A 57,671-nucleotide genomic window follows, 5' to 3' on the forward strand; every position below is an offset into this window, starting at 1 on the left:
CAGGTACTTCGTCGTTTCGCCCAATATCTTAGGCGGATGCTACGGCTCAACCGGTCCGGCAACCCCTGCACCGGCATCCGTAGATGCAAAACGCAAGCCGTGGGGATCGCGTTTTCCCCGCCTGACCATTCGCGACACTGTTCGCGCGGAATCCCTCCTTGCAGACCAGCTGGGAATCGGCTCCTTCAAATACGTGATTGGAGCTTCCCTCGGTGGAACGCGCTCGCTGGAATGGGCGGCCTGCTTTCCCGAACGCGTCCGCGGATGCGCCGTCATCGCCTCGGCACCGAGCGTCACCGCCGATGTCTTGGCATGGGGGCACATCCAAAACCTTGCGATTCGCCAAGACCCAGACTTCAACGGCGGAGACTACTACGAAGGCAAGGCCCCCGAAACCGGGCTTGGCCTGGCGCGACGCGTCGCTCACACCACCTACCGTTCAGCTGCCGAACTTGATTTTCGCTTTGGTAGAGAGCCACAGCCAGAAGAGGACCCTTTCGCGCCCGGTCCTAGCCCGCGAGGCAGGTACCAGGTAGAAAGCTACCTTGACCACCACGGACACAAAATTACCCAACGGTTCGATGCCAACTCCTACCTCAGCATCAACGAGGCAATGATGAGCCACGATATTGCACGCGGTCGCGGCAGCCTGAAAGACGCGCTCGCTGACACACGGTGCCACTGGCTGATCGCCTACGTAGATTCAGATAGGCTCTTCACTCCCAGCGACTCGTTGATTCTTGCCGATGCGGTGCCGCAGCCCGTTGAGCCCTATGTGATTCATTCGCCCTCTGGTCACGATGGATTCTTGATAGAAACTCAGCAGGTTGAAAAAATTCTGCGTCTGGCTCTGGGCGATCAAGAAGACCAAGAATCTTTTCAGAAAGAACAACAGACCACTGAAGACGTAGAAAACGCCGCCTAAGGTTTTCTCACTCAGCTCTTAACAAAGGGACGCGGGGCGCCTACAGGACCCCGCGTCCTGACGTATTTAATGTGTGGCCGTATTACTTCACGCGACGAACACCCTGAGATTCAGTCCAGGTAAGCTCGGCACCGGAAGTGAACTTCAGGTGAGTTTTACCGTCTGCGCCTCGGTATTCATCGGTGGTGGGAAAGCCCAAGGTATTGATATAACCGTTGCGTACCCAGTAGTAGTACAAAGCGCCACGAGAATTTAGGGCGTGAGCGCCACTTTGTCCAGACCAGTAGACGCCGGTTTCACGTCCGTTGCCGTTGCCGAAGTAAACCGCGGCACCGTTGCCAACTGGGAACTCATCGGTGATGGGCTTGCCGTAACCGCTAAAGTTGCCCGAGGTCATCCACTTAGCGTGAATTGCCCCTCGCTTGTTCATGGAATGCGCACCGTATTGTGAGCTCCAGTAGAAAACGGTTTCGCGGTTATTAATCGAGAAGCTAGCAGAAGCGCCGTCGGCAAAGTCCGCCTCATCGGTGGTGGGGTAGCCATAGGTGAGCAGACCACCCTCGTCAGCCCACTTATTAAAGATTGCGCCGCGACCGTTCAGGGCATGTGCGCCAAAAGCTGAGCTGGAATACACAGCGGTGTTCTTGCCCGTGCTCGGCTGCACAAACCAGGCTTTTTTACCGCCGTTAGTGAATGGAACCTCATCCATGGTGGGGTAGCCCCAGTTCTTTTCAGCACCGGTGGCGCGGTAACGCTGGCCAATAGTGGTAGCCCAGTCAACGCTGTACGCACCGTATGAGGGGTGCCAATAAATCGACTTATTTTTTGAGAAATCTTGAGCTACACCGTTGTTAGCGGTTTTGTACTCAGCGCTAGTGGGTGAACCGTAAGTGTTCTGGGCACCGGTTGCGCGGTAGTGATCACCAATAGCACCTGCTACAGAGTAAATAGGCTGAACCGGTGTGGTTGCTTGAAGGCGCTGCGTGCTGATGTTTTTGTAAGACGCGTTGGACGCGAAGTCAGCTAGCTGCTTGAGGTCGCCGTTGAAGACATTGGAGTCACCGGAGAAAGGACCCGAGGCGCTGTACTGCCAAATGTCATAGGTGCTGTATCCCGCAGGCATCCGACCGGGTGAGGAGGTGCCTGAGTATGAAGCGATGTGTAGTGGCAGGTGGGAGAACGCGGTGGCGTTGTTGGTGCATTCGCTCCACCAGCTGGTGGTGGTGTAGAGAGCGGGGTAGCGGCCGGTGAGGTTGCGGTACTCGTTGACGAATGAGCTGATCCAGCTGATCATTTCGGTAGGGTTCATGTCGTAGCACATATCGCCCAGGTCGCTGTAGGGGTTGTGCTCTATATCGAGAAGTCCCGGAAGGGTCTTGCCGTCGTTGGTCCAGCCGCCGCCGTTAGCCACAAAGTAGCGGGCTTGTTCAGCTCCGGTGGTGTCGCTGGGAATAGCGAAGTGGTAGGCACCTCGGTACATGCCCTGATCTGCTGCGCCGGTGTATTGAGAGTTGAAAACCGGGGAGCGGTAGAAGGTGCCCTCGGTGGCTTTGATATAGGCAAAGCGTGCGCCTTGGTTGTATTCTGCCTGCCAGTTTACGTTGGGCTGCCAGCCTGAAACATCCATACCCAGGATTCCGGTGCCGGTGGGCGAAACAGCTGCTGCTTGCGCAAGTTTCTGATCGGGTTCCTGCGACGCGGGCGAGAGGTGATCTACATCGGAGAGCTGTTTTTGGCTTTGGCCCATGGTTGCACCTGGATTGTTATCGCCTTCGCGGGGTGGTGCAGAGAGTTTCTGCGGAGTGTCTGGAATGCTTGATTCTTGTGTGTCTGTAGGAAGAGCGGTAGCACCTGCGAATGATGAGACGGTGCATGATGCGACAAGAAGTGTAAGCAGAGAGTTTTTCAGGGGACGTTGCATAGTGCGAGTGAAACTTTCACCGGGGGACGGGGAACAAAGTGTATTTCAACGAACAAGAGAAGGTAATGTGCTTTTGTTTCTTGGCTCGTTGAATACGGTCTGACGCTGAACGTCAATGAGTGGGGTATCAGTTACCAGCGTTGACCTCAAAACAGTATAAAGAACTAGAAGTTCGGTGGCTATAGATAGCAAGTGGAGACTTTCAAATTTAGGGTGTGAGCTATACCTCGAAATATTTGATAAAGAAAGTATGGTTGAAGTAAGCAGAAGGTATCTGAAAGAATTATGGGATGACATATACCGTTGAATACTCAAACCGCCCTGAAGAACGCGAAGGAACTCACCTGGTTCTTCTGTTGCACGGCTTTGGATCTCACGAGCGTGACTTGTTGGGGCTGACTCCGCATCTTCCCAACACTGGGATCACGTATGCGGGTATGCGCGCTCCTCAGCCTGTAGGCGCGGTTCGTGAAAGCGATGATGCTGTCTCCGCTGTTATTCCGGGGGCTGCCACGGGGTATCAGTGGTGGCCGCTGACCGGAGGGGTCACAAATGCTGCTACCGATCATCTGGGCGTGAAGCTCGCAACCCAGTACGTGGTGGAGTTTCTGGAGAGCATTCGAGAGATGTACAGCGGAATCACTTTGCTCGGTTTCTCGCAGGGTATGGCCATCTCAACCTCTGTTGCTCGTCACCGTCCCGATCTTGTAGCAAGCGTCATTGGCCTGAGCGGTTTTGTGGTTGACGGTGCAGAAGAGTTCTTCAACGATGAAGAGCTTATTCAGAAGCAGATACCGCTGTTCTACGGACGCGGGGATTCCGACCCCGTGATTCACGCCGACAAAGTCGCTTTTACGGATGCGTGGCTACCCGGCAAGGTTCAGCTCGACTTCCACCTATACCCCGGTCTTCCGCACGCGGTTAACGCCGAAGAAATCGGTGATGTGACCGCGTTTATTGAGAAAAACGTTCTGAACTAACAGCTACTTCCGCCCTTAAAACAAAGGATGCGCGCTCCTGCTTGGCAGGGAACGCGCATCCTTTTTAATACTTAGTTCTCATGGACTACTTTTACCGTAACCCCGTTGAGAGTAACGGTGTCGCCGGCATGAAGCTGTTTACCGCGAGCCTCTTCAATCTGACCGTTCACCTGAACTAGCCCGTCCTGAATAACCTCGCGGGCGTGCACACCGTTTTCTACAAGGTTAGCCAGCTTCAAAAACTGGCCAAGACGAATCATCTCGTCACGAATAAAAACTTCTTCAATATTGCTCATGCCACTACTCTAGCCCACCACCTTGTGCGCTAATCACTGGTAATCTAGTGGCACGCATAAATCCCCGGCTATATTTCATCGGGGTAGAACTATGCGCCTAAGACATCAATATGAGACTCGCACACCACATCCAGTGGTGGCGCGAGAAGGAGTGAAACACATGGCACCGAAGTCAAAGCTGGATAACGTCATTACGCTGGCAAAGCGCCGCGGATTCGTTTTTCAGGCGGGTGAAATCTACGGCGGTACCCGCTCCGCATGGGACTACGGCCCCCTCGGTGCTGAGCTGAAGGAAAACATTCGCCAGCAGTGGTGGCAGACTTTTGTTCGTTCACGCTCAGACATGGTTGGTCTTGATTCTTCCATCATTCTGCCTAAGGCTGTGTGGGAGGCGTCCGGTCACGTTGCTACCTTCACCGACCCGCTGGTTGAGTGCCTTTCATGCCATACCCGCCTGCGTCAGGATCACTTGATTGAGGCGTTTGAAGCTAAGCACGGCAAGTCACCTGAAAACGGTATGGGCGATATTAACTGCCCCAAGTGTGGCACCAAGGGCCAGTGGACTGAACCGCAGAACTTCTCAGGTCTGATGAAGACCTTCCTCGGTCCCGTTGACAACGAAGAAGGCTTGCACTTCTTGCGTCCTGAAACCGCGCAGGGCATCTTCGTGAACTTTAACAACGTGGTCACCGCTGCCCGCAAGCGTCCTCCCTTCGGCATTGGCCAGATCGGTAAAGCTTTCCGCAACGAAATCACCCCGGGTAACTTCATCTTCCGCACCCGTGAGTTCGAGCAGATGGAAATCGAGTTCTTCACTCACCCCGAGGACGCCCCCAAGTACTTTGACCAGTGGGTTGAGGACTGCTGGAACTGGTTTGTTGATCTAGGCATTAACCCCGACAACATGCGCAAGTTCGATGTTCCTGAAGACGATCGCGCTCACTACTCAGCGGGCACTATCGACCTTGAATACAACTTCGGTTTCCAGGGCAACCCCTGGGGTGAGCTGATGGGTGTTGCAAACCGCACCGACTATGATCTCGGTGTTCACAATGCACACTCCAACGCAAAGCTCGAGTACTTTGACCAGGCCTCTGGCGAGCGCTACGTTCCCTACGTGATTGAGCCGTCCTTCGGCTTGACCCGTTCAATGATGGCGTTTTTGGTTGACGCTTATGTTGAAGATGAAGCGCCTAACACTAAGGGCGGCGTTGATAAGCGCACCGTGCTGAAGCTTGATCCTCGTTTGGCTCCTGTAAAGGCTGCTGTTCTTCCGCTGTCAAAGAAAGAAGACCTTGTTCCTACCGCTAAGAAGCTGCAGGAAGAGCTGTCGAAGAACTGGAACATTGATTACGATGACGCCGGTGCAATTGGTCGCCGTTACCGCCGTCAGGACGAGATCGGTACTCCGTTCTGCATCACCGTTGACTTTGACACCCTCGAAGACAACGCTGTGACTATCCGCGAACGCGACACCATGACTCAGGAACGTGTCTCGCTGGATCAGGTGAAGTCATACTTGGCTGGCAAGCTGGTTTGCTAAGTTATCTCAGACGCTAACAAGGACGCCTGCCCTCCCGTATTTCGGGGGAGCAAGCGTCCTTTTTTGTAAACCGGGTGAGCTTATTTCGTTACGCGGCGGCTAATGTCAGTTGGTGGGGCACATGGCGGTTGTCGCGCGTGACAGCCTTGGTAATCGCGTCGTATGAGGTGCCATCGAAGGTAAAAGAATTTTTGATGCGGCCAGTTTCTACAAAGCCAACTGAGGTGTACACGTGGCGTGCTCGCTCGTTTAATTCAAAGACTTCTAGCTCGATGCGGTCAATATCTAGGTAATCGAATGCGTAATCAACAATAAGTTTTGTTGCTTCGGTGCCGTGACCTGAGCCTTGGCCTCGTTTTCCAATGGCGATGCGAAAATTCAGGGAGCGTTTGTCGGCATCATAATCGTTGAGCACGACTTCACCGATATACCTCTGCAGAGCAAAAGAATAGATAGCGAGGTCGATGCGGTCTGTCTGCTCGTGTCGCGTTGCATACCAGGCTCTGGTTTTCTCTTCGGACAAGGGGTTGCCGCGTTGAGCTTGATCTGTAGAATCCACGGTTCCGGTGCGTTTGAGCACGTCTGGTTCTGTCAGGATTTCAAGCATGGCGTTGATTGCTTCTTCATCAAAAGGGCGTAGTTCAACTAATTTTCCGGTGAGTGTGGGCTTGTGCAACAGAGTACGTGTCATGGGTTCATCGTAGATTATTGATATGTCGATGAGCCTACAAATACTTTGCGGGTAGATGAACAAGTGGCTTCAACAAAACCTGGGCTCGTACACTTAACACCAAGCATAAATTTCACCCGAAGTAAGGGGTTCTATGAACGACTACACCTTCAGACCGTGGCAAGACGGCGATGACCTTGCTCTGCTACAAATTTGGCATGACGCCGATAATACGCAGTCGCAGGCTTTCCGCTCAGCATTTACAGTTGACTCAGATTCAGCGCCGTGGTCGCGCACCATTGTTGCAGAACACCAGGGTATTCCAGTGGCTGCGGGTACTGTTTATGAAACCTCTTTGCATAACCGCCACCTGTGGAGCTACGTTGAGGTAGCTCCTGAGCATCGACGCAACGGCGTAGGGTCTGAGCTACTCAAACAGCTTCAGGAACTTGCTCAATCCTCACCTTCTGGCGTCAGTACTTTGCGCACCAAAGTTGAAAAGGGCTCTGCCGGTTATGATTTTGCAACAGAGCACGGGCTTTCCCCGATTCAGCGTTCACGTATGGTGCGCGTGCATCCCGGTACCGTTCCGCTGGTGCCTTTGCGTGAAGATGAAGACGGGCGCCCCACCCAAGAAATTGAAGATATCGCTACCGGCTCTGTTGAGCTCACCCGCGTCCTGTGGGATTTTTATCAGAAGGCTCACGAATGGGATCCACCCGCGGAGATTGATCTGCCACGCGTCAATAGGCTTTTCCTTTCTGATGAGGCCGAAGCCTACGGTGCTGTTGTTTTGCGTGACGACGTGCTGACCGCCAAGAAGGAAGGCAAAAAGGCACCTATTAAAGCTTTCGCCGTGAGCTATCGACCGCTAGAAGCCGATATGCCCGGTTTTGAAATGCCCGAGGACGCAGCAACCGAGGTTCTTATCGGTTACGACTTTGAGTACCCTGGCGCTCGTGAAGCTATTATGCAGCTACTGTCTTTGCTGGCACATCAGTACCCCGTCATCCTTGAAGTCGATGATTCTATGGAAGACCTGACCGTTATGATTGATCACTTGATTAAATCCGGCGTAGCCGAAGTTGAAGAAGAGACCATCGTCTTGGCTCAGGCGTAAAGATCTGACATAGCGGTACAACGATCACGTTGTACCGCTTTGTTGTGTGAAGAGGTGCAGTAGAAATGGATGAAGAGCGAGTCGAGCAAGTCTTACAGGTTGTAGAACAGATTCCACCTGGACGTGTTGCAACCTATGGGGATATCGCAGCTGTTGTCGGTGAGAGCCCTCGCTGGGTTGGACGCGTGATGGCCGAGTATGGTTCAAACGTGGCGTGGTGGCGCGTGGTGAATGTAAAGGGACAGATTCCAGGTCACGATATCAGCGCAAAAGAGCGGTGGGAAGCCGAGAAAATGCTTGATGAAGAAGGCAAATTAGAGATGCGGCGCGTCCGACTCGCCTTGAGTAACCTCAACAAACCCTGTGAAATATTGGGTAACAAAACGCTCTGACTAGGTAAAACTTTTTTGTTCATCATTTATTAAACTTTTTTTCATAAGTAACGTGATGAACAGTAGGCTGATTCCGTCTAAGATGTAGATATAAGAAAAACTCTTATACGTGGAGATTCCACAACATACTCTTCACTTGTATGTGGAAGAGATAGAAAGGGAGCTAATAAATGGCTAACAACTCAATCGAAACCCTGCGTAACAGCGTTGTTGTAGCAACCGACGGCGAAAAGATTGGTAAGGTTGGCGAGGTTTACCTCGACGCTGACTCAAGCCAGCCCACCTTCGTTACTGTTGCAACCGGTCTCTTCGGTTCAAACGAAACCTTCGTTCCTTTGAATGATGCACAGTACAACGGCGACGAAATCGTTGTTCCCTTCTCAAAGGACTTCGTAAAGGACGCTCCGAACATCGCTGAAGATGGTGAGCTGTCACCTGCTGAAGAGCAGCGCCTGTACGAGTACTACTCACTCAACAACGGCACCTACGCAAACGACACCACCCGCACCGAGACCACCGCAACCGGTGTTGCAGGTACCGGCGTAGCTGGCGACCGTGACGCGCGCGTTGACGCAGACCGTCGCGACGTACACGCTCACACCGATGCAAACAACGGCGACGTTGTTGCACACGAAGAGCGTCTGAACGTTTCAACCAACACCTCAGCACGCGAGACCGGCAAGGTTCGCCTGCGCAAGGTTGTTCACAGCGAGACCGAGACCGTTGAGGTTCCCGTACGCCGTGAAGAAATCGTTGTTGAGCGCACCAACGTAAACGACGGCAAGGTTGTAGACGGCTACGACTTCGATTCAGCAGAAGCATCAGCTGACGTAACCGTAACCGCTCACGAAGAGCGCCCCGTTGTTTCAACTGAGACCGTTGCAACCGAGCGCGTTTCAGTAGGCAAGGAAGTACACACCGACACCGAGCGTGTTTCAGGTGAAGTACGCAAGGAAGAAATCGTTGTTGAGGGTGAAGAGAACACTCGCAACGGCAAGAAGTTCTAATTTCTGATTTGAACTGCTACGCCTAGCGTAAATTACTAAGGAGTCCCGCATTCAAACTATTGGATGCGGGGCTCTTTTTACCCTCAGAATAGGAAGCATAATGACTAATTTAGTTGACCCGCGTTCAAAGTACCCCGTCATCAGCCCTCCTGAGCAGACCCAGCCTGAGCCCGGTTTGGATCAGGAAATGGAGCCCAAAGCAGATTTGGGTCTGGATTCATACAAAGGCAATGGTCGTCTGAAAGGACGCCGCGCACTGATTACCGGTGGTGACTCCGGCCTTGGTGCTGCAGTAGCAATTGCGTATGCTCGTGAAGGCGCGGACGTGGCAATCTCGTACCTGCCCGAAGAAGAGCCCGATGCATCCTTGATTATGGCTGCTATTGAAGAAGCTGGCGTTAAGGCATTGGCTCTTCCCGGTGATCTTCGTGAACTTGAGCAGTGCGAGGCTATTGTCGAAAAGACTGTTGAAGCTTTTGGCGGTCTCGATATTCTCGTCAACAACGCAAGCCGTCAGCTGTGGAACGATAACATCGATAACATCAGCGATGAAGATTTCGACCACACCATGAAGGCGAATATCTACTCATCGTTCCGCGTGACCAAGGCAGCTGTAAAGCACATGGAACCCGGTTCATCTATCATCTTCACCTCGTCAATTCAGGCGTACGAGCCCTCAGAGACTCTGCTGGATTACGCGATGACTAAGGCTGCGATGAACAACTTGAGCAAGGGTCTGGCACAGGGCCTTGCACCCCGCGGTATTCGCGTGAACTCGGTTGCTCCCGGCCCCTTCTGGACTCCTTTGCAGCCCAGCTTCGGTCAGCCGCAGGAGAAGTTGCAGTCGTTTGGCCAGGATACCCCGCTGGGTCGTGCTGGTCAGCCCGCTGAAATCGCTGGTGCATACGTGTTCCTCGCATCCGACGAGGCATCGTACGTTGCCGGCGAAACCCTCGGCCTCACCGGCGGTCGTCCGACCCCGTAGTAAGAGCTGATAAATAGCTAATATAGTGCCCTTGCCGTTGGCTGATACAAGCTAACGGCAAGGGCATTTTTGGTGTGAGCAAGCGCAATTCCCGCGCAGGGAGTGAGTATGCGAAAATTGCTAGGTGACTGATACTTCAACAACTCGTTCTAAGCAGCTTAAACTTCCGCCGCTTCAGCTCGGTAAGCACACCGTAGATGTGCCCGTGGTGCTGGCGCCCATGGCTGGCGTGACCAACAAGGCTTTTCGCCGCCTGTGCCGTGAATACGGTGGGGGACTGTACGTCACCGAAATGGTGACCGCCCGTTCTCTCGTTGAGCGACGTGAAGAAGCTCTGCGCATCATTGAACACGATAATGATGAGGCTATTCGCTCTATTCAGATTTACGGCGTTGACGCTGTGAACGTGGGCAAAGCGGTGCGCATGGTCGTTGAAGAGGACCGCGCTGATCACATTGACCTGAATTTTGGTTGCCCCGCGCCCAAGGTCACCCGTCTAGGTGGTGGCTCCGCGCTCCCGTGGAAGACCGACCTTTTCCAGGCAATTATCAAAACCGCTGTTGAAGAGGCATCACGCAACGATGTTCCGCTGACTATCAAGATGCGCAAGGGCATCGACGATGATCACCTGACTTTTATGGAATCAGCCAAAATGGCGCGTGACCTGGGCGTTTCTGCGATTGCTTTGCACGGTCGCACCATGGCTCAGCACTACTCGGGCAAAGCAGACTGGAACGCTATTGCCGACTTGCGTGAGGCTATTCCGGACGTTCCGGTGCTGGGTAACGGTGATATTTTCTCTGCTGAAGATGCTATTGCAATGGTTGAGCAGACCGGTATTGACGGCATCGTGGTAGGACGCGGTTGCCAGGGACGCCCGTGGCTCTTTGGCGATTTGCAGAACGCTTTTGACGGTTCTGAAGAGCGATTCCGCCCCGGTGTTTCTGAGGTAGCCGAGATGATCTATCGCCACGCCGAGTTGCTCGTAGAAACCTTTGGCGACGAAACCAAGGGGCTGCGAGAGATTCGTAAGCATGTGGCGTGGTACTTCCACGGCTACCCGGTGGGCGGCTCACTGCGCGCCAAGATGGCAACCGTCCCTGATCTGGCAGCCTTCCGCGAGTACCTCGCTGAGCTGGACCACTCCATTGAGTACCCTGGCGCAGCTGTAGAGGGGCCTCGCGGACGCGCTGGCTCACCCAAGAAGCCGCACCTTCCGCACGGCTGGCTGGACTCCCGCATCCTGGGTGACGCTGAGCGACTGGGCCTGGTAGATGCCGAATTGGATATCTCGGGCGGCTAAAAACTTCATGAGAGGTGAGATAACGGACATTTCTAGGGTTTAGAGCGTTCGGTATCTCACCTCTCGCGTTATCTTTAGATGTATGAGACAAAGCCAGACTGTACGTGTAGAAACCCCGCAGGACCTAGCGGGGCTAGAGCACCTTTACGCTCAGCGACCGGAAGGGGCTAAAGCATGGGAATTCGTGCAGTCCCTGCGAGAGAACGCGACGGTGTGGACGCCGGAGCTCTCCATTCTTGTTGAAAATGCTCAAGGCTCTATCCTGGCGCATACAGTGGCTGTTCGATGCTGGATTGACTCTTTTCCAGCTCTTGTCATCGTTTCGGTAGCTGGCTCGCACGAGAAGGCTCTACCCGCTGTTCAACACCTCATCGAAAAAGCTCGGAACAAAGCTCGGCAGACGGCGTCCCCGCTGTGCTTGTTGGCACACGCATCCACTGATTATGCACCGGAATTCTATGAGCAGGTAGGGTTCGAACAGGCTCGTTTCGAAGGCATCAAAACAACACTGGACACTCAGCGTAACCACTTCTTAGCTCTCAACCTCAATCCCGATTTTGAATTGGCACCCGGTACCGCAATCTTTTCGCCAGAATTTGGCGCCGAAGACGACGATGATTTTTAAGGCACCTCTATGTATTCTCACGATTTTTCACCCGAAACAAGCGCTGGGGGTTCTTACTCTGAAAAGGACGCCCAGCGGTGGGTTCCTGAGCATCATCGCAACATCTACCGCTCAGCTTTTGAACGCGACCGTGCACGCATCCTGCATTCATCTGCGCTACGTCGGCTCGGGGCTAAGACTCAGGTGCTGGACCCTGAGACCGATGATTTTGTGCGTACGCGATTGACACACTCTCTAGAGGTCGCTCAGATTGGTCGAGAAGTAGGGCGTATGCTGGGGTGCGATCCCGACGTTGTGGATGCAGCCTGCCTTTCTCATGACCTGGGGCATCCGCCCTTCGGACACAACGGTGAGACCGCCTTGAATGAGTTAGCGCAGGACGCTGGCGGTTTTGAAGGTAACGCCCAGACGCTTCGCCTGCTGACTCGTCTTGAACCCAAAGTCATGCGTCATGACGGAGGCAGTGCCGGGCTCAACCTGACCCGTGCCGCCTTGGACGCGTCCTGCAAATACCCGTGGGTGCAGGCGGATGCGCCGGCGCGAGCTGACGGTAAACCCAACCGCAAATTTGGCGTGTACACCGATGATATGCCTGTTTTTGAGTGGTTTAGACGTGGTGCGCGCGATGCCGATGTGCCTCCAACGCAAAAGTGCATGGAAGCGCAGGTCATGGATCTTGCCGATGATATTTCTTACTCGGTGCATGATGTCGAGGACGCTGTCTTTGGCGGTCATGTGCAGTTGCACTATCTTAACGACACGGACGCCCGCGAAAAAGTTTTTGAGAAAACCCGCCAGTGGTACCTTCCCAATGCTACGGACGATCAGCTCAACGCGGCTTTGATGCGGTTGGAGAACCTTGATCGCTGGGGCACTCACATGAGTGGCTCTCGCGCGTCAATGGCAGGATTTAAGGCGCTTACTTCTGAGGTCATTGGTAGATTCGCTGCGGCAGCAGTGCGGGCTACTCGCGATAAGTATGGGGATGACCCGCTGGTACGTTACTCGGCTCAGCTGGTAGTGCCCGAGGATACCGAGCACGAGATCGCCGTGATGAAAGGCATTGCCACCACCTATGTGATGACTACTCGCGATGCTCTTCCGCACTATGAAAATCAGCGAGAAATTCTTTCGGTGCTGGTCGAATCTCTCTACGAAAACCCCAGCCTGCTCGACCGCACTTTTAAAGCTGACCTGGTAGAAATTGGCCCGAATGATGATGCTGCTAAGCTCCGTCTGGTGATTGACCAGGTGGCATCTTTGACCGACCGCTCGGCAACCGATCTGTTCAAACGCATCACCGCCGGACTGCTCTAGCATTTTGCGCTGATTGCGCACGCATCGCATTCGTAGCGGATAGTCCACTACACTTGAACCCGTGGCTGGTTTGATTCGACGGGAAGACATTGACGAGGTGCGTTCGCGCACCGATATCCGCGAAATTGTTGAGGGGTATGTGACCCTCAAAAGCGCTGGTATAGGCTCTTTCAAAGGTTTATGCCCCTTTCACGATGAACGAACGCCGTCTTTCCATGTGCGTCCGCAGATGGGAACTTACCACTGCTTTGGTTGCGGTGAATCAGGCGATGTCATTTCGTTCGTCATGGAGATGGACCACACCTCGTTCACCGAGACTGTCGAAAAGCTAGCTGCTCGCATCAACTATGAACTGCACTATGAGCAGGGGAGCGGGCCCGACCGCGAGCAGGTGGGTAAACGTCAGCGTTTGCTCGATGCCCATAAAGTCGCCGCCGAATTTTTTCAGCGCAACCTCTACACCCCGGCTGCAGTGGAAGCCCAAAAGTTCATGGGTGGACGCGGCTTTGACCCCGCAACCTGCCAAAAATTTGGTGTCGGTTATGCACCCAAGGGCTGGGATAACCTGCTGAAATTCATGCATTCACGCGGGTTCACCGACGACGAATTGCGCGGCACCGGTATGTTCTCCGAAGGAAACCGCGGCCTGTACGATCGTTTTCGCGGACGCGTCATGTGGCCCATTCGCGGACTCGGCGGCGAAACAATTGGTTTCGGCGCGCGCCGTTTGTACGACGACGATCAAGGCCCCAAATACCTCAACACCCCTGAAACCGCGCTCTACAAAAAATCGCAAGTGCTCTACGGCATCGACCTCGCCAAGCGCAATATCGCAAAGCAAAAACAGATTGTGCTGGTCGAAGGCTACACCGACGTTATGGCTGCCCACCTTGCCGGTATTGAAACCGCAGTGGCAACCAGCGGTACAGCATTCGGTGAAGGGCACATCAAAGTCATCCGCCGACTCATGGGCGATGACGGTTCTGGCGGCGAAGTGATTTTCACCTTCGACGGTGACGCCGCCGGACAAAAAGCAGCGCTTTCAGCCTTTGAAGAAGACCAACGTTTCGTGGCGCAAACCTACGTTGCTGTGGCAGATGAAGGCATGGATCCTTGCGACCTCCGCCTTGCCAAAGGCGACGCCGCTGTGCGCTCGCTGATTAACTCGCGTCGTCCGCTGTTTGAATTCGCTATTGACTCCACTTTGCGCAGCTACGATATGACCACTCTTGAAGGACGCGTGCGCGGCATGCGCGCTATCGCCCCTATTATTGCGGGAATTAAAGACTCCTCGCTGCGTCCGGCGTATATTCGTCGCGTTTCAGGACAGCTCGGTTTGGATATGGACGAGGTTCAGCGCGCCGTCACATGGGCTGTGCAGAATCCGCAGGTGTCTGCGCGTGAACGCGCTCGTATTGCTGAAGAAGAGCGTGTGAAGGCCGCTGAAGAGCAACAGATGCTTTCGTCTTCGCCCGATGCTTTTGAACAACCTGACCTCAGCGATCCTGTGGCGCGGATGGAACGCGAAGCGTTAGAAGTTATCGTTCAGGTACCCCAGCTCCTTGCCCTTGAGCAATGGCAACAGCTGACGCAGGTTCAGTTCCGTTACCGTATGCACGAAGGTGTTGCGCAGGGTGTTATTGGTGCTGCTTCAACTATTGCACCTGAACCCGGAGCTATATGGGTGAATACCGTACGTTCTTTCGCCCCCGAACAGTCGCACGCTCTGCTTGCCGAGCTGACAGTTTCGCCTATACCGGCGTCCTCACAGGAACAACTCGCTAGATACGTTCACGATATTTTGAACAGACTGTTTGAGCAGCAGATCAACCGCCAGAAATCTGATTTGCTGATGCAACTTCAGCTTCTCAACGCGGACGCGTCGCCCGAAGAATTCCAGCGAATTCAGCGGGAGCTCATGCAACTGGAGCTGCAACGACGCCGCATCATGGAAGGTCAAGACTAGGGTATATCCGAGCGCGCCAACTTGAATACGGTAAGAGTGATACAGCTAACTCTATTTCGATTTGCGAGGGCTCAAATACCTGTGTATAGTTATTATTCGTTGCAGCGATGAAAATCGTTCAGGAACATTCCCCCGTAGCTCAATTGGCAGAGCATTCGACTGTTAATCGAAGGGTTACTGGTTCGAGTCCAGTCGGGGGAGCGATTCAAAATCCCACTTGCGAAAGCGAGTGGGATTTTTTGTTTAACCTTGCGGACGCGGATGCGAGGTGGGGGTGTGTGGGGCACACTTTTTGTCCTATAACCCCGAGGTAGCCGCATGGTGGGCGAGGTGAAGTGAGGTCACACCATCCGCCCTCTAGGTCGCCGAGATCCTGATTAATCAGGATCTCGAAGTTTTGGGGAGGGTGGATGCTTGTTCGTGCGCAACGTGCCGTTGCCCTTTTGGACTGGGTAGACCTTCACCGGGAAGAAATTGGATTGGCCGTCTAAAACTGGCCGCTACACTCGCGTAAATTTCATTGAATCTGAAAGAATAAGAGGCATGAGTGATAACTATTCTTCAGACGACTATGAAGTGGTTGCGGACGCAAAGTTGCCGCAGGGTATGGTGAGTGTGCGCGCGACCGGTGACGGCGATTTTGGGACGCTGGTGCAGACTAAAACTCACGCATGGCTCATGGATGAGCCTGAAAGCGTTGAGGGTGGCCTCGGGAAAGGCCCCAACCCGTTAGAGCTGATGCAGGCGTCCTTAGCATCGTGCACTCTCATGACCATGGGGATGTATGCGCGTCGTAAAGGGGTTGAGCTGGGTGATACTCGTGCTTCGGTCACCTATAAAAAGCTTCCCGCATTACCCCGAGAAACCAAGAGCCACTTTACGGTAGTGCTTGAGTTTGATCCTCAGATTTCGCCGGAGTACCAGGTAAAGCTTTCTGAAATTGCGCGAAAGTGCCCGGTGCACAAACTTCTAACAGGCATGGTAGAAGTCGTCGTAGAAGAAGCATAATATTTTCACCGTAAAGTGATTTTTCACCCACAAAAGGCTGAGAAACCAGTCAATAAAAGCTAAAAATGTTACCTTAGTTAAAGGTATAATCAAAAGTACACTTACCGTAACTTGGAGAGGCGGACATGTCCACTCAGGAACACCTCGATGGTTCAGTGCGTGCAGATCACGTAACTGACTCCACTGCAGGTACCCACGACGTCTACGAGACTCGTACCCTTCGCGGTGCTGGTCAGCGTACTACCGGCGTCCGTGCAGGTATCAACAACATTAAAGCTGGTGTCACCGGCATGGCCGACGCGGGTAAGGTCATTACTCGTTTGGCACCCAAGCAGATTAAAGACGAAGTCCAGATCGCTAAGCACGAGATGAAGGACAAGGGCATTGCAGTAGGCAAGGGTGCAGCTGTTGCTGCCGGCGGTGCCGTATTTGCTCTGCTCATGTCAATTGCTTTGGTTATCTTGATCTTCGTTGGTCTAGCTAAGCTCATGCCTGCATGGTTGGCAGCGCTCGTTCTCGTTCTCGTCTTCTTGGTACTGGCTGCGATCCTCGGATTGGTTGGCTTCAAGATGATTAAGAAGCAGCTTCCCTTCAAGCCCGAATCAGCAATCTTCGGACTGCTGTACGACTTGGGCGTTCTGAAGGAAGGTTCAGCTATGGACTCACAGCGCGTTAAGCGTGAGATGCGCCAGAAGGAAGCTGAAAAGGACGCGAAGAAGAAGCAAAAGAAGCAGGCTGAAAAGAACCAGAACAACAACGATGGTTCATCAGAGGCTCCTGCAGCTAACGAGGCTCAGCTCAAGCAGCGCACCAAGCAGCGTCGTGAGCACCTCAAGGCTCTGCGCGATGATTTGAATGTTTACTCAAACAACATTCAGAACAATGCAACCACTGTTGTTCGCGATTCAAAGCACAACGTCGGTCGCGTACCTTCACGTATTGCTGGTGCTGGTTCACAGCTCGGTTCTAACGCTTCAACTAAGCAGAATCTGCAGGCTCGTTGGCAGCCTCTGGCAGCGCTTGCTGCATCAGTGACTGCATTCTTCGTTTTCCTCGGAAAGATTATCCGTAAGTAAACGAATACGGTCTAACCTTTAAAATCGGTGTCGCACGGTTTCAGTGCGGCACCGATTTTTGTATCGTCCTTGAGGACTAATCAGGCTGTGGTGAGCTTGCGCATGTGGTCTGAGAAATAAAACTCTAGTACCTTTGAAAGTGCACAACACCCGCGAGCAAAGGCAGTTGAATTTTCTATGGCACAAACGCCGCTGACCATCATGATCGGTGCCGATACCTATCCTCCTGACGTCAACGGCGCAGCACAGTTTGGTGTGCGCTTAGCAACTGCTATGCACGGACGCGGTCACAATGTGCATGTTGTGGTACCCAACGATGTTGCTGGAGAGTCTGAAACTCGCGACGTTAATGGAATCACCGAGCATCGCCTGCACTCTCATAAGGTCATTACTCACGAGTATTTGCGCCTGTGTGCGCCGTGGGAGATTTATCGCGAGATTGGCGATATTTTGGACGCTGTTCAGCCCGATGTGGTGCATATTCAGTGCCACTGGCTGATTGGACGCGTTTTGGCGCATCAAGCGTCGCGTCGCGGTATTCGTGTTATTGCGACCAATCACGTGATGCCTGAAAATATTGCTCCTTTCTTGCCACTACCACAGTTTTTGCAGGGGCCATTTGCCAAAATTTCGTGGTGGGATATGGCTGCTGTGCTCCGTCAAGCCCAGGTCGTTACCACCCCCACGCCTATCGCGGTGGAGGCAATGAGCGCATCAGGCGCGTTCAAGCGTCCGGCTCTGGCAGTTTCTAACGGCATTGAAATCGGGGATTACGAGCTCGCTCCGGGGGAGTCCGTCGATAAAAATCCCGGCGAACTTCGCATCTTCTTTGCCGGACGCTTAGCGGTAGAAAAGCATATTGATGTGCTGATTCGTGCGCTTAGCCTGTTGCCGGATTCGCTATCTAACGTGGTCTTGGAAATAGCTGGCGACGGCGAACAACGAGAAAAGTTGCATAAGCTCGTTGCAGAGCTGGGCGTAGAAAATCGGGTGCGTTTTCTCGGTTATGTATCCGATGAAGAATTGCGCGCTGGCTACCTTCGCGCTGATGTCTTCTGCCAACCGGGAACCGCAGAGTTGCAGTCTTTGGTGACGCTAGAAGCTATGAGTGCTTCTTTGCCCGTGGTTCTGGCGGATGCCCTTGCTCTTCCGCATCTCGCCGATGAAGGCGTCAACGGTTATCTTTTTGCTCCCGGCAATGCGCAGGACCTAGCAGAGAAACTCGAGCTGGTTCTCTCGCTACCCGAAAAAGAGCGTCAAGCGATGGGTAACGCGAGCAAGGTAATGGTAGATATGCACCGTGCAGAGACCACCTGGGAAATCTTCGAATCCCTCTACACCTCAAATCTCTACTACAACCAGCGCAGACGCGAACTAGCGTCATCAAGCGCCTCATACACCCAAAAATTTTAGAGAAAACACAATTTCAGGTACTCTTATGTGAGTGGCGTAAAAGCATCGCTTAAACGCTCAAAGCAGGGGGCCTTAGCTCAGCTGGTTAGAGCAGGGGACTCATAATCCCTTGGTCGCGGGTTCAAGTCCCGCAGGCCCTACAGAAATAAATACAGCGAAGAAATCGCTCCGGTCGCAATAGCCAGACCGGAGCGATTTCTTTTACACCAAAGTTTATACACGCATCGCCCGGCTGAGATTGTCAACCGGGCGATGCTTTTTAGGAGAGTTCCTGATTAGTCAGGAACAACGGTGGTGCCAGCTTTACCTAGCACTAGATCCTCAATGTCTGCAAGAGCACCGATGACTGCTCGCTTGCCGGTGTGCTGGGCGAAGTTGCGAGCTGCCTCTACCTTCGGACCCATCGAACCTGCAGCGAGGTTGAGTTCGTCAATCTCAGATACCTTGAGGGTTGAGAGCAACTCCTGATCCGGAGTGCCCCAGCCCTTGTACACGCCTTCAACGTCGGTTGCGATAACCAGTAGATCAGCGTCCAAGTTCTCAGCCAAGAGCGCAGAGCAGAGATCCTTATCGATGACAGCTTCTACACCGTGCAACTTTTGGTTTTCATCGAGGTAGGTGGGGATGCCGCCACCGCCGGCGCAAATCACCATGGTGTTCTTATCGACGAGGTGGTTGATAGCCTCTTGCTCAATGATGCGTTTAGGCAGGGGAGAAGCTACCACACGTCGGTAGTAGGGGCCGTCAGGCTTGACAACCCAGCCCTTCTGTTCAGCGAGCTGCTCAGCCATCTCTTGGCCGTAGACCGGACCAATGAACTTGGTCGGATTATCGAACGCGGGATCTTTCGGGTCAACCTCGGTCATCGTCAAGATGGTAACAATGCGCTGTTCAGGCGGCAGAACATTGCCGAGCTCCTGTTCCAGCATGTAACCGATCATCGCTTCTGACTCTGCGCCTAGAACGTCCAACGGGTAAGCTTCAACCTCGGTGTAGGCAGCTGACTGAAGCGCCAATAAACCTACCTGCGGGCCGTTGCCGTGTGCAACAACTACCTGATTGTTCTCGGTGATGCGTGAAATACGCTCCGCCGCGATGTTGATGTTAGCTCGCTGGTTAGTCGCTGTGAGCGGCTCACTTCTCTTGAGAAGAGCGTTGCCGCCGAGAGCTACGAGAATCTTCATGGTGTGCTCCTTTGCACTCAAAACGAAGAATAAATGAAAGAAAGATTAGCCGAGCGATGCGACCATGACAGCCTTGATGGTGTGCATACGGTTCTCAGCCTGATCAAAGGCGATGTTGTAGGCAGACTCAAAGACGTCCTCGGTGACCTCGATGCCGTTAGCGAACTCGGGGTACTGCTCAGCGATCTGCTTGCCAACCTTAGTTTCTGAGTTGTGGAAAGCAGGCAGGCAGTGCATGAACTTTACGCGCGGGTTGTTGGCAGCCTTGATGAGATCCTGATTGACCTGGAAAGGCTTGAGCAAATCAATGCGGTCGCCCCAGCTTTCAATAGGCTCACCCATTGATACCCAAACGTCGGTGTGAATGAAGTCAACGCCGTCTACAGCCTTCTTGGCATCGTCAGTAACAGTGATGCGTGCGCCGCTTTCCTTCGCGTAACCTTCACACTGCTTGACGAAGTCTTCCTCTGGCTGCAGACCCTTGGGTGCACCAATACGAACGTCCATGCCCAGCTTTGCCCCGATAAGAAGCAATGAGCGTCCCATGTTGTTACGAGCATCGCCCACGTACGCGAAGCTAATCTCGTGCAGATCCTTGCCACCGGCGTGCTCCACCATAGTCAGAGTATCTGCCAGCATCTGAGTGGGATGGAACTCATCGGTGAGGCCGTTGAAGACCGGTACGCCGGCGTATTTAGCGAGCTCATTTACAACAGTCTGCTTGAAACCACGGTACTCAATCGCATCGTACATACGGCCGAGCACACGAGCGGTATCCTTCATCGACTCCTTATGACCAATCTGCGATGAAGTGGGATCAATGTACGTGACGTTTGCGCCCTGATCGTACGCTGCGACCTCAAATGCACAACGGGTACGAGTTGAGGTCTTCTCAAAAATCAGCGCAATGTTCTTGCCCTTGAGGTTCTGCTGCTCGGTACCTGCGTACTTAGCGCGCTTCAAATCGCGTGACAGGTCAATGAGGTAACGAAGCTCCTTCTCAGTGTGATTGGTCAGGCTGAGCAGGTGACGGTTGTGCAGGTTGAATGACATGAGAATAATTTCCTTTGCTATTGCGTTAGACGAAAAAGGGTTTAGTAATCGATAGCGTCGCGGGTAATGGGGCAGGTCATGCAGTGCCCACCGCCGCGTCCTCGACCGAGTTCACCGGAGTTAATTTCAATAACCTCAATGCCTGCTTTACGCAGTAGTGCATTGGTGTGAATGTTGCGGTCATAACCCACAACCACACCCGGCTCAAGAGCAACAACGTTGTTGCCGTCGTCCCACTGCTCACGTTCAGCATCGAACGCGGTGCCACCGGTGGGAATAACGTGTAGTTTCGGCAAGCCCAAAGACTTTGCCACAACATCGATAAAGGGTTCCTTCTCGACGTGAACTGAGAACTTGCGCTCGCGGTCTACAGGACGCAAAGAGATGGTTTGAATGGTCTTCACGACCTCATCGAAAGCGGTCACTACATCGCGGTCACAGAAGGTAAAAACGGTATCCAAATGCATGGATGCGCGGTCCGGAGCCATCGCAGCCACAATAATGTGGTTAGCTGCTTCTGCAGCAAAAAGGTTCTTTGCCAGCTGCGAAATAGCCTGCCACGAAGTGCGCTCACCCATACCGATGAGCACAACGCCGTTACCGATAGGCATGATGTCGCCGCCTTCGAGAGTGGCTAGACCGTTATCGCCGTCGGTTGCATCGTACCAAATCTTGAAGTCGCGGTTGGTGAACTTCGGGTGGAAGGTATAAATCGCGGTCGTCAGCAGGGTTTCCTGACGGCGTACAGGCCAGTGCATGGGGTTCAATGCTACACCACCGTAGATCCAGGCGGTGGTGTCGCGCGTGAACTGGGTGTTAGGCAAAGGCGGAAGCAAGAAGCTCATGGCGTTGTTTACTTCAGCCAGTGCGCGGGTTGCGGTGCGCTGGAAGTCATCGGGAAGATCCGTGTAGACGAGACCACCGATGAGGTAGTCAGCTAGCTCTGCTGAAGGAATTTCAGAGAACCATGATTCGAGTTCTTCAGAGATGCCCAAACCGACATAGTTAGCTGAGAGCTTGCGCTTGAGAACCCATTCGCGTGCTTCTGGAATGTCCAGAGTCTCGCGTAGTAACTGGTGCATCTCAAGGGTCTCAACCCCGCGGGACTGCATTTTTGCAACGAAGTCGTCGTGGTCGCTTTTAGCACGATCTACCCAGAGCACATCGTCGAACAAGAGTTCCTTGCAGTTGCTAGGGGTCAGACGCTGGTGAGCGAGTCCGGGGGAGCACACCATTACTTCGCGTAGCTTGCCAACTTCGGACCAAGCACCAATGGGAGTTGTAGTAGTCATGGGACTCATTCTCCTTTCAAGAGAATCAAGGGAAGAATTCACAGACATCGGGAATTCGTAGGGATAAGTTTTATTTAGAAGAGGCTCATTGAGCCGTTAGCAAAGAGCACAATGGCGTAGATTGCTGCTAAGGCGAGTACTGCAACGATAATCCACTCAAATGGTTTGAAGTATCGGCGTTCGCCCTTTTCTCGTTTAGCCCAAATATAAACCAGAGCACCGGGTAAGTAGAGCAATGCTGTGAGTAGCAGATTCTCCACGCCTGCAGCTATCAGAAGCCAGATACCGTAAATGGTGGCAACTACCGAGATCGCGGTTTCGTTGCTTTGGCTCGTTGTGGTAGCCCTCGCCTCGTACAGTAATCATCAAGGCATAGACCGCAGAGAGCAGGTAGGGAACCAGAATCAGGGCGGCAGCCAAGGTCGCCATTGCCAGATAAACGTTCTCCGAGAAGTAGGATGCAATCAGAATAATCTGGGTGAGGATGTTGGTAACCCACAGAGCATTTGCGGGAGCATCATGCTTGTTGAGCTTGCCGAAGAAAGAGGGCATCGTACCGTCTGAACCGGGAACCTGCATGGTCTCGCCACAGAGCAAAATCCAAGAGAGCAAAGCACCGAGGAGTGAGAGAATAACGCCGATGCTGATGAACCAGGCGCCCCACGGGCCTACCGCGTGTGCCAGGACGTCTGCGGTTGAAACATCGGGTAGGTTAGCAACATCGGAGCGTTGCATGATACCGAGCGACAGCAGGTTAACAGCAATCAGAATCGCGAGAACAAAGACAAAACCGATGATGGTTGCCTTACCGACGTCTGAGCGCTTGTTAGCTCGCTTGGAATAAACGGATGCGCCTTCAATGCCGATGAAGACCCACACCGTCACCATCATCATGTTTTTTGTCTGGGTGAGCACATCGCCTAAGCCGGCGTCCGCGCCCCAAAAGTCAATGGCAAAAAGGTCGTATTTGAAGCCGATTGCACAGATGACGATGAAAACGAGAAGCGGAACGATTTTTGCAACGGTGGTAATTGTGTTGATCATTGCCGCGGTTTGAATTCCGCGAATGATGAGAAAGTGGATAGCCCAGAGCAAGATTGATGCACAAATAATTGCCGGGATAGTGTTGCCACCTTCAAAGATTGGGAAGAACTTACCAATCGTTGAGAAGAGAAGGATCAGGTAGCCGACATCACCGATCAGCGCGGAGAGCCAGTATCCCCATGCTGAGTTGAAGCCGATGTAATCGCCAAATCCCGCGCGAGCATATGCGTAAATGCCGTTATCGAGCTGAGGCTTACGAGCGGAGAGGAACTGATAAACCAGGGTCAGGCAGACCATACCGATGCCGGTGATAATCCAACCAATGATGGTCGGGCCAGCGCTGGCGGCTGCGGCGATGTTCTGGGGGAGTGAGAAGATTCCTCCGCCGATCATCGATCCGATGACAAGTGCTAGAAGGGCGAAGAAGGATAGACCGCCCGGGGCGGCAGAGCCCGTTGAGAGTTCGGAGTCAGTACTCCTGTCCGGTGTTGAACTCATGACAATCCTTAGTAACGAAAGAACGTTGTGTAGAAAGATCGTCCCTGCCAGTTAGGTAAGGGAAATACATTGTCGTCGATGTGATTTCACTGTAAAAGCTACAGATTCAAAGCTCTGCATACTTTCGGTTTTTCGGTTGTTGATAAAAATGAACGATCTTTTCTAGTTAAAGTCACTTCGTTTCTAAGCTCTATAACACTGTGTGATGTAGCTTAATAGTTTCAATGTAAACCATTTCAATTAATGAGAAAAATTAATAATTATCAGCATGTCGCCCTTTAAATTGAATTTAAATACAAATTTATGAATATTTTTTACTCAATTTTTGTGGACTGGAATGGTGGCGAAAATATTTTTAAACCGTGAGCGGTTGCTGTTTAGGCTGAAAAGTCATCGTCAATGGGTAGCAAGATGCTCGGTGCCTGGGTCTCAATAAGAAGCCACGGATTAATGTACTCATCGCCTTTGCGAACTCCCCAGTGGACGCAGAGGGTCAGGCTCGGGCAGTGGTGTTGTGAGGCGTCTATTGCTGCGATGGGTTGACCTTTGGTGACCTTGGTGCCGATAGGGAGCGGGTTTGTTACCGGTTCAAAGCTGGACTTCTTGCCGTCGGGGTGCGTGATCGTAATGACAGTACGGTCAACAACTTTGCCAGAGAATGAAATCGTTCCTGCTTCGGGCGCAACAACCTTGGTGGATGCGGTGGCTGAAAAGTCGACGCCGCGATGCCCCGCATTCCATTTTTTGGGTGGCTTTTTGAAGTGCCGTTCCACGCTGTAGGGGTCGCCTACGGGGGATTGCCAGTGTGGTGAGGTGTCTGCTGATGCCGACGGGTTGGGTAGGAAAGTTGCAAGAAGCAGTATCGCTACCTGTATGGCGGTGGCGGTGCGCTTGGAGCTGGAGGCTGGGGCTTGCTGAAAAATGTGGTTCATAAGAAAACCTCACCACGGGTTTCCCGTTGAATCTATAGAAAAATCTAAAAATGTGGATAACTCCGCCAAAAAAAGAGTTATCCACAGGTTTGATGTGTGTAGCTGCTCACTTAAACCTGTGTTGGTTCTGAAAACCGCAGAATACTGCTGTGAAACCGGTGCTTCTGCGGTATAGTTGACGATTGCAGTTTGCCTAAGCGCGCGTCCTTCTACTGAGGGATGCAACTCGCGAGGGGAAAGAACGTCATTTACACGTCGTTCACCGTGCCTTAGCGTGCGGTCTGACAACGCGTAATCTCAGGGAGCTAGCTTATTCACAGCAGCTCATAAGAGACTTTCGGTCTGCTTAAAACTAAGCAGTGAAGGCTTGAAGATGAGTCCCATGAAAATTTTCAGGGGCCGTATCTGCGAGATTGCCAGGGGAACGAATAAGTTCCATGTAACCGATAACTACTATGCGCGCGGCAGATCTAGCCTGGAATCAGGGGACTGCCCGGCACCATCTCAAAAGGAGACGACATGCCCGTCGTAACTATGCGCCAGCTTCTGGACTCAGGCGTTCACTTTGGTCACCAGACCCGTCGCTGGAACCCCAAGATGAAGCGTTACATCTTCACCGAGCGTAACGGCATCTACATCATCGACCTGCAGCAGTCACTCGAATTCATCGACAAGGCTTACGAAGCAGTAAAGACCACCGTTGCACACGGCGGCACCGTACTGTTCGTTGGTACCAAGAAGCAGGCTCAGGAAGCAATTGCTGAGCAGGCAACCCGCGTTAACATGCCTTACGTTAACCACCGCTGGCTCGGTGGTATGCTCACCAACTTCGCAACCGTTTCAAAGCGTATCGACCGCATGAAGGAACTTGAGCAGCTGGACTTCGACGACGTAGCAGGCTCACAGTACACCAAGAAGGAACTCCTGCTTCTGCGTCGCGAGCACGAAAAGCTGGAGAAGACCCTCGGTGGTATCCGCAACCTCACCAAGGCCCCTTCACTCGTATGGATCGTTGACACCAAGAAGGAGCACCTCGCAGTAGACGAGGCTCAGAAGCTCAACATCCCCGTTGTTGCAATCCTCGACACCAACGCAGACCCGGACGAAGTTGCGTTCCCGATCCCCGGTAACGACGACTCAATCCGCTCCGTTAACCTGCTGACCCGCGTTATCGCAGACGCAGTTGCAGAAGGCCTGCTCGAGCGTAACAACAAGAAGGCTGGCAAGGCAGACTCAACCGAAGAGCCCATGGCTGAATGGGAAAAGGAACTGCTTGAGCAGCACGAAGCTGCAAAGTCAGAAGAGTCAGCTAAGTAATTTTGCTGAAAAATAAGACGGTGCCCAACCTCGCAAGGATGGGCGCCGTCTTATACTCGCAGTGGACGCTTACAAGCGTCCGCCCCACCAACCTTTGAACTAAAACAATCAAGGAGTTCACAATGGCGAACTACACCGCAGCAGACATCAAGGCACTGCGCGAAAAGACTGGCGCTGGCATGCTCGACGTCAAGAAGGCTCTTGACGAGGCTAACGGCGACCAGCAGAAGGCAATGGACATCATCCGCGTTAAGGGTCTCAAGGGCGTTACCAAGCGCGAAGGCCGTGCAACCGCAGAAGGCATCGTTGCAGCACGCGTTGAAAACGGCGTTGGCTACATGGTTGAAGTTAACTCAGAGACCGACTTCGTTGCTAAGTCAGAGCCCTTCATCGCTTTCGCTAACAACGTTCTTGAAGCAGCTATCTCAGCTAACGCTTCAACCCTTGAAGAACTCAAGGCAGCTACCGCAGACGGCAAGACCGTTGAAGAACTGACCACCGAAGCTGGCGCACTGCTGGGCGAGAAGGTTGTAGTTCGTCGCGTAGCACGCGTTGAGGGCGAAAACGTTGCAGTTTACCTGCACAAGACCTCAAAGGACCTGCCCGCACAGGTTGGCGTTCTGCTGGCTGTTACCGGTGAGAACACCGACGAGGTTGCTCACGACGTTGCAGTTCACATTGCTGCTATGTCACCGAAGTACCTCAACTCAGACGCTATTGCAGCTGAGGACATCGAGGCAGAAAAGCGCGTTGCTGAAGAAACCGCACGCGGCGAGGGCAAGCCTGAGCAGATCATCCCGAAGATCGTTGAAGGCAAGCTCAAGGCTTTCTACAAGGAAAACACCCTGCTCGATCAGGACTTCGCAAAGGACTCATCAAAGTCAGTTGAGAAGGTTCTGTCAGAAAACGGTGCAACCGCAACCGCTTTCGAGCGTTTCCGCGTAGGCGCATAAGTTTAGACAAACTTGTTACCTCAAATTTGTGGATGATTAACATGTGATTGTGCACAGATTTAGGGAAGACAAAGGGGAGTACCGCTTAAGGCGCTCCCCTTTGCCGTATGCTGTTCTAGAGCATGACTGTGCATTTTGCCCGGTTGATGCAAAAAATTTTTATCTACCGTTACACCACATGGAGGATTCGTGGCTGAAAACGCTTCAAACATCCACAAGGACGACACCGGTCGTCGTCGCGTTCTGCTGAAGCTCTCAGGCGAGGTTTTTGGCGGCGGCAAGGTTGGTATTGATACTGACGTTATCCGCGGTATCGCTGATCAGATTGCGGCTACCGTTGGTCAGGTTGAGACCTCTATCGTGATTGGTGGCGGTAACTTCTTCCGCGGTGCAGAACTGTCAACTGCGGGTATGGACCGTTCACGTGCTGACTACATGGGTATGCTAGGCACCGTGATGAACTCTTTGGCGTTGCAGGACTTCTTGGAGCAGGCTGGTATCGATACTCGCGTACAGTCAGCCATCACCATGCCGCAGGTCGCAGAGACTTACATCCCGCGTCGTGCAATCCGCCATATGCAAAAAGACCGCGTTGTGATCTTTGGTGCTGGTGCCGGTCTGCCTTATTTCTCGACCGATACCGTTGCGGCGCAGCGCGCACTGGAAATTCATGCGGATGAGGTTCTGGTTGCTAAGAACGGCGTGGACGGTATCTACACCGCTGACCCGAATAAGGATTCCAACGCTGAGCGCCTGTACAACCTCACCTACGATGACGCGCTGAAGCGCAACATCCGTGTGATGGATCAGACCGCGTTCTCGCTGTGCAAGGACAACAACGTAGCGATGCGTGTGTTTGGTATGCAGGGCGAAGGTAACGTAACTCGTGCAATTCTTGGTGAAGAAATGGGAACCCTGGTTACCAAGTAATAGCTACCGGTGAGGTGGCTACGCGTCCTTGCAGAACGTTGTTACCTTGAAAAACCTAGCTAATCAGCGACTTGATTGTCTAAAAGTAGCCCGGCCAGCGGTCGGGCTACTAGACTATTGAAAAGACTCTATGGTGAGTAGTAGATACTCGCCTCAACCTGTGGCTTTTCGCCACCGCACTATTGAAGGAGATCCCCGTGATCGAAGAAACCCTGGCTGATGCAGGCGAACGCATGGACAAGGCTGTAGAAGCCGCAAAGCACGAGTTTTCAAACGTTCGTACCGGACGTGCGAACCCTTCACTGTTTTCATCATTGACCGTCGATTACTACGGTGCACCTACTCCCTTGCAGCAGCTGGCGTCCTTCCAGACTCCTGAGGCACGTACTATCTTGATTACTCCTTACGATAAGAGTGCAATGAGTGCAATCGAGAAGGCTCTGCGCGACTCTGATCTCGGTGCAAACCCCTCAAATGACGGTAACGTGATTCGCATTGTGATGCCCGAGATGACCGAAGAGCGTCGCAAGGAATACATCAAGCTTGTCAGCCACAAGGCTGAGGATGCCCGTGTGGCAGTTCGTAACGCTCGCCGTAATGCTAAGTCTGCTATCGACAAGTTCGTGAAGGACGGCGAGATCGGTGAGGACGAGGGTACTCGCGCAGAGAAGGAACTCGACACTTTGACCAAGAAGCACGTTGAGACTGTGGATTCTCTGCTCAAGCACAAGGAAGCTGAGCTTCTCGAAGTTTAATCGAGGTCTTTGACTATGAGCAATATGCTCTCAACCGACACGGCTAAGGAACCTAAACCTTCCAAAGCCGGTCGAAACTTGCCTGCCGCTATTTCCGTCGGCGTTGTTCTCGGCGCCGGCCTAGCGGTGGGTTTGTTTTATGTTCCGGTTATTTTGGTAGTTCTCGCCGCCGCTGCGACTGCTGTAGGAGCGTGGGAAGTGACCCACGGTCTGAATCAAAAACGGGGAATGGGTATTCCTGTAATTCCGGCGGTGGTCGCGGCTGCGATTGTTCCTTTTTTTGCTTACTACGGTGGCGGACAGTGGCTTATTTTTGCTGTCGTAGCCTTTAGCTTGGTACTGATTGGCTGGCGAGCGTGCGGCCCGAAAAACGGCATGATTATGTCGATGATGGGTTCGATGTTTGTCATGAGCTGGGTGCCGCTGCTTATTTCGCTTGCGTTGTTGCTCTTTAGACAGGACGCAGGCGCTGGCAAGGTTTTCACCATTTTGATTATGGCTATTGGTAACGATACCTGGGGCTATATCGCGGGCGTGCTGTGGGGCAAGCATCCGATGGCTCCCAAGATTTCTCCGAAGAAAACCTGGGAGGGTTTTGCCGGCTCTATGGTGGGTTCCATCGTCGTTGGCGTTATCTGCATGTTTTTCTTGGGCGAGCCTTTGTGGTTCGGCTTTATCATCGCCTTCTTCTTGGTCATTGCCTCAACGGTAGGTGACCTTTCTGAGTCTATGGTGAAGCGAGAAATCGGCATCAAGGACATGAGTAATATCTTGCCCGGTCACGGAGGCGTGATGGACCGCTTGGATTCCATTGTGTTTGCGATTGCTGCAGGGTACGTGATTTTTGAACTGCTTGCGCCTTTCTCTACAAATCTCTAATAGTGAGGACTTCATTAGGTATGCCCGAAACCTCTCAGCGTATTAGCGAGTTTCGCGTGGTTGATGAGCGTGAGACTGGTTACAACATCGAAGCTGTTGATCAGTTCTTCACTGATTTAGCTAACGACTATGAACGCTTGCGTTCCGATGGTTCTCATGCAGGAATCACGACGGCACGTGCGATTCGCCAAAGCACCTTTCAACCGCAGAAAGGTGGCTATGCTGTAGCTGACGTGGATGCTGCTTTATCGCGTGTGGAGGATCGTTTTGCTGCCATTGAACGACGTTCTTTCATTGCGGAGCACGGGCGTGAGGCGTGGAGCGAGCACGTGGAGCAGATCGCTGAACTGCTGATGGGACGCTTGCGGCGAGAGGACGGGGAGCGCTTTAGGCGTCCTGCGCATCGTCTGACAAAGGGTTATCTCACTGAAGATGTTGATGCTTTGTGCAATCGTCTGATGCGTGAGTTTAAGACTTCGGATAACCTGAGCGCTGATGTGGTCAGAGGAGCTGTGTTTCGAAGTGCTACAGGTTCGCGTTGTTATGAGGAAACTCAGGTGGATGCCTTCTTGGATAAGTGCATTGAGTTGATTCACGACCTGAAGTAGTCTCTGTGCCGCTCTTGTCTGAATAAAACCTTGTTCGCAGGTATTACGAACTCGAAAAATTTACCTGTAAACCTTTTTGCTCTAGTGTGACGGAACAAAAACCCCCGATGCCACTGTGATGTATATAAATAAACATGCTGATGAATTTGTTCTAAAACAGCTTTGAAATCGGCGTCAAGGACAGTAAGCTTGTTTCTGTTATCAAGTATTTGTCGCCCAAATGGGTTACAAACTTTTACTTCATAGAAAGAAGATAAATCATGGGTGTTATTCTCGGTTGGATTATTCTCGGCCTCATTGCTGGTGCGCTTGCAAAGCTCATCATGCCCGGTAAGCAGGGTGGTGGCATCATCGTTACCATGATTCTCGGTATCGTAGGCGCACTGCTCGGTGGTTGGTTGGGTAGTTTCCTGCCCTTCTTGTCATCAAACACTGGCGGTCTTGGTCTTGGCTCAATCATCACCTCAGTAATTGGTGCTTTGATTGTTCTGTGGATCTACGGCCTGGTTACCAAGCGCCGCTAAATCCTAGCTTTTTCAAAAGCCCCCGTTCTCGTTTGAGGACGGGGGCTTTTGCTATGTCCTCTATGGTCAAGCTAACCCGTTGCACGCTGGCAATAGCTAACCTTGCGGTGGCAGAGTTTAATGTACACACAACTAATGTCTTGAAAGAAGAATCGTGAAGAGTATTTTCCGCATCATGAGGGCAACCCATACTCTGTGGCCCTATTACACCGGTATTATAGTCTGCTCAATTTTGATGTCGGTGACTTCACTGGCTAGCCCCTTCATTATTAAGGGTGCTACTGATGCTGTTGTAAATTCAGTCAATGGAACCGAGCAGACGCCGATGAGTGTCATTGTCTGGTTTGCGGTGGCGTATTTTGCCGCTCAGCTGTTCAACACGGTAATCACCAATGTGGGTGGTTTTCTCGGAGACGTGATGAGCCAGAAAATGCGCACCATCCTCTCCACTCGCTATTTTGAAAAGCTGCTGGTGCTACCGCAAAGCTACTTTGACTCAGAGCTAACCGGTACTATCATTTCGCGCCTTAATCGTTCGATCACCGAGGTGACGAACTTCGTGAAGATGTTCTCTAATACCTTCTTCACGATGATTATTACTACTATCGCGGTGATTGGTATTAGCGGTTGGTACTACTGGCCGCTGGCGCTTTTGCTGGTCATTATTTTTCCCACCTACTTATGGTTGACCTCAAAAACCAGCGAAAAATGGCAGGTATGGGAGGCTGAGAAGAACAAGAATATCGACATCGCATCCGGCCGCTTCAACGAGGTAATCGGCCAGGTTCGAGTGGTGAAATCATTTGGACAGGAACGACGCGAGTTGGGTTTGTTCAAAAAGCATTTCAACAAGACTATTGGTCTCACACAGGCGCAGTCATCGTTCTGGCACCGCATGGACGTTGCTCGCCGCGGTTTCTTAGATCTCGTCTTCTTTGGTCTCTATCTCATGATTTTTCTGCGCACCCTGGCCGGTGATTTCACCATCGGTGACATGGTGCTGTTGATTCAGCTCATGGGCATGGCAGTCCAGCCGATCTCTTCATTGAGCTGGGTAGTGGATACCGCTCAGCGCGCCATCGCAGGTTCCAAAGACTACTTTGAGGTCATGGAGCTTGCCCCTGATCAGCGTGCACTAGCCCTGGTTGCAAGTACTTCTGGCTCGCAAAAATCGCAGCCCCTCAAAACATTAGCTGGAGACGACCTCATCCGATTTGAGAACGTAGCCTTTGGGTATGAAGGCGAAGCGAACGTCCTCAACGACATCAACCTGTCGGTCAAGCGTGGTGAAAAAATTGCTTTTGTGGGTGAATCCGGTGGCGGTAAATCAACGCTCATGGCTTTGCTTGAAGGTCTTTATGATCCTCGCGACGGCAAAGTGGTTGTAGATGATGATGTCATTGAGAGCGCTGACCTTGAAAAATTGCGTTCGCGCATCGGCATGGTGTTCCAGGACGCATCACTATTCTCCGGTACTATCGCCGAAAATATTGCCTACTCGCGTCCTGAAGCAACCCGCGAAGAAATTATCCGTGCCGCAGAAAAGGCGAACGCGCATGCCTTTATTGAAAAATTTGCGGACGGTTACGACTCGCTGATCGGTGAGCGAGGCCTTAAGCTGTCGGGTGGTCAGAAGCAGCGCATTGCGGTTGCGCGTGCGATTCTCAAAGACGCTCCTATTCTGATCTTGGATGAGGCAACATCTGCGCTTGATACCAAGGCTGAACGCGCGGTTCAGGCCGGATTGGATGAGTTGATGGTGGGGCGTACCTCTCTGATTATTGCGCACCGTCTCTCAACTATTTCTGCAGTCGATCGAATCGTCACGCTCAAAGACGGCAATATCGATGAGGTCGGCACTCCTGATGAGCTGGCGCGTTCGGGCGGTATTTACGCTGAGCTGCTGAGCCTGCAGGATTCAGGGAAGAAGGCTGATAAGAAGCGCCTGAAAAATTATGACATTGTGAGCTAGTTGAAATTGCCCCGTTGTGAAAATAGCGGGGCATTTTTGATAAGGACTCTGTGTTTTCAGGTGGTTCTCAGCTTGTTCTTTTACGCTAGTAATTGCAGTTACTGTAGATACTTCATGGAAGGGGATACATGAAAACTAAAATTCTAGCTACAGCTTTAGTCGCTACAGGCGCTGGATTTGCTCGCAAGCGTCATTTTGAAAAAGTGGATGCAGTAGCACCCTCATTACGCCACCCTCTGCTCTATATGCCTGTCAGCGGCCTCACGAAAATATCGTCCTTGCTTCCTGCCCCGCAACGCAACTGGATGCCCGTTGCACCAGCTGCAGCAGGCGTCCGAGTACAGGAGGTAACACCCGACTATCTGGAACACACTGCGCCCACCGGCTTCCTCAATATTCCCGAACACATTACCGGTGACGGCGCAGTGTTGTGGATTCACGGTGGCGGACATGTGATTGCTACGGCTGGCGCTAATCAGGCCTACCCCTCAAAGCTCGCACAAGAACTAGGTGTTCCCGTCTTCAGCCCCGAGTATCGCAATGCCGGTGAAGCCCCGTTTCCCGCTGACCTAGAGGATGTTTATACTGCTCTGCACTGGTTTCAGGAAAATGCTGAACATTACGGCATTAATCCCGCCAAAATTGCAGTCTCTGGTTCAAGTGCCGGTGGCGGGTTAGCCGCTGCAGTCGTCAACAAAGCATTTGACGAAGGTCATCCGGTGAACTTCCAAGCACTGATTTACCCCATGCTCGATGACCGCGCTGTGCTTCGTAAAGACGATGAAAGACGCGGGAACTTTGTATGGACGCGCACCGACAACGAGTACGCATGGCGAACCTACCTCAACCGCGAGCCCGGTGGCCCCGGAATTCACGAATATGCGGCACCGGCACGACGTGAGAATCTAGCCGGACTGCCTGCAACATGGATTGGGGTAGGGGAATTAGACCTGTTCTATGAAGAGGATCTTGCCTACGCTCAGCGACTGAAAGAAGCTGGCGTAAACGTTCAAACCCACGTTGAACCGGGCATGTACCACGGGGCCGATGTTCTTGTGCCGCGCGCTACTAGCACTCAAAGCTTCAACGCAAGTCTGCTCAAAGCACTCCGTGATTTTTTCGTGGAGCCATCTGAATAAAAACCGTTGAGCGCGTCGCGTGAGATACTAGAGTCATGAAATTTGGCGCAACAACACCTGACTTTGGCTCACGCGATGCCCTTACCCCGGAACTCAGTAAGTTCGTGGGAGAAGGGCGCACCGTTACGATTCTTGGTTCAACCGGTTCTATTGGCACCCAAGCAATGGATGTCATTCGACACGTCGCTCATCTTTCCGGTGCCACCGTTGATAGCGCGGATGCGCCTTTGAAAGTTGTGGCGCTTGCCGCTGGCACATCGTCGCTACAGCTACTAGCTGAGCAGGCAGTTGAAACCCGTGTGAAGCTGGTCGCTACCTCAGGCGACGCTGAAGCGGCCCGCACACTCAGCGAACTCATCGCAGGGCTAGCAAGCGCAGCCAATATCGCCTATCAGCCGCACATCGTTCACGGTCAGGACGCGGCAACTGAAGCCGCGAGATTCGGCGCCGACGTGGTTCTCAACGGAATTACCGGTTCAATCGGTCTCGCGCCCACCCTGGCTGCTCTAGAGTCTGGTCAGCAGGTTGCTCTGGCTAACAAAGAGTCCCTCATCGCCGGTGGACGCTTGGTGAGAGCAGCCGTTGACTCGTCGCCGCTAGAGCAAGCGCTCATTCCCGTGGATTCTGAGCACTCCGCGCTTGCACAGGCACTGGCATCCGGTACTGACCGTGAGGTTGATCGTCTGATTCTTACGGCCTCGGGTGGCCCTTTCCGCGGCATGAGTTACGAGCAACTACGCGATGTAACACCGAAGCAAGCGCTAGCCCACCCCACGTGGGATATGGGATTGGTAGTTACCACTAACTCGGCGTCCATGGTGAATAAGGCTCTTGAAGTTCTTGAAGCCCACCACCTGTTTGGCGTTGATCTTGCCCGCATCGACGTGACGGTGCACCGTCAATCCATTGTCCATTCCATGGTGCAGTTTGTGGATGGCTCAACCATCGCTCAAGCATCACCGCCCACCATGCTTCTACCCATCGCCCTAGGACTGACTTGGCCGCACCGCGTCCCCGGTGTAGCTTCATCCTGCGATTGGTCAACTGCATCTGAGTGGACCTTTGAACCGCTTGATAACAAAGCTTTCCCCGCAGTAGGCATGATTAAGGACGCTGGTAAACGTGCCGGTACCTTTCCCGCCGTTTTCAACGCTGCCAACGAAGAAGCCGTGGCGGCTTTCCACGCTGGCACCATCCGCTTTACCGACATCATCGACACCGTAGGCAAAGTGCTTGACGAACACGAAAACTCAGACGCTAAAACTGAGGACGCAGACCTCACATTGGATGCGGTGTTGCATGCTGAACAGTGGGCACGAGCTCGCGCCAATGAAATGCTGGGACTCTCTTAGACATTCGCCCAGGAAATTTTAGAGCTTTTGCAATCACATAGGATGCGGGATGCCAGCAGTCCCTCTCGCGGATTCGCGTTGGGCGCTCTCCGCGATTCACATTAGCCGCGAGCCAGCTGGCATCCCCGCATACCATGTGAACTGGCCGCCAGCTGAATGAGTAATGCCCCGGCTACTTTTCTCACGTAGCCGGGGCATAATTTTTTACAGAGAGACGCTTTAGTAAACCTCTAGACCGCGTGCGCGGAACTGGTCGCGGATGCGTTCAGTTTCTTCTTTCGAGGGCGGCTGGACGTCCTTGAGCTCGTAGTTGATACCCAGGGACTCCCATTTATCGGTGCCCATTTGGTGAAAAGGAAGAACCTCAACGCGCTTGACCGCATTGGGCCAGCGGCACACAATATCGGCTACTTTCTCAACATTCTCATAAGAATCCGTGTAGCCGGGCACAGCTACAAAACGAATCCACACGTCCTTACCCAACGCATTGAGACGGTCACCAAAGTCGATGGTGGGCTGTAACTCGCGTCCTGTGACCTTCTTATAGGTGTCCTCATCGCCGGACTTCACATCGAGAAGCACCAGATCAACGTAGTCCAAGAACTCGTCGGTGACGGTGCGTCCAAGATACCCCGAAGTATCGATGCAAGTGTGAATACCCAACGATTTTGCACTAATCAGAAGGTTCTCAGCGAAGGCACGTTGCATAAGAACTTCGCCGCCAGAGATAGTGATTCCGCCGCCGGTTGATTTGAAGACCTTACGATAACGCTTGACCTTTTTGAGCAGCTCATCGATCATAATCGGTTTGCCGTCTCGCATCTGAAAAGTATCGGGGTTATGGCAGTAGACGCAACGCAACGGGCATCCGTTCATGAACACTGTCATGCGGGTGCCCGGCCCGTCCACAGCGGTTACAAGCTCCCAAGAATGGATGGAGCCGAGCTTACCTTCGCGCATCAACTGTAGCTGTGATGAGCGCTCAAGATCGGTCATCTCACCCAAACCCCAGGTGCCAGCCCCGGATTGGCGAGACTCCGGGGGAGCAAAATCTTGTTCCCCCGGAGCCTGAACATCAATAGACATAGATGAAATTAAGCGCCCTGGTGGAAGGTGCGTGAGAGAACGTCCATCTGCTGCTCGCGGGTAAGGCGAACAAAGTTGACGGCGTAACCTGAAACGCGAACGGTGAGGTTCGGGTAGTTCTCAGGGTTCTCCATAGCGTCAAGCAAGGTGTCCTTGTTCAACACATTGATGTTTGCGTGGTACAGGCCCTTGCTGTCTGCGGGCTTTGCCTCGCGGTTTGCCTTCATTGATGCAAGGCGCTCTTCGTAAGTCTTTACTGCCATGATATGACCTTCTTTCTAAATGAATATTTTGTGTAAGAACTACTAGAAACTAGTCTTCTTCCGGAACGAATCCGGCGTCCAAGATGCCAACGAGGTTCTTGACCTGTTCGTCCTTGGTGCGGCCCAACGCGGTCGGGGTGATCGTGTTGGTCAGCGAGATACCGTCGAGAGCGTCGTCGTAGTCGAGCTTGCCAACGGAGAGCATTGACGCCACCATGCCGTGGGTGTCTTTGCCGTTCTCGGGGTTTGCACCGGGGGAGAACGGGGTGCCTGCGCGGTGACCTGATGGGAAGTTACCGGTTGCCTTACCGTAGACAACGTTTGAGGTAATGGTCAGAACCGACTGGGTGGGGATTGCGTCGCGGTAGAGCGGGATTGCCTTGATCTTGCTCATGACGGTGTGGACGATGGTTGCAGCGATATCGTCTGCGCGGTCGTCGTCGTTGCCGTAGGCGGGGAAGTCGCCTTCGGTCTTGTAGTCAACAATCAGACCGGTCTCGTCGCGAATGGGGGTTACCTTCGCGTACTTGATAGCTGATAGTGAGTCAGCGACGATTGACAGACCAGCGATGCCACAACCCATTGCACGGATGATGTCTGAGTCGTGCAGAGCCATCTCGATGGATTCGTAGGCGTACTTGTCGTGGCTGTAGTGAATGATATTCAAAGCCTCAACGTAGGTGCCGATAACCCAGTCAAGCATGTGCTCATACTTGTTCCAGACTTCATCGAAGTCAAGGGGACCGTCGCCCGTGATGGGCTCGTAACCCTCAACAACCTGCTTGCCGCTCATCTCATCGCGTCCACCGTTCATGGCGTACAGCAAAGCCTTAGCAGCGTTGACGCGAGCGCCGAAGAACTGCATCTGCTTGCCGACCTTCATGGGCGATACGCAGCAGGCGATTGCGGCGTCGTCGCCCCAGTGTTGGCGAATCTGCGGGTCTGACTCGTACTGAATCGACGAGGTTTCGATAGAAATTGCCGAGCAGAATTCCTTGTAGCCATCGGGCAGGTTCTCGTCCCAGAAGATGGTGATGTTGGGCTCAGGCGCGGGGCCGAGGTTGCGAAGAGTCTGCAGTAGACGGAATGAAGTCTTGGTGACTAGGGTGCGACCGTCGTCTGAGAAGCCACCGTCTGACCAGGTTGCCCAGTAGGGGTCACCTGAGAAGATTTGATCGTAATCGATGGTGCGCAGGAAGCGGGTGATACGCAACTTGATGACGAGTGCGTCGATCATTTCCTGTGCGTCGGACTCGGTGATGGTGCCTTCTGCAAGGTCACGCTCAAAGTAGGCATCCAAGAAACCTGAGAGGCGACCAATGGACATTGCAGCGCCGTCCTGAGACTTAACTGATGCCAGGTAACCGAAGTAGGTCCACTGAACAGCTTCTTGTGCATTCTTAGCGGGGCCTGAGATATCAAAGCCGTACTTTGATGCCATGTTCTTCAGGCGCTTGAGGGCCTTGATTTGCTCTGAGTGTTCTTCGCGGTAGCGTGCCCAGTGTTCTGAGAAGCCCTTGTCGGCCACTGAATCCTTAGCGCGTTCCTTGTCGGCGATGAGGGCATCTACACCGTAGAGAGCTACACGACGGTAGTCACCGATGATGCGACCGCGACCGTAAGCATCGGGCAGGCCGGTGATGATGTGTGAAGAACGTGCCGCGCGGATGCGGGGAGTGTAGATATCGAAGACTGCCTCGTTGTGAGTCTTGCGGTACTCGGTGAAGATTTTCTTAACGTTTTCGTTAGGTTCTTTGCCGGCCTCGCGGATTGCGGTTTCGACCATGCGCCAGCCACCGTAGGGCATCATAGCGCGCTTGAGGGGAACATCGGTCTGCAAACCAACGATAACGTCGTCGTCCTCTGAAATGTAGCCAGCACCGAAAGCATCAATCTCTGCGGGGGTTTCGGTATCTACATCGTAAACACGCTGCTTGCGTTCTACGGAGAGGAACTTCTTCTCGAGAGTGTCCCACACACGCAGGGTCTTTTCGGTAGGACCTGCGAGGAAGGAAGCGTCGCCTTCGAAGGGGGTGTAGTTCTTGAGAATGAAGTCGCGTACCTCAACGCCGCGCTTCCATTCGCCGTCTGCGAAGTTACGCCACGCGTCAGCAAACTCGGGACGAATCAACAGGTCTTCGTCGATGTGAGCTTGTGCAGTCATTGTGCTGATTGCTCCTTTTTCTTCTGTCCGTTGTGCGGGCATGTGTAGAGGAATATCTTGCTTAAAACACTAGGGGTTCTGAAGGTAAAAATAAAGGCGGAAAGAAATCTTGACAGCCTGTTGTTTTGTTGCTTGATTTTTAAAAATATGGCTCTGACTAGTTGTTTTGTAATTTTTTGAGAAGGGTCGCGGTGGAACGTTGAGGGTGCGTACGGAAAAAATATCAAATATGAAGTAAAGGTTATTTCTACACAAAAAATTGGGTGAAACTGACCTAAACTTTGAGGTGAACATGACCTAAAGTACCTGTGGAATATAGGTCACAGCAGTCTGTAACCCGGCTCATAACATTCGCGTATATCAAGCTTTCGCCCCGATGCTATAAAGCTAGTTTTCAGCTGCTCATCTTAGGATGAAAGCTCTGACTCTAGTTCCACAGACGCTATGTACTAGAGTATGGCTAGTTAGAAGCGTGAAAACTGAGACCGTAGGGGCGCAATGGGCATCTTGCTATTTATTATTGGTGTCATCATCATGGCAGTGGCGATTGGTGCATCGATCGGTTTGCATGAGATTGGGCATCTTGTGCCCGCCAAAAAGTTTGGCGTTCGCGTGCCTCAGTACATGATTGGCTTTGGTAAAACCCTGTTTTCTGTTCGCAGGGGAGAAACCGAATACGGGTTCAAGCTGATTCCGCTGGGCGGCTATATTTCAATGATTGGAATGTATCCGCCTGCAAAAACCGGTGAGGGACTGCGCACCAGTACCACCGGCCCCTTTAGTCAGCTCATCGAGGACGCCCGTGCGGTTGACCACGAACGCATCAGCGAAACCGATGAGAACAGGGTTTTTTATAAGCTACCCATTTATAAGCGCATCATTATTATGCTGGGCGGACCGGTGATGAACCTACTCATCGGCGTAGTGTGTGTAGCGATTTTGATTCTTGGTTTTGGTAGTGCACAGCCCACCACCACGGTGTCATCGGTGAGTCAGTGCGTTAAAACTGTTTCATCGGAGCAGGAGAATAATGCTACCGCAGCGTGCGCTGAGAGCGACCCGAAAGCCCCAGCCGCTGCAGCCGGTCTAAAAGCTGGAGATGTGATTACCCGTTTTGCGGGGCAACATATTTCAAGCTGGAACCAGCTGACCGATGAAATTAAAACTCACGCCAACCAGAGCGTTGAGGTGACCGTGCTTCGTGACGGTAAAACTGAGAACCTCACCATCGAACCGATGCTCACTGCGCGTCCTGTTATGAATGAGACGACCGGAACCTATGAGAAAAATGAGGACGGTAGCTACAAGACCACCGATGTTGGCTTTATTGGTGTCTCCCCGTCAACCGAGCTGGTGCCCGGCACTGCCGGAGATATTCTGCCGACCGTTGGGGAGCAGATGAAGAGCATCTACTCCAGCGTCCTCCGCCTGCCCGCGCGTGTTTTTGAAACCGCCAGGGTGCTGGTGACGAACGGTGAGCGAGGCGTTAATGGCCCCATGTCAGTTGTGGGTGTTGGGCGCATCGCCGGAGAGATTGCATCCACCGACCAGATTAATCTCAAAGAAAAAGCAGCCACGCTGGTGTCGATGATTGGCACGCTCAATCTTTTTCTTTTTGCTCTCAACCTTGTGCCGTTGCTACCTCTTGACGGTGGTCATGTACTCGGCGCGCTGTGGGAAGGTGTTCGTAAGTTGTTTGCGCGCTTGTTTGGGCGACAGAATCCGGGACCGTTTGATGCCGCTAAGCTCCTGCCACTGACATTTGTGGTTGCAGGTGCGTTCGGGCTGATGTCGCTGATTCTCATTACCGCAGATATCTTCAAGCCCATTACTTTGCTGTAGAAAGCTAAGCCGCGAAATCTAAAAACTAAGAAATGAGCTTCACCAATTGCCGGTGGTGATGCTCCGGCAGACAATGGGCAGCAACGACATCTTGTGCGATGTTCTTGTTGCCCATTTTTGCCGCGAATACCATACCCATGGTGATCCCGTGCTCAGGTCTATCGTGAAAAACAATGTGGTGCTTGGGTTCGATAATTCCAGGTGCGAGAACCCTGGCATATGCCCCGCAGTCACCGTGAGCAGTGAAAGTTTTCACCCAGCCCTGGCGCTCAAGCCACATTGCAAAGGTTCTGCATGGCTGTCGTGGCACGCTCACTTCGAGAACGGCTGTGCCTACTGAAAATCGCTGATTGATTAAAACCTCCGACCAGTTCACTCCAACAGTTGTAAGGTTCTCACCAAACATTCCGTTGGCGTAATTCACGTCCCCTTGCTCAGACCAGAAATCTAGTTCTTCGCGCGCAAAGATATAGACCGCTTTGTCGGCGCCACCATGATGCTTTGCGTTGCCCACCAAGTCGCCTTCTACTCCTGACCCGTCACCGTAACGCGGGCCTGGCGCAAAAACGCTAATGGAGTCGACCGCTACCTTGTGAATCCCGGTGGGGCGATGCGGCTGATCAGGTGCGGGAAAAGGATGCGCGATATTAGTCGACACAATATGAGGGGTGGTTGTTCTTACGGGGGTCTCAAAGCTCATATACGGCATTGTAAATGTGCCTGTGGTGAAAGAGTCGTAGCTTCGTCTTCTTAAAATCGAGCTAACTGGTGCACAATAGAAGTTGACTCAATACGTATGCTTTGTGGCTACGTATAAAAATACTTTTGGAGGAACGCTTTGACCTCGGTCAATCTAGGAATGCCTGCACCCCCGCCGCCCGTTCTGGCACCGCGTCGTAAGACTCGCCAGTTCAACGTTGGTTCAGTTGGCGTTGGCTCAGAATCGCCCATTTCAGTGCAGTCAATGACTACCACCAAAACTCACGATATTGGTGCTACTTTGCAGCAGATCGCTGAGCTCACCGCAGCCGGTTGCGACATTGTTCGCGTGGCATGCCCCACCGATAAGGACGCAGAGGCTCTGCCTATTATCGCTCAGCAGTCACAGATTCCTGTCATTGCTGATATCCACTTCCAGCCCAAGTACGTTTATGCTGCTATTGAAGCTGGATGCGGCGCTGTGCGCGTTAACCCCGGTAACATTCGTAAGTTCGATGACCAGGTTAAAGAAATCGCACAGATGGCTAAAGACCACGGCACCTCAATCCGCATTGGTGTGAATGGCGGTTCTTTGGACAAGCGTTTGCTGGAAAAGTACGGACGCGCTACCCCCGAGGCTCTCGTTGAGTCTGCTGTGTGGGAGGCATCCTTGTTCGAAGAACACGGCTTCCACGATTTCAAGATTTCAGTCAAACACAATGACCCCGTCGTCATGGTTGAGGCATACCGTCAGCTGGCAGCAGCCGGCGACTGGCCCCTGCACCTGGGCGTGACTGAGGCTGGCCCCGCCTTCCAGGGCACCATCAAGAGCTCCACCGCATTTGGCGCTCTACTCTCTCAGGGCATCGGCGACACCATCCGCGTCTCGCTGTCTGCACCTCCCGTTGAAGAGGTCAAGGTTGGTTCGCAGATTCTCGAATCTTTGAACCTGCGCCCGCGCAAGCTCGATATCGTTTCTTGCCCCTCATGCGGTCGCGCTCAGGTGAACGTTTGGGAGCTGGCAGAAAAGGTCACCGAAGGTCTTGAAGGCATGAAGGTTCCGTTGCGCGTAGCCGTTATGGGTTGCGTTGTAAACGGTCCCGGCGAAGCACGCGAAGCAGACCTCGGCGTCGCATCCGGCAACGGTAAGGGACAGATCTTCGTCAAGGGCGAAGTTATCAAAACCGTTCCCGAAGATCAGATCGTCGAGACCCTGATTGAAGAAGCTAACCGTATTGCTGGCGAGATGGAAGCAAGCGGCGAATACGTTCCCGAAGGCTCTCCGTCAGTTAACATCAGCTAATACGCATTTTCATTCATCGCAGAGGCCACCGGCACATCTATGAAATCTACACCTACGCGGTCGCAGACCGTCAGCATTCGTCCGCTCACTCATGAGCACCGGCAACAGCTGTGTAGATTGATAGATCGTGACCCGGTGGCCTCTGTTTTTAGCGCCGAACACTTAGCGAAGTTCGGTTTACCCGATGCTCAAAGGGCAACACGTATGCGTTCGCCTTTTGGTTTTATGGGGATTTTTGAAGCACCGAACGATGCTGCGGCTCCGGCAGAAAACAGCGCACTGGCTTTGGGGGCAGCTATTCCTCGTGCTTTACGTCAGATGGCTCAAGTGTTTGCGCGTCCTCTCCCTTTCTCGCCCGAATCTGTGGTGAATACTCAGGACGCTCCTGCCGATTCCATCGCGCCAGTTGAAGAAAAGCTGGTGGGTGCTTTCTGGCTGGGCGGAAACTGCGTCCCGGTGGATATTCCTGAGCAGTATATTCCCGATGTAGCGGCCTTTATTTCTCAGCATCATCGTCAGATCGCATCTATCTTTGGTGCGGCAGATACCGTACTGCCGCTGTGGGAAAAAGCAGAACCCGCCTTCAAAAATGTGCTCGATATTAGGGCACAACAACCACTCTTATACCTTCCGCCGCAACGAAGCATCAGCCACTCACGCGACCTTTACCGCCAGGGCTTGCCCGCACCTCAGATCTCTAAGGGCGTGCGCTTTGCCCGAGAGTCTGACAACAAGACCTTGCTGCAAGCATCCGTAGCAATGTTCACCGAAGAAGTGGGCTACGACCCGATGACTCGCGATTCTATCGGCTATACGCGACGCGTCCACGATTTTATTGCCGAGCGCAGAACCGTAGTGGCAGTCAACGCCGAAGACGTTGTCGTCTTCAAAACCGATGTGGGCATCGCAGCTGGTGACGTCTGTCAGCTTCAGGGAGTCTGGTTACACCCTGCTTATCGTGGCTTTGGGCTTTCCGCCCCATTGCTTGTTCAGGCCTGTGAGCTGTTACGGCCTCGGTATCCCCACATCAGCTTGTACGTGAATGACTACAATGTGCGAGCCCGCGCGCTCTATGCCCGCGTAGGTTTTGAGCAAGCAGATACTTTCGCCACCGTCCTCTTTTAGTTGTAGGTAGTTTAGTTGTTTGAAACGCAAAAATATTTACAGCAATAAAGGCACATTACCTTCCTCGTAAAACTAAAGTTAAGATGTAGAACTACGAGGTAAAAACACTTTTACCGAACCACTATTACCGAACCACTCATTTTCCAATCGATAAAGTACCTAGTGATAGTTGATTACATTTCACTTCTACAGCGAATTGGATCTACATCTATATCCCCGTTTCCTCAATAGCCTTTTTGAGTCGTGACACCATAGATGTATGAGTCTGTGCGTTCACACAGCAAGAGGAAAAATGAAAAACATATTCACCTTGACCAGCTCAATCATAGCTATTGCGACGATGGCGTTAACCATGACTCCAGAGGTCGCTCAGGCATCAACTTTCCAACTAACACCTGAGAAAAACTTGATTACCGAAGCCTGGCAACAAAACCCAAAGAAGTATGGCCAAGCAACGTCACCTGAAGAGTGCATCACTGGTTCTGGCTGTGCGCAGACCTTCGAAAATGCCGTTATAACCTGGAGCGAAAACACAGGTGTGCAAGTACTTAACGAGGCAAAATACGTTGTTGCCTATACGCAGGCCGGCGGCCTCAAAACTTTAGGTGTTCTCGAATCTGGCTCATGGAACCATAGTTATTGTGGAGCTTCCGTTACAACTAAAAACCGCAAGAACCACAATCGTTGGTTGGTGGTGTTGGAAGACGGCAAAGGCACCATGGGTACTGCTATTGATCTTAACTCTGAAGCAGGCAAAAAATGGAAGTCAGAGCGTGCAGACACTCAAAAATGCTTTCCTACATCAGAGGTAAAAAACCACGATTGGGCAGAAAATGAAAGTTTTCAGCGAATCGTTGGAGAATACGCAGACACCATTCCTGTCACACTAGGAAAGCTCAAAGAGCCTCTGCACGCAATTGACGATACTCTAGCTATTCAACGCCACGAATACGGTTCGATCATGTTCAATAAGAGCACAGGACAAACTGTACCTATAGAGAATGCGGCACTCGACCACTACCTGAACAACCGATCAGAATACGGTCTTCCAATCAGAGGGCAGATGAACAGCGACTTTGACTCTTCTCTCGGTTTGCACAAACCAAGTATCATTACGTGGTTTGCTTCAGATGCTAACAACGAAAAGAGCTTGTGGGCACAAGACGGATCACTGTACACCATGGAACTAAAAAATAATCATGGAGGTTCAAAGCAGTCTCAAAGCAACCAGGTGAGAGTTTCTTCGGCAACTAATTCTCGACCCGGCGTAGCAAACCTTCCTGAGGCTCTGGCACAATCATCTATTCCCCATTATGTTGAAACACTGAAATCAGTGGATTTAGGGCAGGCAATTGACGAGATTCATCCTGTTGTAGATGAAAAACCAGTCGATAAAACGTATTACGTGCAGAACTATTCCAAGGGTTATACAGTTCTTTTCAGCGAGGGTGAAGACCAAGTCGGAGTTATGCCGACTGTAGCCTTTAAACTAGCCCTTGAAAAAAACGTGTTGGTGGGTACCGATATTCTCACTACTGAGTTCATCAGCGGTGACGGAGATAAAGCTCCCGAGATGCTGACTTACTTTACTCGCCGCGGATTTTTGGCGTGTGGTGTCGGGGGATCCAAGAGCGGTTTCGCGCTTCGACTAGCAGATGACCAGAAGACTTTGGTTCAAACCGACTGGGAACTTGCAGAAACTGCTTCAAGGGGCTGTGCTCCCTCATTGACTCAAAGCGAACGCCCTGTAGAGATTCCCCAAGAACTTATGCAACGTGAATCTTCTGAAACAGGTCCTGTAGATACAACAGTAGATTGGTCCCGGGGGCATGCCGCGCGTCGTCAACAGGCACTGTACTTTTTTGATAATAATACCAAAGAACGCTGGATTGTAGCTGCTGATAGCAATGGCACACCTTTACCTGGAGCCCGCGCCTTCAAGACCACCTTATTTGACGCAGGATACACTGGACCTAGCTATGATCTGGCCTTTGGTAACGATGAGTTTAAGGAATGGATCGGTCACTGGGGCTATCCTTCCTACACTGATATGAGTCTGCTGGGTGTTCCTATAGCTGAGGAAAAGATAGATTTTGTTGATGGAGCAAAGATTCTGAGCCAGGAATTTGAGTCTGGAACTCTATCCTTCAACTTTTCGACCCGTGAGTACTCAATCAACTGGAACGAAAACGGTCTTGCTAAAAAGGCTTGGTACGACGCTCTGAACATCAAATAACAACTGACAAATAACCAATGTATGACGCCGCCAGTTCGCATGAGTGTACTGGGGCGTCATGCATTTAAAAATAATCTGGTGCATATCTGGGGCATCTTATTAGTTCCGACGCGTCCTTTTATCTTTCCAATAGGCTGAAAATCTAGATATTGCACGCGCTTGTGTAAGGCGCGGTAGAATACTAGAGATTATGCCCTCGCGGCGCTGAGTCAGCGTCAGGACGCGGGGGAGTACCCCAGACAGAACGGAAAGATCTACGGTGGCTCTTCGCCTTTCAAACCTTTTCCTGCGCACTTTGCGTGAAGACCCGGTTGACGCCGAGGTTGCAAGCCATAAGCTGCTCGTTCGAGCAGGCTACATTCGTCGTGCCGCACCCGGTGTGTATTCTTGGTTGCCCTTGGGCCTGAAGGTTCTGAGCAAGGTCGAGAACATCGTCCGCGAAGAAATGAACGCTATTGGCGCTCAGGAAGTTCATTTCCCAGCTCTTCTTCCGCGTGAACCGTACGAGGCAACCAACCGTTGGGACGAGTACGGCGATAACCTCTTCCGTTTGAAGGACCGTAAGGGAGCGGACATGTTGCTGGCTCCCACCCATGAAGAGATGTTCACTCTTTTGGTGAAGGACCTGTACTCGTCTTACAAAGACTTGCCGGTGTACCTCTACCAGATTCAGACCAAGTACCGTGATGAGGCACGTCCCCGTGCTGGTCTGTTGCGCGGCCGTGAATTCATCATGAAGGACTCCTACTCCTTCAACATTGACGACGAAGGTTTGGACGAGGCATACCTGGCTCACCGTGCCGCTTACCAGCGCATCTTCGAGCGTCTCGGGCTTGAAATTGCTATCGTCAAGGCACAGTCAGGCGCTATGGGCGGCTCCCGTTCAGAAGAGTTCTTGCACCCCACTCCCGTCGGTGAAGATACCTTCGTGCGTAGCGAGGGCGGTTATGCAGCTAACGTTGAGGCTGTGACCACCGTTGTTCCTGAGCCCAAGGATGCGTCCAACACTCCCGTGGCACAGGTGCACGACACCCCGGATTCACCGACCATCGAAACCTTGGTTGATCAGTCCAATGCACTGCACCCGCGCGATGACCGTGCGTGGACCGCTGCAGATACCCTCAAGAACGTTATCGTTGCTGTCATCGACCCGCAGGGCGAGCGTCGACTGGTGGCTATTGGTCTGCCCGGTGACCGCGCAGTTGATATGGGACGCGTTGAGGTTAACATCGGTTCACTGCTGGGTATCGGCGGCGAAGTTGAGGTTGAAGCTGCAACCGACGATGACCTGAAGAAGTTCCCACAGCTGGTCAAGGGCTACATTGGCCCCGGCCTCACCCTGGATGAGAAGTTGCTGGGCGCAGAATCTGCAACTGAGATTCCTTACTTCCTCGACCCCCGCGTCGTTGACGGCACTGACTGGATTACCGGCGCAAACGGGTACGGTAAGCACGTCTACTACCTGGTGGCAGGACGTGACTTCACCGCTGACGGCGTGATCGAAGCATCCGAGGTGCGCGAAGGCGATCCTGCACCCGATGGATCCGGCCCTCTTCAGGCGGCACGCGGCATCGAGATGGGCCACATCTTCCAGCTGGGACGCAAGTACGCTGAGGCACTGGGACTTAAGGTTCTTGACCAGAACGGCAAGCTACAGACCGTGACTATGGGCTCCTACGGTGTAGGTGTGACCCGTGCGCTGGCAGCAATTGCTGAGGGCAACCACGATGACAAGGGTCTGATTTGGCCCCGCAACCTTGCTCCTGCAGACGTTCACGTTGTTATTACCGGCAAGGGTGAAGAAATCTTCTCGTACGGTGATGAGCTGGTGGCTGAACTCGAAGCACAGGGCCTTGAAGTCATGGTGGACGATCGTCCCAAGACCTCGCCCGGTGTAAAGTTCGGCGACGCTGAGTTGCTGGGCGTGCCCACCATCGTTGTCATTGGACGCGGTTACAAGGACGGCAAGCTGGAACTGAAGGACCGTCGCAGCGGTGAAGCTCGCGATATTGAGGTAGCTCATGCTGCCGCAGAAATCGTGGCTGAGGTACGCGGCTAAACCTTCCCGTATAGATTCATAGGCCAGACCCCGGGTTCGAAGGAACCCGGGGTCTTTTGACAAGGCAAAACAAGTGTAACGTTAGCGACCTACTGAAAGAGGCACGCCAGCTGACTTCCCTTGAACGCAAGCTATGAGCCAGTTGTTTGGCGAGTCCCCTCTACCAGCGCCCATATTTGCTTTCCGTCATACTCCGCCACAAATTCTTGGCCGGCGCGAGCATCCGATATTTTGGGGTGCATGGAAGCTCTTGACCCCACTACCATCGTTTTACTCGTTATCGCCGCTCTCTTTGCAGGCTGGGTAGACGCAGTAGTAGGTGGCGGAGGGCTAATTCAGCTTCCCGCAGTACTGCTGGTGCCGGGTCTTTCTCCAGTCCAGGCGTTGGCTGTCAATAAGCTGAGTTCTTTCATGGGAACTCTGACTAGCGCAATTACGTACTATCGCAGAACCACTAGCGATATTAGAACTGCCTTGCCAATGGCAGCGGTAGCGCTGGTAGCGAGTTTTTGTGGCGCAGTTGTTGCCACTGTGATTCCTGCCGAAGTCTTTACCCCCATCATCATGGTGGCGCTCTTTGCGGTGTTGCTTTTCACTATTTTCAAACCGAACGCCGGTGAGCTGACGGCTTTGAAATTCTTAGGTAAAAAGCACATCATTTTTGCGTTGATGATTGGTGCGGGTATTGGCTTTTACGACGGCATTTTGGGGCCGGGCACCGGCTCGTTTTTGATGATTGCCATGATGACTGTGCTGGGCTATTCCATGTTGCAGTCGGCGGCTCAGACAAAGATTGTTAATACTGCAACCAACTTGGGTGCGCTGATTCTCTTTGCGTTAGGCGGGCATCAGGTGTGGATGCTGGGCTTTGCGATGGGGATTGCGAATATGCTGGGCGGTTATCTGGGTGCCCGCACCGCGATTTCTCGCGGCACCGGTTTTATTAGGGTTCTTATGATGTGCGTGGTGAGCGCACTGATTCTCAAGCTTGGCTACGATTTAGTTTTTTAGAATTCGGTGGCGGCGAGTACGGCGTTGGCACGGGCACTGCGGAAGTTTTCTCCGCTGAATTTCTCATCGCCCAGGAATGCTAGAGCATTGTCGTGAATACGAGTTTCTAGAGAGTCGAAGGAAGCGCTGGGGGAGTCGTTCGACAAGTCGTAGCCGGGGAGTTGTGCGATAGGCGCTACTGCACATTCGGTGCTGGTTCGCAGGTTTTCGCTGATATTTTGTGCTTCTTGGCCCCGCGATTCGATGCGCTGCGCGAGCGCGCTATCGATGTTATCTACATCGGCGCGAGCATTTGTTACGGAAGCTAGGTAGCCCGCGGCGTCCAAAGACTGCACGAGGGCGGTGAAGGAGTCTGTGCCTTCAGCGGTCTGCTGGTCCTCAGCGTTTTTCTCTTCTGCCGGGCAGGTAGCGTTCGAAGCGGCATCCTTAACGGATACGAGTGCTTGAGAAGCGCTGAAGCCGTTGAGCTTCTGGGTATCGGCGAAATCGAGCCACTGCGCCGTGAAATCTGTCGCTAGGGCGCGTGCAGATGCGTCAGAGGAATTCACAGAAATATCGGTTGCTGACGAGATGACGTCAGTGATGCCGGAGCTTAAACCGTCGGATGCGTGAGCCTCCACATCGGTAAATGCGGCGTCGGGAAGCTGAGATTTTTGTTGGTTGAGCATTTCATCGAGACTTTTTTTCGCCTGTGTATCGCTGATAGCAACAGATGAAAGGTTCTCAATCTGCTGAGCAAGCTGACGCTCATCGGCAAGCTGATCCTGAAGCGACTGTTTTTTCTGCGTTGAAAAAATACCAGTGGCCAGCAAAATTACCGTCAACACAGCCAAAACTGCTGCTACTAGACTCCAACGATTTCGCACCGCGTCCCTCACCTTCATCAACCTGTGAACCAGTATTCACCATACACGTTGAGAGCAAAGAGCCGCTGTGCCAACTCTAAAAGTTGCGTAGACTGGTGGGCACAACAGAACTTTCAACGATTGCTAGTGCGTACGTAAGGAGAACACCGCAATGGCTAAATCAACCGATAAAAAAGATTTGAATTCGCGTGAACGTCGCGCCGCTAACCGTGCTGCACAGGGTGTGAGCGCCCCGAAGACTAAAACACCGTTTGTGAATACTGATGAGATTCGCATCCAGCTGCTGCCGGTGATTGAAGAATTTAATCTATACCTTGAGGAGCTTCGCGCTCGCGGGGCAGGCGCCAATAAGACGCTGGAGATCGTGATTGACCTGTCCGAGGATCGCACTGATTTTGTGTCTTTAGATACTCTTGCAGAAGTTTCCCAGGCGTTGAGCAAAAAGCTGGACGAGATTGAAGACGGCGACTCGCCCTACATGCTCGAAGTCACCTCACCCGGTGCTACCCGTTCTCTCACCGAGCGTCGACACTGGAAGCGCTCCATTGGACGCTTAATCGCGATTACCACTGTTGATGGCGAGAAATACCTTGCTCGTCTCAACGACGTCACCGAAGAAGGCCCTGTCATGGCGCGTAAAAAAGAAACCAAAAAAGGGCAGAAGCCTTCATACCGTGACCCAGAAACCATTGGTTGGGGCACAATTTCTTCTGCAAAAGTTGAAATTGAGTTCAACAGCTAAAAAAGGTTCGCTAGAATTACTGTTGAAAGTTAAACACTTGGGTAAGTACGCACAGCGTCGCGTGTGCTGATTCAAGGACATACTCACGTGATGCAGGGACGCAACCGCGTCCCTGCAGTGTTATATACGAAAGGCCAGCAATGGATATCGATTTGAGCAACCTTCGTCTGCTGGAAAAAGAGCGCGATATTTCTATCGATGAGCTGATTCCGATGATTGAGAATGCGCTGTTGCTGGCGTACAACAAGCAGCCCGGTGCTATCAGCGGTTCACGCGCTGAAATTCACCGTGAAACCGGCATCATCACCATCTGGGCTCCTGAGCTTGATGAGGATGATCAGAAGATTGGCGAGTTTGATGATACTCCCAATAACTTTGGTCGTATTGCAGCTTCTACTGCTCGTCAGGTCATCTCCCAGCGTCTGCGCGATGCTGAGGATTCACACGTGTTGGGCGAGTTCCGTGACCGTGAGGGCGAGCTTGTTTCTGGCGTCATCCAGCAGGGGCCGACCCCCCGCATGGTCCACGTTGATTTGGGCACTATCGAGGCTGTCTTGCCCAGCTCAGAACAGGTTCCCGGCGAAAAGTACCGTCACGGTTCACGCGTTCGCGCATACATTCTTGAGGCACGACGCGGACACAAGGGGCCCTCTATCGTTCTTTCGCGTTCACACCCCAACCTGGTACGTCGCCTGTTTGAACACGAAGTACCTGAGATTTCAGACGGTTCAGTAGAGCTGATGGCTATTGCCCGCGAAGCTGGTCACCGCACCAAGATTGCAGTACGCGCAACCCGCCCCGGCATTAACCCTAAGGGCTCATGCATCGGCGAAATGGGCTCACGTGTGCGCGCTGTTATGAGCGAACTCAACAACGAGAAAATCGATATCGTTGACTTTGATGAAGACCCCACCGTCTTTATCCGTGCAGCTCTCTCACCTTCGAAGGTTATTTCAGTAGACGTTACCGACGCCGCTACCCAGTCAGCACGCGCGATTGTTCCTGACGATCAGCTGTCTTTGGCTATCGGCAAGGAAGGTCAGAACGCTCGTTTGGCGGCGAAGCTGACCGGCTGGCGCATCGACATTATCTCTGAATCACGCTTCAACGAAGCTACCGCTGGAGCACCTGCCGACGCGTAACGATTGGCGAGAGCTAAATTACATATTTGCCGTTAGCCCCCGTAAGGGGGCTAAACTGGTTATTTGACCGCTTGAAATAGGTTTAGAGGATGCTGACAATTAGCACTACACACCATGAAACGTCGGCAGAAGTATCTGCCGTGCCCATGCGTACCTGTGTTGGTTGTCGCGCAACTGAACCTGTTCAAGTGCTCACTCGCGTCGCTCTACAAACGGTAGAAGGCTCAACAACTGCCGCCGTTTTTGATGAGCAACGCACCCTGGGAGGACGCGGCGCCTGGATTCATCCGGGCAAGGACTGCCTTGATAAAGCCCTGAAAAAAGGAGCATTCAACAGGGCCTTTCGCACCCGCGTCACCACCGATCAGCTGGTGATCAAAACATAGTGAGATCGCCGGTGAACGCAGTCAATACTGCGCGAACTGTAAGTCAACTAGTTTGACGACTTGAAAGCATGAAAGCGAGTCAGAAAACTGATGGAAACCCAATGAGTGCCGCACAATGAGTACTTTCCTGTGCTCTGCCCACGGCAAAAAGACTGCCCCTGTGCTCAATAAGTACGGGCAATCGCTTATAACAAACTGAAGGTTCGCGCCGTCCTGGTGCGAACCAGGACAGGAGAAATGTGGCTAAGCCCCGCGTTCACGAGATCGCAAAAGAACTCGGAATTCCCTCTAAAGAAGCTCTCGGTAAGCTTCAGGAACTTGGCGAATTCGTCAAAAGCGCATCATCAACCTTGGAACCGCCGGTAGTTAAGAAGCTCCGCGCGGCATACCCCAACGCTGGTGGCGCATCAGAAAAAACTGCTCCCGCAGCTGACTCAAAGGCAGCACCTCAGCCCGCTGCAAAGAGCGAAACTTCATCTGCACCCAAGCCCGGCGCACCTAAACCTGCGCCTAAGCCCGGTGCAGCTACTAAGAACAACGCACCTAAGCCCGGTGCCGTAAAGCCCAACGCTGGCGCACAACAGAAGTCAAAAGCTTCAACTGCAAAGCCCGCATCCAACGCTAAGCCCGGCGCACCTCGCCCCGGCAACAACCCCTTCTCAACTAGCCAGGGTATGGGACAGGCACCGAAGCCCGGTGCGCCCAAGCCTGCTGCGCCTAAGCCCGCAGCGCCTAAACCTGCGCCCAAGCCCGGTGCACCTCGCCCCGGCAACAACCCCTTCTCCTCTAACCAGGGAATGGGCAAGCGCAACGAAAACGGTCGCGGCGAAGGTCGCAACGGCGGTCCTCGCCCCAACGGCGGACGCAACCAGCGCGGCGAAAACCGTGGTGGCCCCCGTCCTGCCGGTGGCAACGGTGGTCCCCGTCCTAATGGCGGTCGCAACGGCCAGCGTCCTGCAGGCAACTCACCTCGCCCTGCCGGTGGCAACAACGCGCCCCGTCCCGCAGGCGGTAACAACGCACCGCGTCCCGCAGGTGGTGGTAACCGTCCTTCACCGAACATGATGCCCACCAAGATGACTGCAACCCCGGCACCCGCACGCGGCGGTAATTCCGGTGGCGGCAACGGCCCTCGTCGCGGTGGCCCCGGTGGCGGCAACGGCGGCGGCTTCAACCGTGGCCCCGGTCGCGGTGGCCCCGGTGGCGGTCGCGGTAACGCACAGGGCGCATTCGGTCGCGGTGGCGGCAAGCGCAAGGGACGCAAGAACAAGCGTCGCGAGCAAGATCAGATTCAGGCACCCGTAGTAGGCGGCGTAGTAGTACCTCGCGGTAACGGCGACACCGTAGTTCGCCTGCGCCGTGGCGCGTCCATCATGGACTTTGCAGAGAAGATCAATGCGAACCCCGCTTCACTGATCACTGTGCTCTTCCACTTGGGCGAAATGGCAACTCAGACCCAGTCACTGGACGAAGAGACCTTCGAGCTGTTGGGCGCTGAGCTGGGCTACAAGGTCCAGATCGTCTCACCCGAAGACGAAGAGCGCGAACTGCTCGAGTCCTTCGACATCGACCTTGAGGCAGAAGCAAACGCTGAAGAGGAAAACGACAAGCTCAAATTCCGCTCACCGGTTGTCACCGTTATGGGTCACGTTGACCACGGTAAGACCCGCCTGCTGGATGCTATCCGTAACACCAACGTCATTGAAGGCGAAGCTGGCGGCATTACCCAGCACATTGGTGCGTACCAGATTCACACCGAAGTTGGCGGCGAAGAACGCTACCTGACCTTCATCGATACCCCCGGTCACGAGGCGTTTACCGCTATGCGTGCCCGCGGTGCGAAGGTCACTGACATCGCTATCTTGGTTGTTGCAGCGGACGATGGCGTTATGCCTCAGACCGTTGAAGCGCTCAACCACGCACAGGCAGCAGATGTGCCGATCGTGGTTGCAGTCAACAAGATCGATAAGGAAGGCGCTAGCCCCGATAAGATTCGTGGCCAGCTCACCGAATACGGCCTGGTGCCCGAAGAATACGGTGGCGACACCCTGTTCGTTGACGTTTCAGCTCGTCAGAGCCTGAACATCGATGAACTTCTCGAAGCTGTTGTACTGACCGCTGACGGCGCCCTTGAACTCAAGGCTAACCCCAATAAGGAAGCTCGCGGCGTTGCCATCGAAGCTAACCTTGATAAGGGACGCGGCGCCGTTGCAACCGTCCTCGTTCAGTCAGGTACCCTGCGCGTTGGCGATGCCATTGTTGCAGGTGTAGCTCACGGTCGTGTTCGCGCAATGTTCGATGAGAACGGCAACAACGTCGAAGAAGCTGGCCCCTCACGTCCTGTCCAGGTACTCGGTTTGTCAACCGTTCCCCGCGCAGGTGACACCTTCCTCGCAACCGAAGAAGAGCGCACCGCACGCCAGATCGCTGAAAAGCGTGAGGCAGCGGACCGTAACGCACAGCTGGCTAAGCGTCGCAAGCGCGTTACCCTCGAATCATTCGACGAGGCCGTTGCAGAGGGCAAGATGGACACCCTCAACCTCATCATCAAGGGCGACGTCTCCGGTGCTGTTGAAGCACTTGAAGAGTCACTCATGAAGATTGATGCCGGTGGCGACGAAGTTCAGCTTCGCGTCATCCACCGCGGTGTGGGTGCTATTACTCAGAACGACGTGAACCTGGCAACCGTCGATAACGCTGTGATCATCGGCTTCAACGTTCGCCCCGCAGAGCGCGTTGCAGAACTTGCAGACCGCGAAGGCGTAGAGATGAAGTTCTACTCCGTCATCTACCGCGCGATTGAAGAAATTGAGCAGGCTGTTAAGGGCATGCTCAAGCCTGAGTACGAAGAAGTTGAACTTGGTTCAGCAGAAGTACGCGAAGTATTCCGCTCCTCCAAGTGGGGTAACATCGCAGGTTCAATCGTTCGCGACGGTCTGATCAAGCGTAACGCTAACGCTCGCTTGGTACGTGACGGCTCCGTTGTTGCAGATAAGCTCAAGATCGAATCACTGCGTCGCTTCAAGGACGATGCAACCGAGGTCCGCGAGGGCTACGAGTGTGGTATTGGTCTTGGCTCCTTCAACGACATCAAGGAAGGCGACATCATCGAGACTTGGGAGATGCGCGAGAAGCCTCGCGTCTAAGCCTAAGACTTTGACTCGTTAGGGTGTGGGCTGGCACAGCAGGTGCCAGCCCACACCTATTTTCAATTAATATCCAGAGTGCACATTGTAGAGAGACGCCGCTACGTCGGCTTCCCTTAAACGCCAGCCCCGATGCCAGCCGACTAGGCGGCATCCCTCCAACGCTGTGTACTCATACCACGTGAGATTTTTACTAGTTGGTAAACTGGTGAGCAGACTAATTTTCATCAAAAGGAGAACATCATGGCTGATGCAGCACGTGCCGCACGACTTGCGGACCGCATTAAGGTAATTGTCGCTCAGGCGCTGGAACGCCGTATCAAGGATCCCCGCCTGGGATTTATCACCGTGACCGATGCGCGCGTTACGAACGATTTGCAGCACGCAACGGTTTACTACACCGTGTACGGTAGCGAAGAAGAGCAGGCATCAACTCGCGCTGCTCTGGAATCAGCTAAGGGCATTTTGCGTTCAGAGGTTGGTAAGAACATCACCGCTCGTTTGACCCCGACTCTGACTTTTGTTGCTGACGAGGTTCCTGTGAACGCCGCTCACCTTGAGGACTTGCTACGCAAAACCCGCGAACGCGACGCGGAGCTGGCCGCAGCGTCAGAGGGTGCTCAGTACGCGGGCGATGCTGATCCTTACAAGAAGGCTGACGAAGAAGACGCCGAGGAACAGGCTTAAATTTTGGCGAAGAAAACACCTGAGGGTCCTTCCGGTCTGGTTGTTATTGATAAGCCTGCGGGTATGACGAGCCACGATGTGGTCTCGCGTATGCGCCGGCTTGCTGGCACTCGACGTGTAGGGCATGCAGGCACGCTTGATCCGATGGCTACCGGCGTCCTCATTCTTGGCGTCAATAAGGCGACTAAGTTGCTGACGTGGGTGGTAGGGGAGTCAAAAACCTATACCACCACTATCCGTTTGGGCTTGGGAACTATCACCGACGATGCTGAGGGCGATGTAATAAGCGTTGCCGATTCGGCACGCGTTGAGAGCATCACCGAGCAGTGGATCAAGGACGCCAGCGCCCAGCTGACCGGTGAGATTATGCAGGTGCCGTCGTCGGTATCGGCTATCAAGGTTGACGGTGTGCGTTCGTACGCGCGCGTGCGTTCGGGGCAGGAAGTGAAGCTTGAGGCTCGTCCCATTACGGTTGATGAGTTTTCTATCGAGTCCGTGACGCGCAAGGTAGTGGAGGGGCCTGAGCATATTGTCGATATGACGGGTGAACCGGTTGAAGGTACTGAATTGCCGGCACAGGCATCGGTGATTGACGTTGAAGCTACCGTTTCGTGTTCCTCAGGTACGTACATTCGTGCCTTGGCGCGAGATCTTGGCGCAGCGCTGGGTACTTCGGCTCACCTGATAGCACTGCGACGCACTCGTATTGGAGAGGTTGAGGTAGCGAGCGCTGCTACCTTGGAACAGTTGCAGTTTATTAAGGATCGAGCTCCTGATCAGCCGCTACCGATGCTGTCATTAGAGGACGCAGCTCGTAAGTTATTTGGTAGCCGCGCGTTGAGCGGTGCAGAAGCTACGGATATTTCAAACGGGCGTCGCATCACTCCCACCGATAATGGTGGGGAGTCTGAGACACCTGCGGCTAAGAGCAAACATGCCAGCACCGCCGGTATCAGTGCGGCATTTGCTCCCGACGGAACCCTCGTGGCGCTGATTGAAAATAAGAAGTGGCGAGGACACCTGGTGGCAGCGCCCGTGCTTGTTTTTGAATCTGGCAAAACTTTTGGAGAAAACTCATGATGATTGCAGGACTCGATTTGTGGTTCTGGATTTGTGTAGTGCTCGGAACAGTGTCGACTGTTATTTGCGTGATTCAATTTTTGCGCGGAGTGGCAGCGGACGACTGGTCGCAGGGCTCGATTATCGTCTTGCAGGGTTTCTTGATGGTCTACTTTGTAGGTTCAATCATCATGCAACTTGTGACCGATGGTCCTAAGGGCGACTGGCTTGAGTACTACGGGTACCTGCTGACCGCCATGATTATTCCAGCGGGCACGCTCACATGGTCACTTTCGGAACGCACCAAATGGTCAACACTAGTGCTGGGCGTCACCGGACCTGTTCTGATCATCATGGTTCTTCGCATGAACCAGCTGTGGTACTACTACTAAAAACAGCTCACCTCTTTGCTTTACCACACCATCATCTTGTGAAAGGTACTTTCATGGCTGAACACGCCAAAAACCGAGGCTTTGGTCGCCTGCTGGTTGTTATCTACGCTGTCTTTTCGCTCTCTGCTACAGCCCGCGCGCTATACCAGGTGCTCCGTAAGTTCGATCAGGCACCGCTGTCTATCAGCCTCTCGGCTGTCTCAGCCATCATTTACATTGTGGCAACCGTGGCCCTTGCAAAACGTGGCGTCAACGCGTGGAAGCTCTCTTTAGCCGCTGTGTCTACCGAAATGGTGGGCGTCCTGCTCATCGGAATTTTCTCGTTCGTGCGCCCCGACCTCTTTGAGATTGCCTCGGTCTGGTCACACTTCGGCTCAGGCTACGGCTACATACCGCTGATTCTGCCGATGGTCGGACTGTGGTGGCTAAACCGTACCAAACCAGCCACCGCCCACACCGCGTAATTTGTTGCTCAACCCGCGTC

General features: G+C 53.1%; 51 protein-coding genes and 2 tRNA genes (1 of these 53 only partly in view). 40 read left to right on the forward strand and 13 right to left on the reverse strand.

The features are described 5' to 3' along the window. Positions 1-925: the 3' portion of a homoserine O-acetyltransferase MetX gene (metX, locus tag HF984_RS03370; RefSeq protein WP_168614274.1), read on the forward strand. It extends 311 nt beyond the left edge of the window; only the last 925 of its 1,236 coding nucleotides appear in the window; its start codon lies off the left edge, out of view; the stop codon is at positions 923-925. 82 nt (positions 926-1,007) lie between these two features. On the opposite strand, the gene HF984_RS03375 is transcribed toward metX, so the two are convergent. Continuing rightward, positions 1,008-2,846 carry a GH25 family lysozyme gene (locus HF984_RS03375; protein WP_168614275.1) on the reverse strand — a complete coding sequence of 613 codons (1,839 nt, stop codon included), beginning with the start codon at positions 2,844-2,846 and terminating at the stop codon, positions 1,008-1,010. Between the two features lie 290 nt (positions 2,847-3,136). Between HF984_RS03375 and HF984_RS03380 the strand changes: the two genes are divergently transcribed. Continuing rightward, entirely contained in the window at positions 3,137-3,826 is a 690-nt protein-coding gene (locus HF984_RS03380; protein WP_168614276.1) for an alpha/beta hydrolase, read from the forward strand. Positions 3,827-3,897: 71 nt separating this feature from the next. Here the strand turns inward: HF984_RS03380 and HF984_RS03385 are convergent, their stop codons facing one another. Beyond that, positions 3,898-4,122: an RNA-binding S4 domain-containing protein gene (locus HF984_RS03385; protein WP_190724198.1), complete on the reverse strand. Its 225-nt coding sequence runs from the start codon at positions 4,120-4,122 to the stop codon at positions 3,898-3,900. A 160-nt stretch (positions 4,123-4,282) separates the two neighbouring features. On the opposite strand from HF984_RS03385, the gene HF984_RS03390 reads away from it, so the two are divergent. Continuing rightward, positions 4,283-5,665 (forward strand): glycine--tRNA ligase, encoded by a 1,383-nt coding sequence (locus HF984_RS03390; protein ID WP_168614277.1) that lies wholly within the window; start codon positions 4,283-4,285, stop codon positions 5,663-5,665. A gap of 88 nt (positions 5,666-5,753) precedes the next feature. Here HF984_RS03390 and HF984_RS03395 read toward each other — a convergent pair whose 3' ends face one another. Then, positions 5,754-6,356 carry a GNAT family N-acetyltransferase gene (locus HF984_RS03395; protein ID WP_168614278.1) on the reverse strand — a complete coding sequence of 201 codons (603 nt, stop codon included), beginning with the start codon at positions 6,354-6,356 and terminating at the stop codon, positions 5,754-5,756. A gap of 133 nt (positions 6,357-6,489) precedes the next feature. Between HF984_RS03395 and HF984_RS03400 the strand changes: the two genes are divergently transcribed. The 13 genes from HF984_RS03400 to HF984_RS03460 all read left to right on the forward strand — a co-directional run bounded on the left by HF984_RS03400 (position 6,490) and on the right by HF984_RS03460 (position 18,687). Next, the gene (locus HF984_RS03400) at positions 6,490-7,455 is read left to right on the forward strand and encodes a GNAT family N-acetyltransferase (protein ID WP_168614279.1); all 966 of its coding nucleotides are present in this window, start codon (positions 6,490-6,492) and stop codon (positions 7,453-7,455) included. A gap of 65 nt (positions 7,456-7,520) precedes the next feature. Further along, the gene (locus HF984_RS03405; protein WP_168614280.1) at positions 7,521-7,847 is read left to right on the forward strand and encodes an MGMT family protein; all 327 of its coding nucleotides are present in this window, start codon (positions 7,521-7,523) and stop codon (positions 7,845-7,847) included. Between the two features lie 170 nt (positions 7,848-8,017). Beyond that, positions 8,018-8,854, forward strand: coding sequence for a DUF2382 domain-containing protein (locus HF984_RS03410; RefSeq protein ID WP_168614281.1), 837 nt, complete (start codon positions 8,018-8,020; stop codon positions 8,852-8,854). 100 nt (positions 8,855-8,954) lie between these two features. After that, positions 8,955-9,839 (forward strand): SDR family oxidoreductase, encoded by an 885-nt coding sequence (locus HF984_RS03415; protein WP_168614282.1) that lies wholly within the window; start codon positions 8,955-8,957, stop codon positions 9,837-9,839. 124 nt (positions 9,840-9,963) lie between these two features. After that, positions 9,964-11,142, forward strand: a complete 1,179-nt coding sequence (dusB, locus tag HF984_RS03420; protein ID WP_168614283.1) for a tRNA dihydrouridine synthase DusB — start codon at positions 9,964-9,966, stop codon at positions 11,140-11,142. A gap of 82 nt (positions 11,143-11,224) precedes the next feature. Beyond that, the gene (locus HF984_RS03425; protein WP_168614284.1) at positions 11,225-11,767 is read left to right on the forward strand and encodes a hypothetical protein; all 543 of its coding nucleotides are present in this window, start codon (positions 11,225-11,227) and stop codon (positions 11,765-11,767) included. Between the two features lie 9 nt (positions 11,768-11,776). After that, positions 11,777-13,084, forward strand: a complete 1,308-nt coding sequence (locus HF984_RS03430) for a deoxyguanosinetriphosphate triphosphohydrolase (protein ID WP_168614285.1) — start codon at positions 11,777-11,779, stop codon at positions 13,082-13,084. A 61-nt stretch (positions 13,085-13,145) separates the two neighbouring features. Then, positions 13,146-15,050, forward strand: coding sequence for a DNA primase (gene dnaG, locus HF984_RS03435; protein ID WP_168614286.1), 1,905 nt, complete (start codon positions 13,146-13,148; stop codon positions 15,048-15,050). A 128-nt stretch (positions 15,051-15,178) separates the two neighbouring features. After that, positions 15,179-15,251: transfer RNA gene (locus HF984_RS03440), tRNA-Asn, on the forward strand. 342 nt (positions 15,252-15,593) lie between these two features. Continuing rightward, the gene (locus HF984_RS03445) at positions 15,594-16,058 is read left to right on the forward strand and encodes an OsmC family protein (RefSeq protein WP_168614287.1); all 465 of its coding nucleotides are present in this window, start codon (positions 15,594-15,596) and stop codon (positions 16,056-16,058) included. A 125-nt stretch (positions 16,059-16,183) separates the two neighbouring features. Continuing rightward, on the forward strand, positions 16,184-17,134 hold the full coding sequence (locus HF984_RS03450; protein ID WP_168614288.1) for a phage holin family protein: 951 nt from the start codon (positions 16,184-16,186) through the stop codon (positions 17,132-17,134). Positions 17,135-17,311: 177 nt separating this feature from the next. Beyond that, complete coding sequence (locus tag HF984_RS03455; RefSeq protein ID WP_168614289.1) at positions 17,312-18,547, forward strand: glycosyltransferase; 1,236 nt, start codon at positions 17,312-17,314, stop codon at positions 18,545-18,547. A 66-nt stretch (positions 18,548-18,613) separates the two neighbouring features. Further along, positions 18,614-18,687 (forward strand) — tRNA-Ile (locus tag HF984_RS03460). 135 nt (positions 18,688-18,822) lie between these two features. Here HF984_RS03460 and arcC read toward each other — a convergent pair. The 5 genes from arcC to HF984_RS03485 all read right to left on the reverse strand — a co-directional run bounded on the left by arcC (position 18,823) and on the right by HF984_RS03485 (position 24,550). Beyond that, the gene (gene arcC / locus HF984_RS03465; RefSeq protein WP_168614290.1) at positions 18,823-19,731 is read right to left on the reverse strand and encodes a carbamate kinase; all 909 of its coding nucleotides are present in this window, start codon (positions 19,729-19,731) and stop codon (positions 18,823-18,825) included. 45 nt (positions 19,732-19,776) lie between these two features. Continuing rightward, positions 19,777-20,784: an ornithine carbamoyltransferase gene (locus tag HF984_RS03470; protein WP_168614291.1), complete on the reverse strand. Its 1,008-nt coding sequence runs from the start codon at positions 20,782-20,784 to the stop codon at positions 19,777-19,779. A 41-nt stretch (positions 20,785-20,825) separates the two neighbouring features. Continuing rightward, positions 20,826-22,076 carry an arginine deiminase gene (gene arcA / locus HF984_RS03475; protein WP_168614292.1) on the reverse strand — a complete coding sequence of 417 codons (1,251 nt, stop codon included), beginning with the start codon at positions 22,074-22,076 and terminating at the stop codon, positions 20,826-20,828. Positions 22,077-22,271: 195 nt separating this feature from the next. Then, a complete protein-coding gene (locus HF984_RS03480) occupies positions 22,272-23,618 on the reverse strand; it encodes a basic amino acid/polyamine antiporter (RefSeq protein WP_210729554.1) in 1,347 nt (448 codons plus the stop codon). 377 nt (positions 23,619-23,995) lie between these two features. Further along, positions 23,996-24,550 carry a M23 family metallopeptidase gene (locus HF984_RS03485; protein WP_168614293.1) on the reverse strand — a complete coding sequence of 185 codons (555 nt, stop codon included), beginning with the start codon at positions 24,548-24,550 and terminating at the stop codon, positions 23,996-23,998. 519 nt (positions 24,551-25,069) lie between these two features. On the opposite strand from HF984_RS03485, the gene rpsB reads away from it, so the two are divergent. The 10 genes from rpsB to dxr all read left to right on the forward strand — a co-directional run bounded on the left by rpsB (position 25,070) and on the right by dxr (position 34,979). Next, positions 25,070-25,867 (forward strand): 30S ribosomal protein S2, encoded by a 798-nt coding sequence (gene rpsB / locus HF984_RS03490; RefSeq protein ID WP_168614294.1) that lies wholly within the window; start codon positions 25,070-25,072, stop codon positions 25,865-25,867. 122 nt (positions 25,868-25,989) lie between these two features. Beyond that, the gene (gene tsf / locus HF984_RS03495; RefSeq protein WP_168614295.1) at positions 25,990-26,820 is read left to right on the forward strand and encodes a translation elongation factor Ts; all 831 of its coding nucleotides are present in this window, start codon (positions 25,990-25,992) and stop codon (positions 26,818-26,820) included. Between the two features lie 210 nt (positions 26,821-27,030). Continuing rightward, a complete protein-coding gene (gene pyrH / locus HF984_RS03500; protein ID WP_400680767.1) occupies positions 27,031-27,750 on the forward strand; it encodes a UMP kinase in 720 nt (239 codons plus the stop codon). Between the two features lie 197 nt (positions 27,751-27,947). After that, positions 27,948-28,505, forward strand: a complete 558-nt coding sequence (gene frr, locus HF984_RS03505) for a ribosome recycling factor (protein WP_168614297.1) — start codon at positions 27,948-27,950, stop codon at positions 28,503-28,505. Between the two features lie 15 nt (positions 28,506-28,520). After that, entirely contained in the window at positions 28,521-29,384 is an 864-nt protein-coding gene (locus HF984_RS03510; protein WP_228008055.1) for a phosphatidate cytidylyltransferase, read from the forward strand. A 20-nt stretch (positions 29,385-29,404) separates the two neighbouring features. Continuing rightward, entirely contained in the window at positions 29,405-29,992 is a 588-nt protein-coding gene (locus HF984_RS03515) for a DivIVA domain-containing protein (protein WP_168614298.1), read from the forward strand. Positions 29,993-30,252: 260 nt separating this feature from the next. Beyond that, a complete protein-coding gene (locus HF984_RS03520; protein ID WP_168614299.1) occupies positions 30,253-30,516 on the forward strand; it encodes a GlsB/YeaQ/YmgE family stress response membrane protein in 264 nt (87 codons plus the stop codon). A 154-nt stretch (positions 30,517-30,670) separates the two neighbouring features. Continuing rightward, the gene (locus HF984_RS03525; RefSeq protein ID WP_168614300.1) at positions 30,671-32,488 is read left to right on the forward strand and encodes an ABC transporter transmembrane domain-containing protein; all 1,818 of its coding nucleotides are present in this window, start codon (positions 30,671-30,673) and stop codon (positions 32,486-32,488) included. A 128-nt stretch (positions 32,489-32,616) separates the two neighbouring features. Next, positions 32,617-33,627, forward strand: a complete 1,011-nt coding sequence (locus tag HF984_RS03530; protein WP_168614301.1) for an alpha/beta hydrolase — start codon at positions 32,617-32,619, stop codon at positions 33,625-33,627. Between the two features lie 35 nt (positions 33,628-33,662). Next, positions 33,663-34,979 carry a 1-deoxy-D-xylulose-5-phosphate reductoisomerase gene (dxr, locus tag HF984_RS03535; RefSeq protein WP_168614302.1) on the forward strand — a complete coding sequence of 439 codons (1,317 nt, stop codon included), beginning with the start codon at positions 33,663-33,665 and terminating at the stop codon, positions 34,977-34,979. Positions 34,980-35,198: 219 nt separating this feature from the next. On the opposite strand, the gene pflA is transcribed toward dxr, so the two are convergent. From pflA to pflB, 3 genes are read right to left on the reverse strand one after another with little or no spacing between them, the layout of a single operon-like run. Further along, complete coding sequence (gene pflA / locus HF984_RS03540; RefSeq protein ID WP_168614303.1) at positions 35,199-36,065, reverse strand: pyruvate formate-lyase-activating protein; 867 nt, start codon at positions 36,063-36,065, stop codon at positions 35,199-35,201. 8 nt (positions 36,066-36,073) lie between these two features. After that, the gene (grcA2, locus tag HF984_RS11690) at positions 36,074-36,328 is read right to left on the reverse strand and encodes an autonomous glycyl radical cofactor GrcA2 (protein ID WP_168614304.1); all 255 of its coding nucleotides are present in this window, start codon (positions 36,326-36,328) and stop codon (positions 36,074-36,076) included. 49 nt (positions 36,329-36,377) lie between these two features. Then, positions 36,378-38,492 carry a formate C-acetyltransferase gene (pflB, locus tag HF984_RS03550; protein WP_168614305.1) on the reverse strand — a complete coding sequence of 705 codons (2,115 nt, stop codon included), beginning with the start codon at positions 38,490-38,492 and terminating at the stop codon, positions 36,378-36,380. A gap of 498 nt (positions 38,493-38,990) precedes the next feature. On the opposite strand from pflB, the gene HF984_RS03555 reads away from it, so the two are divergent. Continuing rightward, positions 38,991-40,334: a M50 family metallopeptidase gene (locus HF984_RS03555; protein WP_168614306.1), complete on the forward strand. Its 1,344-nt coding sequence runs from the start codon at positions 38,991-38,993 to the stop codon at positions 40,332-40,334. 25 nt (positions 40,335-40,359) lie between these two features. On the opposite strand, the gene HF984_RS03560 is transcribed toward HF984_RS03555, so the two are convergent. Beyond that, positions 40,360-40,848, reverse strand: a complete 489-nt coding sequence (locus HF984_RS03560) for an MOSC domain-containing protein (RefSeq protein ID WP_343947434.1) — start codon at positions 40,846-40,848, stop codon at positions 40,360-40,362. A 324-nt stretch (positions 40,849-41,172) separates the two neighbouring features. Here HF984_RS03560 and ispG point away from each other — a divergent pair, with 324 nt between their 5' ends. The 5 genes from ispG to HF984_RS03585 all read left to right on the forward strand — a co-directional run bounded on the left by ispG (position 41,173) and on the right by HF984_RS03585 (position 48,767). Further along, complete coding sequence (gene ispG / locus HF984_RS03565) at positions 41,173-42,336, forward strand: flavodoxin-dependent (E)-4-hydroxy-3-methylbut-2-enyl-diphosphate synthase (RefSeq protein WP_168614308.1); 1,164 nt, start codon at positions 41,173-41,175, stop codon at positions 42,334-42,336. 204 nt (positions 42,337-42,540) lie between these two features. Further along, positions 42,541-43,461, forward strand: a complete 921-nt coding sequence (locus HF984_RS03570) for a GNAT family N-acetyltransferase (protein ID WP_168614309.1) — start codon at positions 42,541-42,543, stop codon at positions 43,459-43,461. Between the two features lie 292 nt (positions 43,462-43,753). Continuing rightward, on the forward strand, positions 43,754-45,697 hold the full coding sequence (locus tag HF984_RS03575; RefSeq protein ID WP_168614310.1) for a hypothetical protein: 1,944 nt from the start codon (positions 43,754-43,756) through the stop codon (positions 45,695-45,697). A 259-nt stretch (positions 45,698-45,956) separates the two neighbouring features. After that, entirely contained in the window at positions 45,957-47,756 is a 1,800-nt protein-coding gene (locus tag HF984_RS03580; RefSeq protein WP_168614311.1) for a proline--tRNA ligase, read from the forward strand. Positions 47,757-47,996: 240 nt separating this feature from the next. Further along, complete coding sequence (locus HF984_RS03585) at positions 47,997-48,767, forward strand: TSUP family transporter (protein WP_210729555.1); 771 nt, start codon at positions 47,997-47,999, stop codon at positions 48,765-48,767. Here HF984_RS03585 and HF984_RS03590 read toward each other — a convergent pair. Then, the gene (locus HF984_RS03590; RefSeq protein WP_168614312.1) at positions 48,764-49,600 is read right to left on the reverse strand and encodes a hypothetical protein; all 837 of its coding nucleotides are present in this window, start codon (positions 49,598-49,600) and stop codon (positions 48,764-48,766) included. The genes HF984_RS03585 and HF984_RS03590 overlap by 4 nt on opposite strands. A 184-nt stretch (positions 49,601-49,784) precedes the next feature. Here HF984_RS03590 and HF984_RS03595 point away from each other — a divergent pair, with 184 nt between their 5' ends. The 8 genes from HF984_RS03595 (at position 49,785) to HF984_RS03630 (ending at position 57,651) form a co-directional block, all read left to right on the forward strand. Further along, complete coding sequence (locus HF984_RS03595) at positions 49,785-50,375, forward strand: ribosome maturation factor RimP (protein WP_168614313.1); 591 nt, start codon at positions 49,785-49,787, stop codon at positions 50,373-50,375. Positions 50,376-50,515: 140 nt separating this feature from the next. After that, positions 50,516-51,517 carry a transcription termination factor NusA gene (gene nusA / locus HF984_RS03600; RefSeq protein ID WP_168614314.1) on the forward strand — a complete coding sequence of 334 codons (1,002 nt, stop codon included), beginning with the start codon at positions 50,516-50,518 and terminating at the stop codon, positions 51,515-51,517. An 89-nt stretch (positions 51,518-51,606) separates the two neighbouring features. Next, positions 51,607-51,903, forward strand: a complete 297-nt coding sequence (locus HF984_RS03605) for a YlxR family protein (RefSeq protein WP_247596438.1) — start codon at positions 51,607-51,609, stop codon at positions 51,901-51,903. A 239-nt stretch (positions 51,904-52,142) separates the two neighbouring features. Next, positions 52,143-55,049, forward strand: a complete 2,907-nt coding sequence (infB, locus tag HF984_RS03610; RefSeq protein ID WP_168614315.1) for a translation initiation factor IF-2 — start codon at positions 52,143-52,145, stop codon at positions 55,047-55,049. Between the two features lie 243 nt (positions 55,050-55,292). Further along, entirely contained in the window at positions 55,293-55,736 is a 444-nt protein-coding gene (gene rbfA, locus HF984_RS03615) for a 30S ribosome-binding factor RbfA (RefSeq protein WP_168614316.1), read from the forward strand. Positions 55,737-55,739: 3 nt separating this feature from the next. Then, positions 55,740-56,816 carry a tRNA pseudouridine(55) synthase TruB gene (truB, locus tag HF984_RS03620; protein ID WP_168614317.1) on the forward strand — a complete coding sequence of 359 codons (1,077 nt, stop codon included), beginning with the start codon at positions 55,740-55,742 and terminating at the stop codon, positions 56,814-56,816. Further along, positions 56,813-57,187: a hypothetical protein gene (locus tag HF984_RS03625; protein ID WP_228008054.1), complete on the forward strand. Its 375-nt coding sequence runs from the start codon at positions 56,813-56,815 to the stop codon at positions 57,185-57,187. The genes truB and HF984_RS03625 overlap by 4 nt, the downstream gene beginning before the upstream one ends. Positions 57,188-57,240: 53 nt before the next feature. After that, positions 57,241-57,651, forward strand: a complete 411-nt coding sequence (locus tag HF984_RS03630) for a hypothetical protein (protein WP_168614318.1) — start codon at positions 57,241-57,243, stop codon at positions 57,649-57,651. Positions 57,652-57,671: the final 20 nt, after the last annotated feature.

It is taken from the genome of Rothia terrae, assembly GCF_012396615.1.
Taxonomy (GTDB): Bacteria; Actinomycetota; Actinomycetes; order Actinomycetales; family Micrococcaceae; genus Rothia; species Rothia terrae.

Bases quoted from the DNA above. Each gene is read 5' to 3' on its own strand.
- HF984_RS03485 (WP_168614293.1), bottom strand. From the start codon at position 24,550: ATGAACCACATTTTTCAGCAAGCCCCAGCCTCCAGCTCCAAGCGCACC.
- HF984_RS03455 (WP_168614289.1), top strand. From the start codon at position 17,312: ATGGCACAAACGCCGCTGACCATCATGATCGGTGCCGATACCTATCCT.
- HF984_RS03570 (WP_168614309.1), top strand. From the start codon at position 42,541: ATGCGTTCGCCTTTTGGTTTTATGGGGATTTTTGAAGCACCGAACGAT.
- HF984_RS03400 (WP_168614279.1), top strand. From the start codon at position 6,490: ATGAACGACTACACCTTCAGACCGTGGCAAGACGGCGATGACCTTGCT.
- HF984_RS03375 (WP_168614275.1), bottom strand. From the start codon at position 2,846: ATGCAACGTCCCCTGAAAAACTCTCTGCTTACACTTCTTGTCGCATCA.
- HF984_RS03405 (WP_168614280.1), top strand. From the start codon at position 7,521: ATGGATGAAGAGCGAGTCGAGCAAGTCTTACAGGTTGTAGAACAGATT.
- HF984_RS03470 (WP_168614291.1), bottom strand. From the start codon at position 20,784: ATGTCATTCAACCTGCACAACCGTCACCTGCTCAGCCTGACCAATCAC.
- dxr (WP_168614302.1), top strand. From the start codon at position 33,663: ATGAAATTTGGCGCAACAACACCTGACTTTGGCTCACGCGATGCCCTT.
- HF984_RS03390 (WP_168614277.1), top strand. From the start codon at position 4,283: ATGGCACCGAAGTCAAAGCTGGATAACGTCATTACGCTGGCAAAGCGC.
- HF984_RS03450 (WP_168614288.1), top strand. From the start codon at position 16,184: ATGTCCACTCAGGAACACCTCGATGGTTCAGTGCGTGCAGATCACGTA.
- HF984_RS03520 (WP_168614299.1), top strand. From the start codon at position 30,253: ATGGGTGTTATTCTCGGTTGGATTATTCTCGGCCTCATTGCTGGTGCG.
- HF984_RS03395 (WP_168614278.1), bottom strand. From the start codon at position 6,356: ATGACACGTACTCTGTTGCACAAGCCCACACTCACCGGAAAATTAGTT.
- pflA (WP_168614303.1), bottom strand. From the start codon at position 36,065: ATGTCTATTGATGTTCAGGCTCCGGGGGAACAAGATTTTGCTCCCCCG.
- pflB (WP_168614305.1), bottom strand. From the start codon at position 38,492: ATGACTGCACAAGCTCACATCGACGAAGACCTGTTGATTCGTCCCGAG.
- HF984_RS03385 (WP_190724198.1), bottom strand. From the start codon at position 4,122: ATGAGCAATATTGAAGAAGTTTTTATTCGTGACGAGATGATTCGTCTT.
- HF984_RS03595 (WP_168614313.1), top strand. From the start codon at position 49,785: ATGGCTAAATCAACCGATAAAAAAGATTTGAATTCGCGTGAACGTCGC.
- HF984_RS03380 (WP_168614276.1), top strand. From the start codon at position 3,137: ATGACATATACCGTTGAATACTCAAACCGCCCTGAAGAACGCGAAGGA.
- HF984_RS03445 (WP_168614287.1), top strand. From the start codon at position 15,594: ATGAGTGATAACTATTCTTCAGACGACTATGAAGTGGTTGCGGACGCA.
- rbfA (WP_168614316.1), top strand. From the start codon at position 55,293: ATGGCTGATGCAGCACGTGCCGCACGACTTGCGGACCGCATTAAGGTA.
- tsf (WP_168614295.1), top strand. From the start codon at position 25,990: ATGGCGAACTACACCGCAGCAGACATCAAGGCACTGCGCGAAAAGACT.
- HF984_RS03585 (WP_210729555.1), top strand. From the start codon at position 47,997: ATGGAAGCTCTTGACCCCACTACCATCGTTTTACTCGTTATCGCCGCT.
- HF984_RS03510 (WP_228008055.1), top strand. From the start codon at position 28,521: ATGAGCAATATGCTCTCAACCGACACGGCTAAGGAACCTAAACCTTCC.
- nusA (WP_168614314.1), top strand. From the start codon at position 50,516: ATGGATATCGATTTGAGCAACCTTCGTCTGCTGGAAAAAGAGCGCGAT.
- HF984_RS03415 (WP_168614282.1), top strand. From the start codon at position 8,955: ATGACTAATTTAGTTGACCCGCGTTCAAAGTACCCCGTCATCAGCCCT.
- HF984_RS03515 (WP_168614298.1), top strand. From the start codon at position 29,405: ATGCCCGAAACCTCTCAGCGTATTAGCGAGTTTCGCGTGGTTGATGAG.
- HF984_RS03555 (WP_168614306.1), top strand. From the start codon at position 38,991: ATGGGCATCTTGCTATTTATTATTGGTGTCATCATCATGGCAGTGGCG.
- arcC (WP_168614290.1), bottom strand. From the start codon at position 19,731: ATGAAGATTCTCGTAGCTCTCGGCGGCAACGCTCTTCTCAAGAGAAGT.
- HF984_RS03605 (WP_247596438.1), top strand. From the start codon at position 51,607: ATGCTGACAATTAGCACTACACACCATGAAACGTCGGCAGAAGTATCT.
- HF984_RS03410 (WP_168614281.1), top strand. From the start codon at position 8,018: ATGGCTAACAACTCAATCGAAACCCTGCGTAACAGCGTTGTTGTAGCA.
- HF984_RS03575 (WP_168614310.1), top strand. From the start codon at position 43,754: ATGAAAAACATATTCACCTTGACCAGCTCAATCATAGCTATTGCGACG.
- HF984_RS03630 (WP_168614318.1), top strand. From the start codon at position 57,241: ATGGCTGAACACGCCAAAAACCGAGGCTTTGGTCGCCTGCTGGTTGTT.
- HF984_RS03480 (WP_210729554.1), bottom strand. From the start codon at position 23,618: ATGAGTTCAACACCGGACAGGAGTACTGACTCCGAACTCTCAACGGGC.
- HF984_RS03425 (WP_168614284.1), top strand. From the start codon at position 11,225: ATGAGACAAAGCCAGACTGTACGTGTAGAAACCCCGCAGGACCTAGCG.
- HF984_RS03530 (WP_168614301.1), top strand. From the start codon at position 32,617: ATGAAAACTAAAATTCTAGCTACAGCTTTAGTCGCTACAGGCGCTGGA.
- HF984_RS03625 (WP_228008054.1), top strand. From the start codon at position 56,813: ATGATGATTGCAGGACTCGATTTGTGGTTCTGGATTTGTGTAGTGCTC.
- rpsB (WP_168614294.1), top strand. From the start codon at position 25,070: ATGCCCGTCGTAACTATGCGCCAGCTTCTGGACTCAGGCGTTCACTTT.
- grcA2 (WP_168614304.1), bottom strand. From the start codon at position 36,328: ATGGCAGTAAAGACTTACGAAGAGCGCCTTGCATCAATGAAGGCAAAC.
- HF984_RS03430 (WP_168614285.1), top strand. From the start codon at position 11,777: ATGTATTCTCACGATTTTTCACCCGAAACAAGCGCTGGGGGTTCTTAC.
- arcA (WP_168614292.1), bottom strand. From the start codon at position 22,076: ATGACTACTACAACTCCCATTGGTGCTTGGTCCGAAGTTGGCAAGCTA.